Raw genomic sequence first — 57,671 nt, forward strand, 5'->3', positions numbered from 1 at the left:
GGACTTCCTGCAAGGAGCGCCACACGTTACACGTGTGGGGCGCTCCCATTGCTTGCGATTCTCGCTTCCTCATTTAGCGAATGCTCCTAAGTCTCTGTCACACCCACAACAATCACAACAACCCAATCGCTTTTTGCTATGGGCAGTTACAGGAGCAGGCAAAACGGAAATGATTTTCCCGTTACTAGCCTACGTGCTGGAGCAGGGTGGAAAGGCACTAGTCGCTACACCCCGCCGAGATGTGGTACTGGAACTAGCACCAAGGCTTAAGGTCGCCTTTCCACAAGCTCAAATTGCCACCTTATATGGTGGTAGCTCAGAGCGATTTAAACAGGGGAATCTAGTAATTGCAACGACGCATCAGCTTATGCGCTTTTCCCATTGCTTTGATCTAGTCGTGATAGACGAGCTAGATGCTTTTCCCTACCATAACGATCCAATGCTTGCCTATGCGGCAGCCCAATGCTGTAAACCAAATGGAAAATACATTTTATTATCTGCAACTCCACCTATCACACTTCAAAAGGAGGTTCAAAAAGGGGTTTTACCCCATGCTAAAGTACCTGCTAGATTTCATGGACACCCTTTGCCTGTACCTAAGCATATTGGGATGAAGGGGGTTACGGTTGCCTTACGTACCAAGCAATTGCCATCTGCGCTTATCTCTTCCTTGCATAAATCTGTACAAAGGGGAGCACAAATCTTTATCTTTGTTGCACGAATTAGGCACATTTCACCCTTAATTACTGTTCTAAAGCGATATTTTCCAACATTAGCGATCGAAGGTACATCATCTGAGGACGTGGATCGAGCAGAGAAAGTATTACGTTTTCGATCTTGTGATATTCGGATGTTGGTTACAACAACGATTTTAGAGCGTGGTGTAACGGTCAAAAAAAGTGACGTATACATTTTGGACGCGGATAGTGATCTATTTGATGAAGCCTCCCTTGTGCAAATGGCCGGACGTGCGGGACGCTCCAGTGATGATCCAGCGGGGCTTGTCATTTTTTCATCTTTAGATTGGACGACCTCTCAGCGCAAAGCGATAGCACAAATTAAGCAGATGAACACCCTTGCGGGAAAACGAGGGTATTTAAAATGATTAAGTTGATAAAAGCTCTTAAGTTATTGAATAGATTAAAGTTCTTAAAGTTCTTGAAGGGATTAAAGCGATTGAACTAAACTGGGGGCAAATCTTATGACTATAAATCCAGCAAAAAATCATTTGAAAAATATAAAAGACGGCTTCTACCAGCTATTAGCACCTAAAGGGAGATTTTGCTTACCCTGCGGAAAGCGAATTTCCGTTGTCGTACCTCATTATCCAGAGCTGTGTCAGGCTTGCTTTGAGAGGATTCATTGGATTAAGGAGCCAAGATGTTTAATTTGTGGTCGGCATGTAGGCTGCCCAGACTGTACTAGAAGGGATGACGCTTATAAACAAGCTGTACACCGACACTTTAAGCTTCACCGCAGCAGTGTTGCATATAGTGAAGAGATGTCTGAGTGGTTAGGCAGCTACAAATTTCGTGGAGATGAACGTTATGCGCCTTTGCTAGCCAAAATGCTTGTACAGGGAGCTAAAACGATGCAGCAACAGCTTACTAGTAAACTATTAACTAATGAACCATTAACTAATGAATTACTAGCAGATGAACCAACTAAAAAAGGTTCGATGTTTTATCAATATAATCAGTGTCGTCAATACAATCAGTGCAACCAGTTGAAACAGACCTCTCAACCTTATAATATTTTTAAATTGTTTAAAAATAAGGCTTTTAATTGGGATGTAGTTACCTATGTCCCGATTAGCGCAGAGCGGATGAAGGAGCGGGGCTTTAATCAGTCTTTCCCTCTTGCAGAGGCTGTAGCTAAGAAGCATGGTCTACCTCTTTACCCTTTACTAGAAAGAACCATGGATACGGACAAACAAAGTCATAAAAATAGATATCAGCGCCTGCAATCGATAGCTTCTTTATACCAGCCAGCACCCCATTCAAGGGCGTATATACAGCAAACATATCATACTAATAAATTCACTAATTCGCACCAAACAGATCAATGTCTAAACATCTTGCTCATTGATGATGTATATACGACCGGCAGTACGTTAAATGCCTGTTCACTTGCGCTAAAACAACTGGGAAAAGACATGCAAATCCCATTTGAGGTATATGGGCTCACATGGGCTAGATCATAATCTATAAGCCTAACCAATAGTCTAGCAATATTCTTTTGTCTACATTCATTATTTGCATACTTTGTTACTCGATTTAGACATTCTCAATATTTAATAAGCATTAAAAAGCATGATATAATTAGTACGAAAGTAGTGATTTTTAAAAATGACGGAACTACTTAATCCGAGCAACGACTTTGTATTTAAACGTATATTTGGGAGCGAAGAAAATAAGGATGTGCTGTTAGCATTTCTGAACCGTACCTTTATGGAAGCAGGAAGCCCACCTTTAAAAGAAATTACAATACTTAACCCCTACACCGATAAGGATGCGCCACTAGATAAACAATCTATTTTTGACATTTGGGCACGGACAGAAGCCGGTGAGCACATCAATGTGGAAATGCAACTGTTTAACAAGTATGATATTGAAAAGCGGACTTTGTATTATTGGGGCAAACGTTATTCCGCTCAGCTCCAAGAAGGACAGACCTACAAGACACTGAAAAAGTGCGTCACTATAAATATTTTAAATTATTCATTTTTGCCTAACGATATTTACCACAATACATTTCACCTAAAGGAAGATCTTACAGCGATTCAGCTTATCGATGATATTGAAATTCATTTTATTGAATTACCCAAACTAGACGGCATGGCTTTGCCTAAGCATAGTGGACTTATAAACTGGTTATTTTTTCTGAAAGGAACAGATAAAACAAACTGGGAGGTATTGCAGATGAACGAACCAACAATTAAAAAGGCGATGACCACCTTAGAGTTTTTAAGTCAAGATTTCGAAGCGAGAATACGTTACGAGGAGCGTCAGAAATATTTGCATGATGAAGCCTCGGCGATGGAATGGGCGATGGACAACGGCTTAGAGAAGGGATTAAAGAAAGGACTAAAGAAGGGGCAAGAGCAGGGCGAACGCCAAAAGGCTTTGGATATTGCAAAAAACATGCTTAAGGAAGGTCTTGCAATAGAACTGATCTCAAAAGTAACAGGACTAAGCGAGAAGGAGATTACGTCTTTGAAGTAAGACTCACTATACGTTTTACCTGGGAGGTATTGCAGATGAATGAACCAACAATTAAAAAGGCGATGACCACCTTAGAATTACTAAGTCAAGATTCCGAAGCGAGAATACGTTATGAGGAGCGTCAGAAATATTTGCATGATGAAGCCTCTGCAATGGAATGGGCGATGGACAATGGGTTGGAGAAGGGAAAACAGCAAGGCGAACGCCAAAAGGCTTTAGAAATTGCGAAAAATTTGCTTAAGGAAGGGCTTGCAATCGACCTGGTTTCTAAAGCAACAGGGATAAGTGAAAAGGAAATTATGTCTTTGAAACCTTTAAAATAAAGGGGAATGAAGCGTAAAATTAACTTAATATAAATTAATGAATTTTTTATTGGCTCAATCTTGAAATCAGTGCTTGACCGCTAACCCAAACTAGCGAAGAAACAGAGAGATTCTGAAGGTTGTCTCTTAAAATCAAATTCCATCCATAAATATACATTAATAAAAGGAATATGATTTTAACAACAATCGCAAGAACGCTCTGGAGCGTAGCTACCACCCTTCAGTCCATGTCAAGTACTGATACTTAAATAGAGCCCTTTTATTTATTAATGAGTTTTTTGTGTTTTGATGACAATTTTACAAAAAATGATAAAATCTATGGACGAACACTGTGAATATAAGGTAATCTAGCATCAATAATATGTTTTTTTGAAGGGAAGAGTCGGAAATGGAGATGAATGTCGGCAATTGCCCACGTTGCGGCAGATTATTTGCGAAAAGCTTCAGAGAAGTGTGTCAGGCATGTATAAAGGAAATTGAGATGGAATATGACAAATGCTTGCAATATCTCCGCGAAGAAAAAACAGCAACCATTCAAGAAGTATCTGAAGCTACAGATGTTTCTATTAAACAAATTACTAAATTTATAAAAGAAGGCCGTATTTCTGTTGCAAACAATCCAAACATGACCTATCCTTGTGAGGTGTGTGGGATTTTAATTCGTGAAGGGAATATGTGTGATTCCTGTAGACAACGGTTAACACGTGACCTGCGATCAGCGCAAGAGGAAGTCAACCAAGCACAGGATCAGAAAAATGTTGGACCTAGGGCTTATGGTGCGCTTGACAAGTTTCGTAGTAATTAGTGCTTATTCACGACAAAAAATAGCATAATATTCTTCATAAACCAAACATTCGCTATTCATAATGTTTTAAAATCCGCCGATAAACTTATTAAAGATTATCGGCTTTTTTATTTTAGTGCCATTTATACCCTTAAGACATGTTAGGGGATACTTGTTTAACTTACATTTACATGAGGTAAATAAGGAAGTAAATAAAACGGAACGTGATAACAAGAACAACTTAAAAATGAACTTACGATACTGTCATGGATAACATGGATAGACGCGAATAAAAATGGATTGAAGATTAATGAGATTGATGAATTACTTTTTTGAAAGAAGGGTGGAGCATATGAAAATTAATGAGACTGGACGAATTGGAGCGATGAATAGCTACCAACGTCAAATCGATTCACAACGTCAGGAAGTAAATAACAAAGCAAAACGTAAAGATGAAGTGTCCATTTCAGCAGAAGCAAAGGAATTATTACGAGCAGGTGAGGAAATGCAAATGAATGGTTCAGAACGGGCACAACGGATTGCAGAACTAAAGGAACAAGTGTCCACAGGCACTTATCGCGTTGAAACAGGCAAGCTTGTTGAGAAGCTTATTCCGTATTTTAAGTCCTTTGATCGGGAGTAGGAGGCAGCAATGACAGTAGACCGCCTTATACACACACTGCAGCAGCTAGATGATCATCATCGTGAAATGATCGACATCGCCAACGAGAAGAAGCAGGCTATCATCAAGGATGACGTAAACGGGATTATTCAAATTATGAATCAAGAATCTCGTATTCTAAAGAAGATCGAAATATCCGAGGCAGAACGCATTGAGGCTTGTAATCAGTTATTAAAAGATCGTGGGATAAAATCTCAGCTTAATTTAACGATTACCGAGCTTACAAGACTGGTGTTTGACCCAGAGGAAAAGCAAAAGCTACAACAAGCACAGCTACAGCTGTCCACGACACTTGCTGAGGTAAAGCAAATCAACGATTTAAACCAGCAATTGATTCAGCAATCGCTAAGCTTTTTGGAATTTTCGTTAGAGCTTTTTGGGGGAAGACAAGACCAAGAGGTGACATACCATCATCCAGCCGACAAGTTTGGTGGCGTGCAGCGTCCAGGGTTATTTGATACGAGAGGGTAGGTATTTTTACAGATTAATAAATTACTTTTTCACACTTTATAGATTGAATTTGGTTAGGGGGAAAATGACAAGTGGCATCTACATTCCATTCGATCGAAACAGCAAAACGCAGCTTGTTTACACAAACGGCCGCTTTAAATACAACAGGGCATAACGTGGCAAATGCCAACACAGCAGGTTATTCCAGACAAGTCGTCAACATGAAGGCATCTATTCCAATGGAAGCTTACGGGATGATGCGCTCCAATGTACCTGGGCAATTAGGGACAGGGGTAGAGTTTGATTCCATCATGCGGATTCGTAACGTATTCCTAGACGCACAATTTCGTGGTGAAAATAGTGGTAATGGAAGCTGGACAGTTCAATACGAGACCCTATCAAAAATAGAAGGCATTATGAATGAGCCCTCCGACACAGGGATTCGTCAGGTTTTAGATAAGTTTTGGAAATCATGGTCTGATCTCAGTAAAGACCCTGAAAATGCAACGGCACGTAAAATCGTATTAGAAACTGGTGCGGCGATGACCGATGCAATTAATTATATGGATCGCCAGCTTAACAATCTGACAGCAGATTTAACAACAAGCATTGGCATGAAGGAAACGGAAGCGATTAGCTATTTGAACTCTATTGCTGATTTAAATCAATCCATTTCACGCCTAGAAGGGCTTGGCGACGATGCAAACGATCTTCGAGATCAACGTGATTTAATTACAGATAAATTATCTAAAATTATTAATATTACCGTTACAGATGGAGATACAGGCTACAACATCATGATGGGGGGCACATCCCTTTTACAAGGAAATGCTGTTCAGGTACAACCTTCTCCTGCTGGGAACCTAGATGCTTCATTTTTAATTCAAGGCTTTGCATCTAATAACCTTCAAGGTGGAGAAGCCTTTGGACTAATCCTCGCTCGTGATAGCTATGTTGTAGATACTAAAAAGCAACTAAATGATCTAACCAACACCATTATGAACGGTACAATTAAAGATGTTTCTATTCCAGCAGGCTCTATGTTGCCTGAAGGTACAGTGGTTAACAAAGATACTACGGTTACGGTTAACGGTGTAGATCAACTAGTTACAGCAGGTAATCCGTTACCAGCAAATAGTACGCTCAAGGAAGCTACAACTATCGATGTAAATGGCTTTAATGGCTTGCATCAGCTTGGCTTTACACTAAATGGAACCACGGATCGTGGCCTACCGTTTTTTGTTGGAACTAGTGCAGGCACAATTGCAATTAACCCATTAATCGCAGGGGACTCTAACTTGTTAGCTACATCATTACGTACCGAAGCAACAGGCACAGGACAAGCAGTCATCAAAGGAAACAATACATTAGCGTTGCTGTTATCTAGCCTTAACGAAACCAAGTTTACAGCTGGAGATGGTACTCAATCTACCGTGAATTCCCAATATGCAGCGATGGTTGGTCAGCTTGGGGTTAAAGCAGAAGAAGCACAACGTCAAGCAGCTAACTCTGATGTGTTAGTCACACAAGTAGAAGCACAACGTCAATCTGTCAGTGGTGTATCTCTGGATGAAGAATTATCCAACATGATGAAATTTCAGCACGCTTACGCCTCTGCAGCACGTTTCATGACCACATATGACCAGCTTTTAGATAAACTCATTAACTCTACAGGCGTAGTAGGTAGATAAGGAGCTATAAATTATGATACGAGTCACTTCAAATATGCTAAACAACCAAATGCTGCTTAACTTGAACCGCAACGGTGTCAACTTAAACAACTTACAAACTCAGCTGACCACAGGACGTAAAATCAACAAGCCTTCCGATGATCCAGTGGGCATCACTTATTCCATGCGTTATCGGGCGGAGTTGTCTTCAAATGATCAGTATCAGAAAAATGTGAGTACTGCGCAGTCTTGGCTGGAATATACAGATACAGCGGTAGGTCAGGTAGGAGACATTTTGCATCGTGTGAAGGAACTGACGGTTCAGGCGTCAAACTCTACTAATCCTCAATCTGCATTGGACAGTATTAATACAGAAATTAAGCAATTAAAGGAACAGTTAATTGATATTGGCAACAGTAAGATTAACGGTAAGTATATTTTTAATGGTCAAACCTATGATAAGAAGCCGTATGACTTTCCTAAAGGTTCGGATAATCAATCAGATACTACTTTGGCAGGAGATATAACAACAGATACAGGTGAAATTAATTATTTCATCGGTGATAATATTCAATTATCAGTGAACGTTACTGGAAGTGATATTTTTGGTAATCCGTCTGAAAAGAACAGTGATCACATTTTTACAATGTTAGATCGTTTAAGTACTGCCCTTGAAGCTAGTGACTTTGACACAATTTCAGATCAGCTTGACCTTGTAAATACAAGACTAGATAAGGTATTAACCGCTAGATCTCAGGTTGGCGCTAAAACAAATCGAGTCGACCTTATGCAAGGACGATTAAGTGACTTAGAAATTAACCTTAATAATATGCAAGGTAGTGTTGAGGATGCGGATTATGAAAAGGTTTTGCTGAACTCTAAAATTCAGGAAAGTATTTATAACGCTTCTTTATCTACTGGAGCAAAAATAATATCTAACTCTTTAGCTGATTTCTTGCGGTAGGTGGTGAGGAATAAATGATTCCACAGCTTCAAATTCGTCAGCAGCCTTCGCTGTTATCTATTGAATCAACAAAGGCATCCCTTACAATGCAACAGCAACGTCCAGATTTTAGTATTGAAACGAAACAAGCGGATTTGCAAATTGAACAACCTGCGCCCACAATGGAGATTGATCAACACGATGCTTGGCGAGCGTATAAGGGTGGACATCCACTTGAGATGAATCAGCAAATTTATTCTAATTTGCAGGGCTTATTTCTCCAAGCGTTAGCTAAAAAGGTGGAACAGGGTAATCAATTAGCAGAGTTTCATAAACCTGGCAATACAATTGCAGAGGTGTATGGAGGGGATTGGAAGCGAGATCCATTTGTAGAGTTCAGGGGACCTGCTTCTTATGACAACGTACGTATTCATGTTCAACGTAATAGTCCTGTTATTCAAGCGCAGGCAAACGCACCGCAAATTTCGGCTAGAGCCTATCGCCCAGATGTTCAATACCAGCCTGGCAATCTGAATATTCAGGTTAAACAATATGCTTCGGTGGAAATTATTCCACCAAATCTAGATCTATCAATGTAAAAACATTGATATAAAATCTCATGAATCATGTAAGATAGCTGTAGCGGAGGTGTTTGGAAAGTCCGACTATGGCTATTTTTGTTACTAGAGTTTGGCTAGAGAGTTAATATAACTAATACTTTTAAGATATACGATCTAAATATATCAGACATATAGTGTAAACAATTAGGAAGCTACGAGAATGATACGAACAAACAATTAAGAGCTAAGAGTTAAAAATGATATGGAGTTGGTTATTATGGAAATTACAACAGCACAATTTGGTAAAATCGAAATTACAGAAACTCAAATCTATAACTTTCCAAAAGGCATTCCTGGTTTTGAAGAACATAATCAGTTTGCCATTATTGATATGGAAGGCACACCATTTTCTTACCTACAGTCTTTAGTGGAACCTGAAATATCCTTGCTTATCACAAACCCATTTGAGTTTTACAAAAACTATGAATTTGAACTACCGACCTCTGTTGTGGAGGAGCTTAGACTAGATAACGCTGTTCAGATCAGAAATATAGTCACACTACAAGAGCAAATTCAGCAATCTACCTTAAATCTATTAGCCCCACTTGTTTTTAACACAGAAAGTCGTACAGCAAGACAAGTTATTTTGCACGATACCGCCTATACGTCACGTCATTTGCTATGGGCAAACCATTCGCCTGAGAAGGGGGCGTAAATCTATGCTTGTATTATCACGTAGAAAAGGCGAATCCATCGTTATCCAAGATAACATTGAAATCACCGTTCTTGGTATCGAGGGTGATAACGTACGAATTGGCATCACAGCTCCAAGACAGGTTGACGTATTTCGCAAAGAAATCTACTTATCTATTCAGGAGCTAAATAGACAATCCGTTACACATGGACAAGTAGATATAACGAAGTTGTTAGATGAATATAATCAATCTTCGGAGCCTGATTCTGATATGTAAGTAGCCCCTAAATAGTTTAGAGGTGATTTATGAGACGAATTAGCATTATGATATGGTAGTAACTTAGCTGAAAGGCAGAGGGATTGTGGAGAAACGAAGTGCCCACCTTTAAAAACTGATTCCAACATTATGAGTAGAGCATCTAAGGAATCAGTTTTTAACAGCGGTCCGAACAACCCTCTGCCTTGTAGCCCCTCAAATGTCCGAAAATTTTTTTAGAAATTAGTCCATTTGCTCTAAAGTTCCTAATTCAAACTGTCGATATATGTATAAGACGCTATTTCGGAAGGGCGGCCGACCTTAACGAAAGCAAGCGGACCACAAGGATGTGGAATAAATTTATTTCAGGGAGGAAATTTACTCATGATTATTAACCACAATATTGCTGCATTAAATACTCACCGTCAATTGGGCGCTAACACTGGTGCTTCTTCCAAAAACTTAGAAAAATTGTCTTCTGGTCTTCGTATCAACCGTGCTGGTGACGATGCTGCTGGTTTGGCAATTTCCGAAAAAATGCGTGGACAAATCCGTGGTTTGGATATGGCTCAAAAGAATGCTCAAGACGGTATTTCTTTGATTCAAACAGCTGAAGGTGCATTAACTGAAACTCATAGCATTCTTCAACGTATGCGTGAATTGGCAGTTCAAGCTTCTTCTGACACTAACGAAGGCGTTGACCGTCAAAAACTTCAATCAGAAGTTGACGAATTGTCTAAAGAAATCAAACGTATTTCTACAGACACTGAGTTCAATAACCAAAAGGTATTGAATGGTGATTTCAACGATAAAACTTTCCATATTGGTGCTAACTCAGGGCAAAGCATTAAGTTGAGCATTAATGATATGAGTAATGAAAAATTAGGTGTAAATGGTTTCACAAGTAAAGAAACAACATCAGATGAATTAGGTGTAGTATTTACAAGTTATGAAGGTACAGATGTTGAAATTAAAACAACAGCTGCATTAACAGGTACTACTGCAAATGATTTCGTTAAGGAAACTACTGCTAAATTTAATGCTGCGGGTGAACTTGAACTTACTTTGAGACAAGGTGCTGGGACTGGAACAGCTGCTGGTGACATTTTAGCTACACGTGATGAAATTGCATCTGCAATTCAAAAGGCATTTTCTGCAGCAGGTAAGGATATCTTAGTTAAGTCTGATGGAGAAGATGCAGCTATCACTGTCGCTGATAAAACTATTGATAAATCAGATTTAGAAATTGATGATACTAAAGGTGTACGTATTTCTACGCAAGCATCTGCTGACAAAGCAATCACTACAATTAACAACGCGTTGAACAAAGTTTCTGAAGAACGTTCTAAATTGGGTGCGAACCAAAACCGTTTGGAACACACTATCAATAACTTGGGTGCAACTTCCGAAAACTTGAGTGCTGCTGAATCTCGTGTACGTGACGTAGATATGGCTAAAGAAATGATGTCCTTCACTAAGAACAACATTCTTACTCAAGCAGCTCAAGCAATGTTGGCACAAGCTAACCAACAACCACAAGGCGTATTACAATTGCTTCGTTAAGATCCATTTGTATTTGTCTTCAAGGGATTCCGAAATTTTCGGAATCTCTTTTTTGATATTTCCCTAAACCAAATCATCCCATCATCCGATATAACCAATAGTAGGATCATTTGAGGGAAGGTGTAATGATGAATCTGCAAATTTCATTTTCAGGAACTCAAGGTACGAGTTCAAGCAGTTATCCTCCACAACCTAAGATGGATACACAAGAAGTATTACCTATTAGAAATGGACGTGAGTTACACAACGCAGAGCTTCAAGGGCGGTTAGTTTCGCTTGGTGAAGAGGAATTAATCCGTTCAATAGATAAAGCAGTGAAAGCTTTGCAAGGTCCTGAGACCACAGTTGAAATCAGTGTGCATGACAAAACAAATGCGATCATGATTAAAGTATTAAATAAGGATACAGGTGAACTGCTTCGTGAAATCCCACCTGAAAAGACCTTGGAGATTGTAGCAAAGATGATGGAATTTGCAGGTCTCATCATTGACGAACGTTTATAAGGAGGTATAAAAGATGAGAGTTTCTGGTTTAGCATCAGGTATGGATATTGACGCAATGGTGACCAAGTTAATGTCTGCACGTCGTACGCCATTAAATAAACTCAATCAAGACAAACAAATTTTAGAATGGCGTCGAGATAACTATAAACAAATTAATAGTAGCTTGGTAGATTTTCGTCAAAATAAACTATTTAATTATCGTTCCACTTCAGCGATGAGTATTTATTCTTCAGAAGTAACTGGGGATAAGGATGCTATCAGTGTTAAAGCTCAAAGCTCGGCCAATATGGTACCGATGGAGGTAAAAGTAATTAGTGTGGCTGAGCCAACTACAGTAAAATCTGAGAAGCTGGCAACAGGGGTGAATAACTCTACAACACTAAGCGCTCTTCAAGAAAGTGGATCAGAACCTTCTGAGTATTATATACAAACACCAGGCAAGAAAATTTCTTTTTCTGGATCAGATACGATAAAAAATGTATTGGATAAGCTAAATGGGGATAAAGAAGCTAACGTTTCTGCTGTATTTGATGAAGCTTCTCGTCAAATAATTATCAAATCTAAATCCTTTGATGGCAGTGTACAGATTAAAGGGAACTTAACAGCAAAGATGGAAACGGATGCTAGCCTGACAAGTCCAGGTAAGGCAGCAGAAGTAGAAATTAATGGTGAGACATTTAAACCTGCTGGCAATGTGCTTACTGTAAATGGCGTTGAAATTACGTTATTACAAAAAAGTGCCGATAATGCTACCTCTAATATCTCAACTAAAGCAGATGGCAAAAAAGCAATCGAAACAATTAAATCCTTTATTGAGGACTATAATTCATTAATTAAAACAATGAACTCTAAAATTAGTGAAAAAAGATATAAAAACTTTGCTCCTTTATCTGCCGATCAAAAAAAGGAAATGAAGGAAGACGATATTAAGCTTTGGACAGAAAAGGCACAAAGTGGTCTTTTACGCGGAGATACCATCATTAGTGAAGGTTTATCCAATATGCGAAGTATTTTAATTGAGTCCTCCGTGAAGCTTGGTGATAAAACAATTTCGCTTCCAGACCTCGGAATTACAACAGGGACTTACACCGAAAATGGAAAGCTATACCTAAATGAAGATAAATTAAAACAAGCAATTAGTGACCATCCTGATAAAGTAATGGAGCTTTTTATTGGTTCTTTTGATGGAAACACTAAAGGGATCTTTGATAAATTATATGATACAACTTTAAATACATTAGGTAGAATTTCCGATAAATCAGGTACATCAAAATATAGTAGTGACCTTACACAAACCTTAGATGAACAAAGTACAATGGGTAAGGAGCTAACTGATTTAGATGATCGTATTAAGACACTGACTAAAAGGCTCACCTCAATGGAAGAAAGCTACTATACGAAGTTTAATGCCATGGAGCAAGCCATCAACAAACTAAACTCTCAAACCTCCAGCATCACGAATCTATTATCAAAATGATAAAAGTAACTAGGAGTGAACCATAATGATAACCTCTCCTTATGATAGATATAAGCAATCCTCTGTACAAACCTCTACACCAGCTCAGCTATTAATTATGCTGTACGATGGTGCAATTCGTTTTATACGTGGGGGCATTGCGGCAATTAATGAAAAGGACTATCAGAAAAAAAATGAGCTTATCGGTAAAGCTCAAACGATTGTCAGTGAGCTTAGAGCTTCATTAAACCATAGCTATGAAATATCTGAGCAGTTAGAGAAGTTGTATGAATATATTAACTACCTGCTGATCGAATCCAACATTAGAAATGAAGTTGACAAGGCAGAGGAAGCATTAGGATATTTGTCTGAACTAAGAGAAAGCTGGGTGCAAGCCTCTAAGGAATTAGCGAGTGGACAAAGCCAGTCTCAAGTGAATGCCAATGGATGAGTTAATTCAACAACTGGATAATTTGGATCATCAAATGCTTCAAAACAGCGAAAGTGCTTCTCATGAAGACTGGACAAAATTTATAAATGATAGAGAACAGATCATCAATGAAATTATCGCTTGTGAGACGGTTAATCCTTTAACTTTAGAGCAAAAGGTGAAGCTAACCCAAATTCAGTTTCGTGAAGAACAGTTAAGACATTCTATGGAGCAACAGAAGCAAGAAGCTGCAGAATGGCTCCGTAACCGTGGTCAAGCCAAGGTACAACGTAACGCCTATGAAACTGCTTATGCTTCTGACAGTATTATCATGGACCAAAGAAAATAAGATAATTTGTAAACTGGGATTAGAGAACTTGTGCCGATGCTTAGGTACATCTCTAATCCTTTTTATATACTAAATTGCTCATTATAAACAAGTAAAATAGCATTCGCCATAAACCTACATTTTTTTACAATAAAACATTTTCTTTGGTAATTGACACATCGGAACCGATGGTGGTATAGTCAAATTGTGGTTATTAATCACACTTTTATTTGAAGACGAAGGGAATGTTAGTGCATGCAAGGTAAAGTAAAATGGTTTAACGCAGAAAAAGGCTATGGTTTCATTGAAACTGATGAAGGCGGCGACGTATTCGTACACTTCTCAGCAATCCAATCAGAAGGCTTCAAGTCTTTGGACGAAGGTCAATCTGTAGAATTTGACATTGTTGAAGGCGCACGCGGACCGCAAGCTGCTAACGTAATCAAATTATAATCATCCGGCACAGCCGACCTACATATATGGGATATGATGGTTAGCGTTGATATGTGTAGCTAAGACCTTAGGAGATAACCTCTCTTAAGGTCTTTTATTGTTTAAGCATTTATTTAGTTTAAGATTTTAAGTCTTAGATCTACACTACATTGTTTGACGCATGTTCAAAGAACACAGTCCAAACAATCACAGTTTGTTCTTTATTTCTGTGTTTGTTCTTTGCTTTTCCACTACCGCCTGCCCCCACGTAAAGGGACCGAACCTCGAAAATCCCGTACCTAGATACAGCCAACGAGCGCAGGGGGAGAGGGATTGCGGTGAAGCGAAGCGGGCCTCTTTAAAATCGGATTTATACCACTAAGTTGTTGTCTAATCCAATAAATCCGATTTTAACAAGGCACGAAGCAACCCTCTCCCCCGTAGCCTCCCACCACGCACCATCTAGCCACCATTTTCCGTTCAGTCCGTTTACACTCCTTTTACATTCGCCCAACACTTATGATATAATAAAGGTGCAAAGCAAAGGAGGAGTGCCCTATGAATTTTAGTATTCGTGGACAACAGATTGAAGTGACTGAAGCACTTAAAGATTATCTCGATAAGAAGCTCAGCAGACTAGACAAGTACTTTGATGCACCCCCCACCTCAGAAGGTAACGTCACACTTAGTGTCGTTCGAGGATTGCACGCGGTAGAGGTAACTATTCCTCTTACTGGAGTTGTGCTTCGTGCAGAGGATCGTAGCGATGACATGTATGCATCCATGGATGCAGTCGTGGACAAGCTGGAACGTCAGATTCGCAAGCATAAAACGAAGATTAATCGCAAGTTCCGCCAAGAAGGAAGTCTTAAGACTTTATTCGTAGAAGGAACTTCCAGTGATAATGCAGAACTAGAAAACGATGAATTTGAGGTAGTACGTACAAAGCGCTTCACCTTGAAGCCTATGGATGTAGAAGAAGCCATATTACAAATGAATATGGTTGGACATAATTTCTTCGTATTTTCTAATATCGACACACGCACTGTTAACGTCGTTTATAAACGAAATGATGGTAAATATGGTTTAATTGAACAAAATTAAATTTCCTTCATTTAAGTTCAATTCGTGACGACTTTATGAATGAAACCTTGATGATTTAATGAAAATGTCTGTATGAGCCTTTATCCGTCCTTCGGATGAGGCTCTTTATTCTTAATAAACTGATTTAATTATTAATCGGCAATATATGACGTTATGCGCTCTTATGTTGCGACATGTCTTACAAACTGTTACAATTTAGGCAAATGATTTGTTTGTCGTGAAAGGGGTTAAACATGCTAGGATTAGTTAAAAAAATCTTCGGCGACGTCAATGAACGTGATGTCAAACGTCTAATGAAGACAGTAGATGTTATTAATAAATTAGAACCCGATTTTGTGAAGCTTAGCGATGAGGCATTACAGGGCAAAACAGCAGAATTCCGCGAGCGCCTTGAAAAAGGAGAAACCTTAGACGATCTTTTACCAGAAGCATTTGCGACTGTAAGAGAAGCGTCCAAGCGGGTTTTGAATATGCGTCATTTTGACGTACAGTTAATTGGTGGTATGGCGCTACATGAAGGCCGTATTGCAGAGATGAAAACAGGTGAAGGTAAAACACTCGTTGGAACCTTGCCGGTTTATTTGAATGCACTTTTAGGCAAAGGCGTACACGTCGTTACGGTCAATGATTACTTGGCACAACGTGACAGCGAGCAAATGGGACAAATTTATAACTTCCTTGGGATGACGGTTGGCGTTAACCTGAATGGAATGGAACACGTAGACAAGCAAGATGCTTATGCATGCGATATTACTTATGGTACTAATAATGAATTTGGTTTCGACTATCTGCGTGACAATATGGTGTTATACAAAGAGCAGATGGTTCAACGTCCGCTCTATTTCTGTATCATTGACGAAGTGGACTCCATTTTAATTGATGAAGCACGTACACCGCTCATTATTTCTGGACAAGCTCAAAAATCAACTGAGCTCTATTATGCTGCGGATCGTTTTGTGAAACGTCTCGTTGCAGAGGAAGATTACACGGTTGATATTAAAGTGAAGGCAGTTTCCTTAACAGAAAAAGGGGTTGCCAAAGCTGAAAAAGCATTTGGAATCGATAATTTATATGATCATACCAACGTAACTTTGAACCACCACGTAGTCCAAGCGTTAAAAGCGAACGCAATTATGCGTCGTGACGTAGACTATGTAGTAGATGAGGACGAAGTTAAAATCGTCGATGAATTTACAGGTCGTCTCATGGCAGGACGTCGTTATAGCGATGGCTTGCACCAAGCGATTGAAGCGAAGGAAGAGTTAGAAGTACAAAACGAAAGTATGACGTTGGCAACAATTACGTTCCAGAACTACTTCCGTATGTACCAAAAGCTTGCAGGTATGACAGGGACTGCGAAAACAGAGGAAGAAGAGTTCAAGAAAATTTATGGTCTTGAAGTGCTTCAGGTTCCTACAAACAAACCAAACCAACGTAAAGATATGCCGGATGTTGTTTACAAAAGTGAAGAAGGCAAATTCCGTGCGGTCGTTGAAGGAATTGTGGAGCGCCACAAAAAAAATCAACCTGTGCTTGTAGGTACAATTTCGATTGAAAACTCAGAGCTATTATCTGATCTTCTTAAACGTAAAGGTGTAAAGCATAAAGTCCTTAATGCGAAATTCCACGCAGAGGAAGCGGAAATTATTTCTCGTGCAGGGGAGCCAGGTTCAGTAACGATTGCAACCAACATGGCGGGTCGTGGTACCGACATTTTGCTAGGTGAAGGTGTGTCAGAAGTTGGTGGCTTGCATATTATTGGTACAGAGCGTCATGAATCTAGACGTATTGATAACCAGCTTCGTGGTCGTGCAGGACGTCAAGGGGACCCAGGTTCCACCCAATTTTACCTTTCACTTGGTGATGAATTGATGCGTCGTTTTGGTGCGGACAACGTACTGAACATGATGGAGCGTCTTGGCTTTGAAGAAGACCAACCGATTGAAAGTAAAATGATTACGAAGGCGATTGAATCTGCACAAAAACGTGTAGAAGGCAACAACTTTGATTTGCGTAAAGTCGTCCTTCAATATGATGATGTCATGAACCAACAACGTAACATTATTTACAAACAACGTCGCGAATTGCTAGAATCCGAAAACGTGAAGCAAATCGTCGTAGACATGATTAAAGCAGTGATCGAAAATATCGTTCAAGCACATACGACTGCGGACATTCCAGAAGAGTGGGATTTCGAAGCTATTGCTGAATATGTAAATAATAAGCTGTTAGACGAAGGTGCATTAAACCGTGATGATCTATGGGGCAAAGAACCTGAAGAAATGATTGAATTCATTTTTGAAAAGGTGATGGTGAAATACGATCAACGCGAGGAAGCAATGGGGTCTGAAATGGTTCGTGAATTTGAGAAGGTTATTGCACTTCGTGCAGTAGATAGCAAATGGATGGATCATATTGACCAAATGGATCAGCTTCGTCAAGGTATCCACTTGCGTGCATATGGCGGTACCGACCCACTTCGTGAATATCAATTCGAAGGCTTCGAGATGTTTAATGCGATGGTAGCTAGCATTCAAGAAGAGGTTGCTACCTACATTATGAAAGCACAAGTAGAAACGAACCAGGAGCGTCAAGCAGTTGTAGATGAGGACAAAATTTCTACAAGCGGCGAGCCTGCTGAGAAACGCCCAGTGCAACGTAAAGAGCAAGTAGGCCGTAATGACCTTTGCCCTTGTGGAAGTGGGAAGAAATACAAACATTGCCATGGACAAAATGCTTAATTACTAAACTTTGAATTGCTAAAATGTTTTATTGCTTAATCTGCACTTAGGAAGGTGACTTCACGAATATGATAGATCCTAGTTTTAAACAAGACTTACGTCAGATTGCAACCAAATTATCTAACCTTAGGGGGTCTCTTTGACTTAGATTATAAGCAAGAGATGATCGCCAACTACGAAGAGAAAATGGCTGCACCTGACTTTTGGGATGACAACGATAAAGCACAAGCTTTGATTGCCGAAATGAACGGAATTAAAGGTGCTGTAGACCAGTATGCTGGCTTGCAGCAGGAGTGCGACGATATTGAGCTTATGCTTGAGCTAGCTGAAGAGGAAGGCGATGAATCTCTACTTGAAGAGGTTGGCGGCTCCATTACAGGACTCAAGAAAAAGCTAGAAGAGTTCGAATTGCAGCTATTGCTAAATCAACCTTATGATAAGCTAAATGCGATTCTAGAGCTTCATCCAGGTGCAGGAGGTACCGAGTCTCAGGACTGGGGACAAATGTTGCTTCGTATGTACACACGTTGGGCGGAGAAGCAAGGCTTTAAGGTAGAAACTTTGGATTATTTGCCGGGTGATGAAGCTGGGATCAAAAGTGTAACCCTACTCATTAAAGGCTATAATGCGTATGGCTATTTAAAGGCAGAAAAGGGAGTACACCGTCTAGTGCGGATTTCTCCTTTTGATTCCTCTGGTCGTAGACATACTTCCTTTGTATCTTGTGATGTTGTACCAGAAATTACGGATGATGTTGATATTGAAATTCGCACTGAGGATTTGAAAATTGATACCTATCGTGCCAGTGGTGCAGGCGGCCAGCACATTAATACGACTGACTCTGCTGTACGGATTACACATCTTCCTACTGGTGTCGTTGTAACTTGTCAAAACGAACGTTCACAGATTAAAAACCGTGAGCAAGCGATGACAATGCTACGTTCGAAGCTATATGAGCGTAAGCTAGAGGAACAACGCAAGGAATTAGATGAAATTCGTGGTGAGCAATCTGACATCGCTTGGGGTAGTCAAATCCGATCTTACGTCTTCCACCCGTATAGTATGGTTAAAGACCATCGTACATCTGTTGAGACAGGGAATACAGGTGCGGTGATGGATGGAGACTTGAATCCGTTTATTGATGGATATTTAAGAAGTCAGATCCGTACAAGTGCAGAAGAATAAACATAAACATATTCGTTTCCACTTATGTAGCGATTGCTGAATAATTCCTATGCTTTGGACGTAAGATGAGGTGCTTGAGTGCCTAGACTTGCTGATAAAGCGTAGGAATTTTTTTGAGCTAGATTAAAGATCAACTGCAATTGATGCTCGATTTAGAAATTAGCACTTGACGACGACTGGAGGCATGTAGCTACGCTCCAGAGCGTTCTTGCGATTGTTGTTAAAATCATATTCCTATTGTTAGCATTGAACAGTAAAGGTAACAGAAACTTTGAAAAGATCGAAGGAGTGACAAACTGACGTGCCGCCTAAAACACGTAAACGGAGATGGACTGATCATTTTCCGATTGAAGGACCAGCAAGACATGCATTAGATAGCATTATGATTATTATTGGCGCCTTTATTACCGCAACCGCCTTTAACTTGTTTATGGTTCCTGCACATATCGCATCTGGAGGGGTATCGGGGTTATCGATTATCGTGCAAAACCAACTCAATATTGAGCCTGCGTATACACAGTGGGCGCTGAATATTCCTTTATTTATTGCAGGATTCCTCATCCTTGGGCGCAATTATGCGATTCGCTCCTTGTTAGGGACGATTGTGTTGCCTTTATTCGTATTTGTAACTAAAGACTGGAGTGTGCCTACAACAGATCCCTTACTAGCTTCTTTATATGGTGGTATCGGAGTAGGCTTGGGCTTGGGCATCGTTTTTCGTGGACGTGGCTCCACTGGTGGCTTGGCAACACTTGCGCAAATTGTGCAGAAGTTCTCTGGGCTTAATTTATCCCTCTGCGTTATGCTGATGGATGGAACGGTCATTATTTTAGCAGGCTTTCTCCTTTCGCCAGAAAAGGCTTTGTATGCACTTATCGGGCTTTATATTACGGGTAAAGTGATTGATATGGTCGAGCTGGGACTTAACTACACGAAGGTTGCCTATATTATTGCCGAAAAAAATGATGAAATCTCAGAAGCTATTCTTAACACACTAGATCGTGGCTTAACCAAGCTTAGTGGGCAAGGTGGCTACACAGGAGACGATCGGCAGGTCTTAATGGCAGTTGTAGGTCAAAGCGAAGTCACTCGCCTGAAAAAGCTAGTGCAAACCATTGAGCCAACAGCGTTTGTCATTATTACGAATGCCCATGAGGTGTTGGGAGAAGGGTTTAAACGGACGTGAATTTATAACGCTAAAACACGATAAACATATTTAAATGCTCCACTCTAGATAGACTGGTTTAAAACAAACCAATTACCTAGAAGGGAGCATTTTTAACTTTCTGTTATTTCAAAGCTAAGATTTCTTCCTTTGTTAATCCAGTTGTTTCAATAATGACTTCAACACCGATTCCTGCATTAAGCAAGCCTTTAGCAACTTCCAACGCCTTTTTTCGCTCGCCTTCTGCTAAACCAAGCTGTTTTCCTTTTTCAATACCCTTCTCGATACCTTTCTCAATGCCTTTCTCAATACCTTGTTTGATGCCTTGTTCAATGCCCTTATCTAAAGCCCATTCCATCGCAGACGCTTCATCATGAAGGAACTTTTGGCGTTCCTCGTAGCGGAGTCGTGCTTCTCGATCTTGACTTAAAAACTCTAAGGTTGTCATCGCCTTTTTAATTGTTGGTTCATTCATCTGTAGCACCTCCCAGTTTGATTTATCTGTCCCTTTTAAAAATAATAACCAATTTACAAGACCACCTTCAAGGGGAACAGCTGATTTATCCAGTTTGGCTAATTCAATAAAATGAATCTCTATATCATCAATTAGCTCAATGCCCGTTTTGTCCTCCCTTAAATGAAAGGTGTTATGGTAATATTCATTTGGCAGAAATGAATAATTTAAAATGTTGATGGTTACACACTTTTTGAGTGCCTTATAAGTCTGCCCCTCTTGTAGCTGAGCCGCATATCGTTTACCCCAATAAAATAGCGTTCGCTTTTCAATATCATATTTATTAAAAAGCTGCATCTCTACATTAATGTGTTCACCTGTTTCAGTTTTAGCCCAAATATCAAAAATAGATTGTTTATCCAGTGGAGCATCCTTATCGGTGTATGGGTTCAGTAGTGTAATTTCTTTTAAAGGAGGTCTCCCTGCTTCCGTAAAGGTACGGTTTAAGAATGCTAACAATACATCCTTATTTTCTTCACTCCCAAATATTCTTTTAAACACAAAATCATTTTGGGGGTTAAGCAGTTCGTACATCTGAGATCATCTCCATTTCTGTCTTAATTATAACATGCATAATCGAAAATAATCTTAGCTCGGATTTTAGCAAAAAAATAGAGCCTCACATGATGATAGGTAAGAGGCATCCCTTACCCCTACCCACATGCAAAGCTCTAACTATTTCACTGCCCTTTTAAATCTAAAGTTTGGCTACAGCCCAAAGTTAAATGTTTGATAAAGCATTCAGTAGCGAAGGGACAGAGCGATTGTGGAAGAAGCCTTTAAAGTCTGATTCTAACCTTAACCAGTTTCATTTAAGAGAATCAGACTTTAACAGCGACTGAAACAACGCTCTGTTCCGTAGCCACCCCAATGTTATCATGAAGCACTAAGGCTTTATCCAATCTTTAAGTTAAAACAAATTCCCAACTATACTTGAAGCGCCAAACTGGAATGCTTTCGTCAAAACGTACAGTAAAAACAAGGATGTAAAAATAGCACCATAAATAAGGTCGAATTTCCCTGCATTTTCCTGTTCTTTACGTGCTGTAAGTAGGGGATAAATGTGTGCAATTAAAACAGTAGATATCCCAACAAAAAGGAAAAACAAAGTGATGTTATAACTGAAATCAAGAATTGCAAAGACTGCTCCAAGTAAAAAGGCACCGATTGCCGGTACAAATAACACGCCAATCTTCGAGACGAGCGTTAAATAGTCTTTTTTGATTTTTGCTAAGTGTAAAATACCAAATGTGATCCCCGTACTAAGAGTAAACGCAACTAGAAGGTAGATAAAAGGTTTAATCACAAAATTAAAAAATGAAGGAGAACCAAAAGGACTATGGCTCAAAATAAAGTATGGAATTAAAGGCATGATGAGAGCCGTAAGCGCAATTGAAATGATTGCATTGATAACATGCACACTTGTGACCTGTTCCACTGCTTTGGAAGGTGACTTCAGTGTCTGCACAAAATAGCTGCCATATTGCTTACTGATCGAAATACTTTGCTTGTACGTATCGCTATCTTTAATTTTGTTCCATCCATTGGAGACGGACTCCTTAAATTGATTTTCAGTCGTAGCATTTTTAGTAGATGAAGTTGCTGCGGTAAAAGCAGCGGCATTTTCGTTCATACTACTATGATTCCCACTCTCTACATTGTTTCTAGTCGGTGCATTAGTTCCAATTGCCCCAGTAACTCCACTAGCTCCACTAGCCCCACCAAGCTCGCTATCTCCGTTCAGCTCATTACTGTGAGCATCATGAATATGAACATTTGGCTCATTAGTTTCACCGTGCCCACTAGCAGATGCAGACAAAGGAGCCCTACATTGCCCGCAAAATTCCCCCTGTTCATTATTAAAACCACATTGCGTACAAATCATAAAATAAGAACCTCCTAATTTACTAATATTTTTTATGTAAAGAATATAGTGTGTCCGTAAGCACCAGGTCAATGTAAAAATTGGAAAATACTTCTGGTTAGTATGAAAAATATCACAATCACTCCAATTATACAAAACCCCTCTTTTCCTTAACCAATTGGATAGGTTGTTAAACACTAAATTTTAAATATTAATAAATATAATATGGCTCTATTTAGAAAGTAGTACATGACAACGACTGGAGGCTTAGCTAAGCTCCAGAGAGTTCTTGCGATTGTTGTTAAAATCAGATTCCTTTTATTGAAGTATATTTATAGATGGAAGATGATTTTAAGAGACAACCTTAAGAATCTCTCTGTCTCTCCGCTAGTTTGGGTTAGCTGTCAAGGGCTGATTTCAAGATTGAGCCGATAATATTAGCTTAACTGTTTTAGTACTTGAAAATGAAACTAGCTAACAATAAACAATTTATAGAAAATAGGATCTTAACAGCGGTTGAAGCCACCCTCTGCACCGTAGCCCGTACCCCAGAATATTTTCAAATACTAATTATAGTGCTGTTGCCTAAATAACATGTCATAATTTCATGATTGTATTTATATAAGTATAAATGTATAATAATACATACTTGATTACGGATTATACATGACATAGAAAGTGAGGAACGAACTGGTGGCAGATAATAAACTAAAGGTAGCAATTGTAGGTTCCACAGGATACGGAGGTGTGGAGCTCATCCGATTTTTGATCGAGCATCCACATGTGGAGATTACTTCGGTTATTTCCGCCTCCAGTGCGGGAGACTTAATTACAGATGGGTATCCCCATCTACAAGGAATTGTCGTTCAGCAACTAGATGGAGTTGATCCCGCTCAAATTGCGGCGAAAGCAGATCTTGCTTTTACAGCAACGCCATCTGGAGTGAGCAGTAAGCTAGTACCTACTTTATTAGACGCAGGACTTCAGGTCATCGACTTATCTGGTGACTTTCGTATACAAAATCGTGAAGAATATGAGGCTTGGTACAATCACCCTGCCCCTTCACAACAGCTATTGCAGGAAGCGGTATATGGTTTGGCAGAGGTGTATAAGCATGAGATTGAGCGAACGTTCCGTCTACTATCCAATCCCGGCTGCTATTCTACTACATCATTACTAGGTTTAATTCCAGCAGTTGCGGCAGGCTGGATAAAGTCTGACAGCATCATAATTGATGCGAAGTCTGGTGTATCTGGTGCAGGGCGTGGCACTAGTTTAATGACGCATTATGCAGAAATTAATGAGAATCTTAAAGCGTATAAGGTGAATAAGCATCAGCATATTCCTGAAATTGAACAAGTATTAACAGATGTGGCAGGCGAAGAGATTAAAGTTACCTTTACCACGCATCTTGTACCAATGACAAGAGGGATTATGAGCACCATGTATGCACAGTTAAATGATAAATACGCTGTGGAACAGTTTATTGAGTTATATGAGCAATATTATGCAGGTAGACCCTTTGTACGTATTCGGAAAAACGGAACATGGCCTGCAACAAAAGAAGTGCTGGGCTCGAACTATTGCGACATCGGTTTTGCAGTAGATGAAAGGACAAATCGTGTCACGATTATTGCGGTCACAGATAATGTCGTTAAAGGAGCTGCAGGGCAAGCGATTCAAAATCTAAATCTATGGATGGGCTGGGATGAAACAGCAGGACTTAAAATGTCGCCAGTGTACCCATAAAGCCTAGGGACTTAAAGATTTAAAATTAGACTTAACAATAGAAATTAGTGGTCGAGAGGAAGCGAAAATAGCGAAGGGGTAGAGGGATGGTGGAGAAGTGAACACGTCCGCCTTTACAGACTGTTTTTCCACCGATAACGATCTAATTCAAGAAAATCAGGCTGTAACAGGGGTCGAAGACACCCTCTGCACCGTAGCTGCTTTCCTCACAAGTTAGCAACCACTAATTTTCGTTTCGAGCCTAAAATTAAAGATTTAAATTTAAATAATTAAACTAGATAGATGAAAAGAAAGAAGGTATCGGCGTGGAGCAGCCATTTCAAATACAATCAAACGGGGGAGTTACGGCACCAAAGGGCTTTTTGGCAGGAGGATTACATGCGGGCTTGAAGAAAACAGACAGAAATGACCTTGGTGTCATCGTTTGTGAAGTTCCAGCCGTGGCGGCTGCGGTGTATACGACGAGCATTTTCCAGGCGGCGCCATTACATGTGACACGGAATAGTATTGCAGAGGGTAAAGGATACTTAAGAGGAATTGTAGTTAATAGCGGTAATGCCAATGCGTGTACAGGTGAACAAGGAGAGAAGGACGCTTACCTTATGCGTGCAGAAGGGGCGGCAGCCCTTGGCTTTGCGGAGCATGAGCTTGCTGTTGCTTCAACTGGAGTAATTGGTGAATTACTTCCAATGGACATCGTAACGGCTGGTATCAAAAAGCTACCCGACGTGCTTGAAGCTAACGACGAAGGGGCAGAGCAGTTTTGCCAAGCGATTTTAACGACAGATTTAGTGAAAAAGGAAATCGCGGTCACACTACAGGTGGACGGTAAAACGATCACGTTAGGTGGCGCAGCTAAAGGCTCAGGCATGATTCATCCGAACATGGCGACAATGCTTGGATTTGTGACGACAGATGCCGTTATTGAGCCAGCGGTATTACAACAGCTTTTGCGTGAGGTGACAGACCTTACTTTTAATATGATTACAGTGGATGGCGATACGAGCACCAATGATATGTTGCTTGTGATGGCAAGTGGGCTTGCTCAAAACGAAAGCTTAAACCCTAATCATCCAGCATGGGATAACTTTGTAGCTGCATTCCGTCACGTATGTGAATACTTAGCAAAGGAAATTGCTAGAGATGGCGAAGGGGCATCCAAGCTAGTTGAGGTACAGGTGCATGGTGCGATCAGCGACAATTCAGCTAAGGCGATTGCGAAAACGGTTGTGGGCTCAAGCTTAGTGAAAACAGCGATTTTTGGTGCAGATGCGAACTGGGGCAGAATTATTGCCGCGTTAGGCAGAGCAGGTGAACCCGTCAATCCGAATACCGTAGATATTCAGCTAGGTGCGATTGAGGTGTTAAAGGACTCACGTCCAATTCGCTTTGACGAAGATGAGGCTTTAGCCTATTTACAGGGGAAAAATGTGGTCATTCAAGTGTATTTGCATCAGGGGGATGGCTCGGCAATCGCTTGGGGTTGTGATTTAACTTATGATTACGTGCGGATTAATGCTGCGTATAGAACGTAAGTATACAAGGCCATAAAGCCCAGTGAAAGGTATACCACTTGGAAAAGCTGAAAGGGGACGCTTGGTGCATGAGTAATTCAAGTAATTCAATGTTTGTAATGAAATGTGGAGGGAGTACCCTTGCAGAATTGCCATCCTCCTTTTTCGAGGATTTAGCGAAGCTACAAGAGCAAGGCGTTCAGCCTGTCATTGTGCATGGCGGTGGTCCCGCGATCTCTGACAACCTAACGAAGCTAGGTATTGAGACTAAATTTATAAACGGATTAAGATATACGTCTGAAGAGGTTTTAGATGTGGTGGAAATGACCTTGTCAGGCAGCATTAACAAAAAAATTGTACGTTTGATCCAACAAGCTGGTGGCAAAGCGTTAGGTTTATCTGGTGTAGACGGACAGTTAATTACAGCAAAACCAGTTACAGCCCATGCAGAGGTCGGATTAGTTGGAGATGTGGAGTCCGTTAACAAGACTTTAATCCAAGGAATAGCTACTTTAGGGTATATTCCTGTTATTGCTCCTGTAGGTGTAGATGCTTCTGGTGGAAGATACAACATCAACGCGGATACTGCCGCTGGTGCAGTGGCGTCGGAACTAGGTGTGCAGCAAATGATCGTAGTGACGGATGTGCCAGGCATTTTGAAAAATGTAAATGGTGAAAAGCGAGTATTAGCTACCGTTACGGTACAGCAAATCGAAGATATGATCGACACTGGCGAAATTTATGGCGGCATGATTCCAAAGGTGCGTGCAGCGATCGCATGCATTAGCGGACAGGTGAAGCAGGTTGTCATTGTGGATGGCAGTGTGCCTAACATTTTAGGCAAAGTATTATCAGGCGAAAACATAGGTACAACGATTACGAGAATGGGTTAGTGATTATTATCTAGTGCAAATTATTATGTTGAGCCACAATTGAATTCGTTAATTTATATTTTTCGTTAATAATTTTCCATGAGAGGTGAAGTGTAATGAGTCATACTGAAGCGCAAAGCGCATTGTTTCCAAGCTATTCAAGATATCCATTGTCTATTGTAAAAGGGGAAGGCAGTTATTTGTGGGATGATCAAGGCAATCGCTACTTAGATTTTATGAGTGGGCTCGCGGTGGCGAATCTGGGCCATGCCCCTGAAAAGGTGAAAAAAAAGGTGCAAGCGCAGTTAGATGAGCTATGGCATGTTTCAAACCTATTCCATATTCCTCAGCAGGAGCAAGCTGCAAAGCTACTTACAGAAGTGAGTTGTGCAGATGTTGTCTTTTTCTGTAACAGTGGTGCGGAAGCCAATGAGGCGGCGATTAAATTAGCGCGTCGTTATCATCAGAAGGTGAAGGGAACAGGCGCATATGAGGTCATTACCTTCAATCAGTCTTTCCATGGACGTACATTAGCGACGTTAACGGCAACGGGTCAAGATAAGGTAAAGGATGGCTTCCTTCCACTGCCAGCAGGCTTTAAGACGGTTCCTTTATATGATTTGGATGCTTTGGACGAGGCGATTTCAGATCATACAGCGGCAATTATGATAGAAATGGTGCAAGCAGAAGGTGGCGTTTATCCGGTAGAACCTGAGTTTGTGCAAGCATTGTCAGCGCTTTGTAAGGAAAAAGGGATTTTGCTCATCGTTGATGAGGTGCAGACTGGAATGGGACGGACAGGGAAATGGTTTGCCCATCAGCATTACGACATTGAACCAGACATTTTTACCTCAGCAAAAGGGATTGCAAGTGGCTTGCCGGCAGGTGCGATGCTTGCGAAGGAATATTTGCGTGAAGCCTTTACTCCAGGAACACATGCTTCTACCTTTGGTGGGAATCCAGTCGTATCTTCGGCAATTATCGCAACGATTGAAAGTATGCTAGAAGAAAACATTCCAGATGCCGCAGCAAAAGCAGGCGATTATTTAAGCACAGCGTTGCATGAGGCATTTAAGGATGAACCTTTTGTCAAAGGAATTCGTAGCTTAGGTTTAATCGTAGGGATTGAGTGTGAAGGGCCAGTAGGTGAGCTAGTATTAGAGGGACAAAAAAATAAATTGTTATTTGTAACCGCAGGTACACATGTGATTCGTTTGTTGCCTAACCTAAAGGTAACCACAGAAGAAATCGATCAGGCTGTTAGCATTTTAGCATCAATTATAGCTACCCATACTCATAACCAAAAGGAGGCGGCGAAATAATGCCACTATTACAAGGAAATCATAACATTAACCTTAAAGGTCGTCATTTTCTCGAAATGGACAATTACACTACAGAGGAAATTCAATATTTAATTGATCTTGCAATTGAAATTAAGGATAAGCAAAAAAACGGGATCGCTTACGAGCCGTTAAAGGGTAAAACAGTTGGACTTATTTTTGAAAAGTCATCAACTAGAACGAGAGTTTCTTTTGAAGTAGGGACGTATCAGCTAGGTGGGCATGCTTTATTTTTAAGTAAAAATGATATTCAGCTAGGTCGCGGGGAAACGATTGCCGACACAGCACGTGTCATGTCACGTTATTTAGATGGCATGATGTTGCGTACGTTTGGTCATGATAAAGTAGAGGATTTGGCTCGCTTTTCCAGCGTGCCTGTCATTAACGGATTAAGTGACCTTGCGCATCCGTGTCAGGTGTTAGCTGATTTTCAAACGATTTACGAGCATAAAGGTACCCTTGCAGGCTTAAAGCTGGCTTATGTGGGGGATGGCAACAACATGGCTCATTCCTTAATGATTGGTGGCGCTAAGCTAGGTGTTCATGTTACCATTGCTTCACCAGTGAGCTACCAGCCTGATCCTGCTGTTGTGGCGGTGGCGAAACAATTTGGCGAGCAAACTGGGGCGAAAATCGAAGTTGTTGCTGATCCAAAAGAAGCGGTGCAAAATGCAGATGTCATTTATACTGACGTTTGGGCTAGCATGGGCTTTGAAGAGGAACAAAAGGCACGTGAGCTTGCATTTGCAGATTATCAAGTGGATGAACAGCTTGCTAGCTTGGCTAAAAATGATTATTTATTTATGCATTGCTTGCCAGCCCATCGTGGTGAGGAAGTAAGCGAAGGGGTTATTGATGGTGATCATTCTATCATCTTTGACCAAGCCGAAAACCGTCTTCATGCGCAAAAGGCACTGATGGCAGCATTGATGGGTTAATTTTAATTTATTATTGATACATCAATAAGATAAAATAAGTTAATATAAAATAAGATGATCTAGATATAACAATAAGGTTGTGGAGAAAAAAGCAGGAGGTCGTATTACAATTATGGCAAAGCAAAAAATCGTGTTAGCTTACTCAGGTGGGCTTGACACCTCTATCATTTTAAAATGGTTAAAGGAAACCTATGATGCAGAAATTATCGCCTTTACGGCAGATATTGGGCAAAAGGAAGAATTAGATGGTTTGGAAGAAAAAGCCTTAGCAACAGGCGCTTCCAAAGTATACATCGATGATCTTCGCGAGGAATTTGCGAGTGATTTCATTTTCCCAATGTTCCAAGCTGGGGCATTATATGAAGGTCAATATTTATTAGGCACAAGCATTGCGCGTCCACTTATCGCTAAACGTATGGTGGAAATTGCGCGTGCAGAAGGTGCTACTGCGATTGCTCATGGAGCGACTGGGAAAGGAAATGACCAAGTACGCTTTGAGTTAAATGCGGCGGCGATCGCGCCTGAAATTGACGTGATTGCACCTTGGCGTTTGCCTGCGTTCCGCGAAGCGTTCCCAGGACGTGCAGAAATGATCGCTTATGCTGAAAAGCATGGTATTCCTGTAACAGCTTCGGCAGCGAAATCTTATTCCATGGATCGCAACTTGCTACATATCAGCTATGAAAGTGGCGTGTTAGAGGACCCTTGGTTTGATGCTTCTACACCTGAAAATAAGGACATGTACCTGCTAAGTGTTTCCCCAGAGGATGCACCAGATCAAGCGGAATATTTAGAGCTTGAATTTGAGCAAGGCAATTGTGTTGCATTAAATGGTGTACCAATGAATCCACTTAGCATTATGGACAAGCTGAATGAGCTTGGTGGTAAGCATGGTATTGGTCGAGTGGATATGGTGGAAGACCGCTTTGTTGGCATGAAGAGCCGTGGCGTTTATGAGACACCTGGTGGAACGATTTTATTTACAGCACATCGCAAAATGGAATCGATCACGATGGATCGTGAAGTGATGAATTTACGTGATAGCTTGATTACTCGCTATAGCACACTTGTATATAACGGCTTCTGGTTTGCTCCTGAGCGCCTTGCTTTGCAAGCATTAGTGACAGAAAGTCAAAAAAATGTGACAGGTACTGTACGCGTGAAGCTATACAAAGGAAACATTATTGCAGCTGGCGTTAAGAGCCCTGTCAGCTTGTATAATCCGAACATTGCTACAATGGAAGCAGATCCTACAGAAGCTTATGACCAAGGCGATGCAACAGGCTTTATTCGCTTGAATGCCCTTCGTTTGAAGGTTAGTGCGGGTGTGGATCAAAGTAAATAATTAATTTTAAACTGGCATATTTAAAAATTAGTACTCGACATCAACTGAAAGCTGGTAGCTACGATCCAGAAAGTTCTTGCGATTGTTGTTAAAATCATATTCCTTTTATTAAAGTCAATTTATTGGTGGAATTTGATTTTAAAGACACCTTCAGAATCTCTCTGTCTCTTCGCTAGTTTGGGTTAGCGGTCAAGTACTGATTTGAAGATTGAGCCTTTAAAATTATAGGTTATTATATGAAAGATGGTTTAAAATGCTGGTATTGAATGAGGAAAGGTTCTTCTGGCGCTGAGGTGTCCAGAGCCTTTTCTTTTTCACTTATATTGAAATTAATCCTAGTCAATTAAGCAACTTTAGTCTAGAAGGAGTGGTATTATGAGTAAGCTGTGGGGGGGACGCTTCACTAAGCAAACGAATCATTTAGTGGAGGAGTACACCGCATCGATTAAATTTGACCAAGCACTGGCACTAGAGGATGTGCAGGGGAGCTTAGCGCATGTGACGATGTTAGGCGCTTGTGGTATTTTGCCACAGGAGGATGTAGAAAAGATTAAAGCAGGTCTACTGCGCGTACAAGAGAAAATTAATGCAGGCGAAGTTGAATATTCTGTCTCTGATGAAGATATTCATATGAATATCGAAAAGCAGTTGATTGCCGAGGTAGGCCCTGTTGGGGGCAAGCTCCATACTGGACGTAGCCGTAATGACCAAGTTGCGACGGATATGCATTTATATTTGCGTAAGCGTGTAGTTGAATTTGTTGGGCTATTGCACGATTTGCAGGAAGCACTCATTAATCAAGCGAAGCAAAATCAAGCAACCATCTTGCCTGGCTACACTCATTTACAGCGTGCACAGCCGATTTTATTTGCTCACCATTTAATGGCTTATGTGTCCATGTTCCAACGGGACATTGAACGTTTACAGGATAGCTACAAACGCATTAACGTGTTGCCATTAGGCGCAGGTGCGCTTGCAGGGACAACCTTTGCCATCGATCGTCATCTTTCAGCAGAATTACTTCATTTTGATGCCGTTTATGATAACAGCTTGGATGCAGTAAGTGATCGTGACTTTATTATTGAATTTTTAGCCGATGCTTCAATCCTGATGATGCATTTATCAAGACTAAGTGAAGAGCTGGTTTTTTGGAGCAGTACCGAATTTAGATTTGTGGAGCTAGACGATGCGTTTTGTACCGGTAGTAGCATTATGCCACAAAAGAAAAACCCTGATGTACCAGAACTAGTACGTGGGAAAACAGGACGTGTGTACGGTAACCTGATGGGACTACTTACAGTCTTGAAGTCCTTGCCACTTGCGTATAACAAAGATATGCAGGAGGACAAGGAGGGTATGTTTGATACTGTGTCAACGTTGCAAGGGGCGTTACAGCTATTTGCTCCAATGATTGCAACGATGAAGGTCAACGCGGAGCAAATGCGTAATGCCGTAAATCAAGATTTCTCCAATGCGACAGATATCGCAGATTTCCTCGCGGCAAAAGGACTTCCTTTCCGCCAAGCACATGAGGTCATTGGGAAAACAGTATTGTATTGCATCCAAAACAATAAATACTTGCTTGACCTAACAATGGATGAATTTAAGCAATTTTCACCGTTGTTTGACGATACCATCTACCATGTATTACAGCCTGAGACTGTAGTTAACGCACGTAACGTATACGGCGGAACCGCATCTGGACAAGTAGCCCAAGCTATTGGAAGAGCAGAGGAGCGACTTGTTGAAACACATGCATGGGTGCGGGAATATTTGGAAAAGAGTAAGTAGCATAGATACTAAAATTAGTGCTTGTAAGCTGGCAAGCGGATGTTACTACTATACAGAGGGTTGTTCTGAGCGCTGTTAAAGTCGCCATACCAATTCTCCACAATCCCTCTGTCCTTCCGCTGCTCATTGCCTTCGTTGAAATATACACAATAGGCAAGTAGAGGAATGACTGCAGTTCATCCCTGTGCCGCACCTGCGCATAACAACAATTTGGCTACAGAGTTGTTAATTGAGCTGCCTTTCAGATGGAACAAAAGTATTTAAGCTAAAGACAAAACCGAACTATGTTATGGAATTCTAATTTTTTTGAATTCCGTAATGGTTCGGTTTTAATCTTTATTAATATGATAATGAATATCGAAAAGAATATGTTTATAATCATTAAAGGTATTTATTTGCGATTATAAACGTTTTACTTGAAAAAATATATTACACAAGATTATTAGAGAGTACAAAAAGGAGAGTCGCATCAATCGTATTAAATCCTTTTTCATTTACATTTAATTCTTGACGTTACCCAAAAATATAATTAAGGAGGTTATCATGAAATCTCTATATTTTTTTATGATTTTTGCAATACTTTTAATTGATAAAATTATGAGTAAAAAAGTAATAGTGGATAGTGCAAAGAAAATTTCAGACACATCAGTATATAAATGGTATCTTTTTGGGTCAATTATCTTTGTAATTCCCATTACGCTTGCTATCTGGACTTTAGATTTAAACGAACCACAGCCATTATTCCCTTTTTTCTTAACATTATTTTTTTGCTTTCGAGCTTTTATGGAATGGAAATACATTAGGGAAACAAAGCGCTATTTAGTTTCAAATGTTGTGACTGTTACATCATTATTATTCACGATTTTTTTCCTATTACTTCGCATTTTGTAGGCGATCTATCCTTGAATTAACTGGTTAAGCACAGCCTAAAAAATACGCTCATTCAAGAACCGTCCCTGTAAGTAAGCAAGTGACAGATTCTTTTAGCTGTTCTGTAAGTTGGGTGTAAATTTACAGGAAATATATTGAAGAAAGGGTACGTATTCTTGCTAGCATTAGGGAAAAGTACAATTTCTCTTGTAGCTAATACGCATAAAATCCAATAGTATCCCCTATGACATTGTTCAAAGAGTCAGATTTTAACAGCGCTCGAAATAACCCTCTGCCACGAAGCAACTACCATTGGCTACCCTTCAAGCACTATTTTAGGTTTCAAAATTACGTAGCGCCGATAACAAAGGCGCGTACTCAAAATAGTGCTTGAATTCCGCTAACAGTAGCGAAGGGGCAGAGGGATTGTGTAGAAATGAAAAGTGCGCCTTTAAAATCCGATTGTATATCCTATGATATTGTTCAGAGCATCGGATTTTAACAGCGCACGAAACAACCCTCTGCCACGAAGCAACTACCAATGGCAACCTTTCAAGCACTATTTTTAGGTTTGAAAATTACGTAGCGCCGATAACAAAGGCGCGTACTCAAAATAGTGCTTGAATTCCGCTAACAGTAGCGAAGGGACAGAGGGATTGTGTAGAAATGAAATGAGCGCCTTTAAAATCCGATAGTATCCCCTATGACATTGTTCAAAGAATCGGATTTTAACAGGGCTCGAAACAACCCTCTGCCACGTAGCAGCTTCATTGTCTACCCTTCAAGCACTATTTTCTGTATGCTCCTTTATTCCATCAAGCTAAATGTAGCGCTCCCTCCCCGCTAACCACCCAAACAATACAGTCACAACAGCAAATGCAGTAATCACAACCAACGGGATATTCCAGCCTCCTGTCAAATCATGCAGGAAACCAAATAGGAATGGTCCGATGGCGGCGAGAAAATAGCCGATACATTGCGCCATGCCGGAAATTTGTGCGGCTTGCTCTCCAGTGCGTGTACGCAAGGAGAAAAATAAAATAACTAAACCAAAGCTGGTTCCACATCCAAGCCCTAATGCAATCATAAATAATAAAGTAAGAGAGGGGCTGCCAAACAAAATCCCGCTGTAACCTATCACAAAAAATGAAGCAGAAAAGATGGCTAAGCTAGTTTGACTGCGAAAACGTCCACCGATAATGGGCATAGAAAAGGAGCCAAGCATACACGCAATTTGCATATAAAACAGATACAATCCTGAGGTTTGATAGCTAATTCCCTTTTCATAAAAAATTTGCGGTAGCCAAGCGATACCAACATAAAACATTAATGATTGTAGCCCCATAAATAAAGTGATTTGCCATGCTAATGCGGATTTCCACATCGATTGGAATTCGACACTTGTATCGGGTTTAACATTAGTTTTGGTATTGAAATTAACGAGTGTAGCATCATTCGTATTTTTCCTACCCCAAACTACAGAGATCCATAACATTGCAGCACTTGCTGCTAAGATGACCCATACTCCAAGTGAACCTCTCCATCCCCATGCTTGATCGGCTAAAAATGGAGTAATCCCTGAAGAGATCGCTCCCCATAAATTCATGGAGGAAGTGTAGATTCCTGTTAGAAGTCCAACTTTGAGTGGAAAATCCCGTTTTATAACGCCAGGCACAAGTACATTACATATTCCGATCGTAATTCCGATTAATGCTGTACCGATAAACAACAGCAAGATCGAGGGCATAGAACGCAAAACAATACCCACACACATCAGCAGCATGCAATATAGCATCGTTTTTTCTACGCCTATTTTACGGGAAATACTTGGTGCAACTAAGGAAAATAAAGAAAAGGAAAGTAGAGGTAACGTAGTCAAAAGTCCTGCAAATGTATTTGATAATCCAGTGTCCCCTTGGATATTGCTCATCAAAGCCCCAACACCTGTAATTGGCGAGCGCAAGGTTGTAGCAGTTAATAGAATTGCAGTTATAATCAGTATTGTTGTTTTTAGTGTTTTTGTTGATTGGGTTGAATTCAGTGTGCTAGGGCTGGTGCTTGAGCTTTTTACTAGCGTGTTAATGTTCAAGGTAATTAACCTCCTACCATATATCAGTACATTGAACCTAAATCAGTACATTGAACCTAACATAGCATACGGAGGTTGGTCAGGCTATGCTTTTTTCTATGATGCAGCAAATTGCATCTTCAAGTTAGTTTCTTAATAGGTTTTAATAAGGCGGTATAGCAATAATTGAGGGGTTCGCAGGATACGTATCTCGGAACAGCTTTTTTTTCTCCACAATTCTACCAGCTACTTTTTTTACACGATAGGAATCGATAATATAGCCCTCATTGCCCTTCGTAATGATCTCCTTTTGTCCCTGTGCTAACGCTTGATTAATAACGTATTTAGTTGAGTTAGGAATCTTTTTGATTTGCTTCGTTTCGATCTCATAGCGTACATCTTCTGGTATATTGCCAAATAGCTTAATCGTAATGATCCCTTGCTTAGCTGAAGCTTTAATTAAAATGTAGTGTTTCGTATTATTTTTAAATCGAAAATTAATATGTCCTTTAGCAAAGGTAGCATCTTGCCCCTTAGGTACATAACTAACAGGTAAACTATGATTTCGGCGTTCTACAATTTCAAGACCACTTTGGACCGCGGCATTATAAAGTGTGCTGGAGATTTGACATATCCCCCCGCCAATCCCTGTTACCAGCTTACCTCCGATAATGACAGGTGCTGAACGAAAGCCAAAATTCATCTCTGCCGTATCTATCACCTTTTCATAATCAAAAATCCCATTAGGAGCAAGTATCATCCCATCTAAGGTTTGCACTACTGAGCTTAGATTGTGTATCCGGCCTTCACTGCTATGAATTGCAGAGGTGGAAAACATCGAGATTTTGCGCTCAATGCCTTGCGCCTTTAGAGTAGCAAGTGTTACTTTTGGAGCTAACGTCTTTAACGGAACCCCTACCTCTATCGTCGTCGGCTTGTTCATTGGAAATTGCTTAGGCAAGCTGGCATACAAAGTAGGAATAAAGCTAGACCAATCAATACGCTGGGCGGCTTTGTCAGGTGAGTATTGAATCAGATCGTTATCCGTAATTGTACGTATAGCATCCACTGGCATACCTAACTGCTCCTTTTCCCATGTCGGGTTAAACCATTCACGAAGCTTTGTCTCATCAATTTGTGCTTGAATGCTCCACTCCTTTGGAAACTGGGAACGAACTCGCATTCTTTTCCATAGACTCCCTTGAGAGAGTGACGCCATCGCAGTGCGGAAGTCATCCGTATGATAGGTAATGCCACTTTGTTTAATGGTAGTTTCAACTTTGAACTTTTTAGCTTCATCGGATTCATGAGATCCTTTATTTCCATTAATAAGATAGACCATCGGCTGTTGCTCTAGCTGTAGCAGGCGTTGATCAAGTAAAGCTAATGCATCCTGTGGTGCTAACCCACCTACTGGCAAACCCCCAACCATAATTCCATTAGGGATGGTGCGTTGATTGGCATAAATATGTAGGGCAAATAATCCTAAAAGGTAGGCGAGGAGTAAAAGAATGATGGTTGAGATCAGCGGGTGTATTTTTTTCATGCAATCCTCCTGTGTACCTCAAATAGTTGTACATAGTTGTACGTGTACATGTTCATGTATATGCAATGGGTCAAGCATTTATAAGTCTAATGATTTACCCCGGTAAGCCTGCGAAAAAGTGCCTTGTATGAAGCGAAAATCTGCCAATATCTACTCCCTGCTGACTTTTCAGACACACCCTAGTCTGATGAATGGAATGTCATAGAGTAACAGGTGGTAGAAATTGGATGTGACTATTAAAAGTATAGTTCTAAAGCAAGGGTACTCAAAAGGTAACAAATTTGTTACAATAAATATCGTAATTATGAAAATTCCTCATCTTTTTAAAGGAATTCGCTGAATCCTGTCGAATAAATACTAAGTTGCATACATGGAAAATGACATATTTTTAAATATAGTAGGACGTGATGAATTGATCGAAATGCAGGATGTATGGAAAACGTACCCTACAGGCGCACATGCTTTAAAGGGTATCTCTGTCAAAATTGACCGTAATGAATTTGTATATTTGGTTGGACCTTCTGGTGCAGGGAAATCAACTTTTATGAAATTAATATATCGTGAAGAAATCCCGACTAAGGGACAAATCTCTGTAAATGGATTTAATATTGGCAAGCTTAAGCCACGGAAAATTCCTTATGTTCGCAGAAATATTGGGGTTATTTTTCAAGACTTTAGATTGCTGCCTAAGATGACTGTTTATGAAAATGTAGCTTTTGCCTTAGAGGTTATTGAAGCACCTAAACGTGTCATTAAGAAAAGAGTAAATGAGGTTTTAGATCTAGTAGGTCTTAAAAATAAAGGCACACGTGATCCTTCCCAATTATCTGGTGGGGAACAGCAACGTGTAGCTATTGCAAGAGCCATTGTTAACAATCCGTCTGTTATTATTGCGGACGAGCCTACAGGTAACCTTGACCCTGAAACATCATGGGGAATTATGCAGTTATTGGACGAAATTAATTTTCGCGGTACAACGATTGTGATGGCAACGCATAACAAAGATATCGTGAACAAAATGCGACGTCGAGTGATTGCGATTGAAAATGGCAACATTGTGCGTGATGAAATGAGAGGGGAATATGGCTATGAGTTTTAGCTCCCTTTTCAGACATTTTAGAGAAGGCTCTAAAAATGTATTTCGTAATGGCTGGATGTCCGTTGCCTCCATTACTTCTATTATTGTGTCCTTGTTTGTGCTTGGCGTCTTTCTTTTACTCGTCTTGAATGTTAATTCATTTGCTGATGAGGCAGACAGTCAGGTCCAAATTAGTGTGTTTTTAGCAGGGGATGCGGATCAGGCAACTGTACAAAAGGTACAGGGAACGATTGCATCTATGACTGAGGTAAGCCGAGTTACCTTGGTACCTAAATCCCAAGGATTAAAGGACTTTAGAGAAAAGCTAGGTGAAGAAGCTAAGGATTTGCTTGAAGGCTACACGGAAGAAACGAACCCGATTCCTGATACATTAAAGGTTGAGGTTGTGGAGCCAACGACAGCTCCATTCGTAGCTAAAAAAATCGAAGCCTTAAACGATGACTATACGACTCAGCCTATCTACAAGGTAAAGTATGGCCAAGGCACGATGGAAAAGCTATTCAAAATTACGAAAGCTATTCGTAATATCGGTTTTGCATTTGTAGCTGGCTTAGGGATTATGGCGATGTTCCTAATTTCAAATACGATACGTGTTACGATTTTAGCGCGTCGTCGTGAGATTGGCATTATGAAGCTGGTAGGAGCTACCAACACCTTTATTCGAGGGCCATTTTTTATCGAAGGTGCACTTATTGGACTGATTGGCTCCGCAGTTTGTGTCACTGTTTTATTTTTAGGATACAATCAGTTAGTTGATGCTGTAGCAGGAGATATCACCCTCGCCATCCGCTTAGTCCCATTACATGAAGTAGGCTTGAAAATTGCTGTTTTGTTAGTGGGAATTGGGCTTTTGATTGGTGTTTGGGGGAGCTTAATGTCAATTCGTAGATTTTTGAAGGTGTAATGATAAATTTAGTCTGAGAAAAAGGATGGGGAAATAAAGTTGAAAAAGTGGATCTCAATGATTGCCGTTATCGCTTTAGCCGTAGTAGTTTTTCAGCCCGTCAGTGGATCAGCAAAAGGGAAATCAATCAGTCAAATTGATAAAGAGCTTAAACAGCTTCAAGAAGCTGCAAAAAAAGCAAAGGTGCAGCAAAAGCAAGCGGAAGATAACAAACAGCAGGCACAACATTATGTGAATAAAAATGAAGATTTCCTCCAACAGGTTATGCAGCAAATGGATAAGGTGAGTAAAGAGCTTGCACAAATTTCCGTTAAAATTCATAATACAGAAGAAAATTTGCGCCAGACTGAAGGGCAATTAGAGGAGACAAAAAATCGCATTGAGGAGCGCTCCAAGTGGCTTGATTCCAGAGTGAGATTAATGTACACAGACGGAAATGTTTCTTATCTGGATGTGTTATTATCATCCACTAGCTTTACAGACTTCCTAGAGCGTGCGGATTCATTGCAGGCGATTGCGAATCAAGATCAAGTATTACTGAATGAGCACAAAAAAGATAAGGAATTGTTTGAAAACCAAAAAAATCAATTAGAAAAAGATTTTACAGAAATCAAATCACTATATGCTCAAGCGGAATCTCGTCGGAGCATTTTAGAAGAAAAAGAAATCGAAAAACAACAGCTTATTGAAAAATATAATGCTGAGATTGATGAATCCGATGAAATTAGCGAAGAGCAAGAGGCTTTACTTGTAGAGCTTGCGATGAAGCGTGCTGCGTTGGAAAAAGAAAAAAACAAGCTTAAAGCAGCTCAAATTTATACCTATAAAAATAATAAGAAATCAGGATCGGGTAAATCTAGTGTAGCGTCTAGCTCAGGTGGCTTTAGTGGTAACGGTGGCTCTATGGGCTTGCCTGTAAGTGGGGCTAGACTCTCATCTAATTACGGGACACGTGTACACCCGATTAGTGGTAAAGTTAAAAAGCACACTGGTGTAGATCTTGCAGCACCACAAGGTACTGATATACATGCTGCGGCAGGTGGCGTTGTCATCGTAGCTGAATGGTGGAGCGGCTATGGAAATACTGTAGTGATTGACCATGGAAATAACATATGGACATTGTATGGTCATATTCGTCAAGGTGGAATTTCAGTAGAGAAGGGCCAAACCGTTAAAAAAGGTGAAAAAGTTGCTGAAGTAGGAAGCACAGGGAATTCAACGGGTCCTCACCTTCATTTTGAGGTTCGTATTAACGGTACGCCAGTAGACCCGATGCCATATTTGTAATAGAATAGATTTATATTCATAAAAGCGGATATCCTCCAAACGGAGTGATCATCCGTTTTTATTTAGATCATTAACCTTGTAGTAAACGCATTTGTTTTCATCATAAATATTAAGGGTAAACTATACGTATACTATAAAGGTTTTAGGAATATCTTTACATATCATTTTAGGTGGTGGATACCCTTATGTTCAAAAAACGCACAACAATTTTATTAATCGTAGCTTCTGTGCTAATAAGCTGCTCGCTTACATTAACTTTGACGGGGCAATGGGATGGAATTATATCAGGCTCTAAATCTCTTGTTCGGGAAGGTGTAACTGGAAGCACGAGCGGCACTTATGTTAATGGAGCATCGTCAAATACATCAAATGGTGTCAATAAAATTGAAGCTGCAATGAAATTGGTAAATGAAAATTATTTAGAGAAGATTGATCAAAATAAACTAATTGATGGTGCAATTCAAGGAATGATGAGCGCATTAGGTGACCCTTTTTCTTCATATATGGGACAAGAAACGGCGCAGCATTTTTCTGAACAAATCGAAGGTTCATTTACAGGCATTGGTGCCGAGGTATCGATGGAGAATGGCAATGTCACTGTAGTATCACCCATTAAAGGTTCTCCCGCTGAGCGTGCAGGGATTAAACCCAAAGACATTTTATTGTCGGTTAATGGTGCCTCATTTGAAGGGTTAAGCTTAAACGAAGCTGTTGCTAAAATCCGTGGTCCTAAAGGGACAGAAGCTAAAATTAAGGTAAAACGTGCAGGCGTGGAAACGACGTTAGAATACACCATCATTAGAGATGATATTACAATGGAAACCGTAAGCTCTCGGATGGAGGAGGGTGGCGTTGGTGTCATTGAAGTGACGGAATTTTCGATGAATACAGCGGAGCGTTTCCAAAAGGAAGTTGAGGCACTTGAAAAGCAAGGCATGAAGGGATTAGTTATTGATGTGCGTAACAATCCAGGTGGCGTCCTCAAAGTGGTCATTCAAATGGCAGAGCAATTTGTAGATAAGGGCAAAGTCATCGTACAGGTTGAAGATAAACACGGGAATCGTGATCAAACGGTTTCTAATGGAAAAAGTAAAAAGTATCCGATTGCCGTTGTGACCAATAAAGGAAGTGCGAGTGCTTCAGAAATTTTGGCAGGGGCACTTAAGGAATCAGCAGGCGCTAAGCTCGTCGGTGACACGACATATGGTAAAGGGACGGTTCAATCCAGCTATCCAGAGGAAATGGGCGATGGTAGTCTAATTAAAATTACGATTGCTAAATGGTTGACGCCAAAAGGGGAATGGATTCATAAAAAAGGAGTTGCACCTGATATTAAAGTCGATCAGCCGACTTACTTCTCCGTTGCCCCAATCAATAAGGAGAATTCATATAAATTTGACATGGTTAGTGCTGATGTGAAAAACGCACAACAAATGTTAGTTGGACTTGGCTATGATCCTGGTCGTGAGGACGGTTATTTTGATAAGACCACAGAAAATATGGTGAAGAAATTCCAGTCTGCAAATGGCTTATCCGCCTCAGGAGTTATCGATACGAAAACGATTGAAATGCTAGAAACGAAGATAGCTAAAGAAATTAATGATGAAAAAAATGATACGCAAATGAATACGGCGATTGCAGAAGTTCAGAAGGAGATTGCTGCTAAGGCGTCGAAATAAAAAAGAGGGCTGCATTGCAGCCTTCTTTTTTCAATCATCTAAACACAGATAAGGAGGAGATTCCCTTTTGAATATATGGTTAAATACATTAAGTCATATAGGTGGTGCATTAGGAGAACTGCTCCTAAATCCATTTTTTTATATTTGCGTACTTTTAATCGTGCTAATGTATCGTAGACAAATTGTAGTAGAACGTAAAATGTTCCATACGCGTTTACAAGGACTTGGTGTGTTGACTGGGCGTAACTTACTTGGTGGTTTACTAGGTGGACTAGCCGTTTCTATCGTATTTATGTTTGTTGGTGTTAACTTATCGATCGAAGCTATTTATTATGTATGGATCATTTCGTTTGTTTTAATGTTATTTTCGATTCGGTTTGTATCTTTAATTTATTCCGTAGCGATACTAGCAATCTTACAATTTGTATTTCAGCTTACACCCGTTAATGAAGGACAAGCCATCATCTATCATATACAAAGCATTATTTTAGATATAAACATCCCAGCTTTATTTTGCCTTGCAGGTTTGCTGTATGTAGTAGAGGCGTTTCTGATCAAATGGCAATCAGCTAAGTTAGCTGGGCCTATATATATCGAAGGTAAACGTGGCCGTCAAGTCGGTGGCTATCAAATGCACCTTTATTGGGTAATGCCGTTGTTGCTAATCGTTCCAGCCACTTCAGATGGGATGGGATTACCGTGGACACCTTTTTTCATAGAGGGTTCAGGAGGAACTGGATATATGCTTATGGGGTTACCCGTCATGATTGGATTTACCCAAATTGTCATGAGTTCATTGCCGTCACATAAAGTGAAATTAGTTTCGCGTCGTGTGTTTATCTATGGGCTTATTGTGATTGCGTTTAGCTTTATTTCATTATGGTGGAGTCCATTTATTGTGTTCACATCGATTCTGGGGATTGGATTATTAGAATGGTTGGTGTGGTATGGGAAATCTGAGGAACGTCAGCAATCTCCGCTTTTCCTGCATCCCCAAAGGGGCTTGAAAATACTTGCGGTACAGCCTGATAGCCCTGCAGATCAGCTAGGCATTTTACCAGGGGAAACCTTGTTGAAAATTAATAGTATGAGGCTAAATAACCAAGAGGATTTACATGCTGCGATACGTGTTAATCCTGCATTTTGTAAGCTAGAGGTTTTAAATTATAGTGGTGAAAGTAAATTTTTGCAGCGTGCCATTTATGATGGCGATCACCATCAGCTAGGTATGATATTAGTGCCTGATGAAACCTCACAGGAAGCTTTAACGAACAAGAGCCTTTCACTTAGTTTTTGGCAGATGCTAAATGCTAAGCGGGGGTTAACAGGAAAACGAAGAGCACTCCCAAGCCAATATACAAATCAAAGCCATAGCCAGACTCAGAGTCAAAGCGAAAATCAAAGTCAGGCACATGAGCAAAGGGATAACCTTCGTGAAGACTGGCCACAGTCAGACCAAGCAAATAAGACGATACAATCGTAATAACTAAAAGAACTATTACACGTTGCTAGGAGTGGTGGAAACATACTCGGTTCCCCTTGACCACTAGGACATGTAATAGTTCTTTTTTAATGGGACATGACACAATTATACATTTGCTAAATATTCAAATTTGCTATTCTTATTGCTGGAGTTGTCTAAGTACCGTGATTTCTACGCGTCTATTTTTTTGTCTGCCTGCTGAAGTGTTATTGTCTCCTGCTGGACGTGTGTCAGCATATCCTGCATATTGGAAGCCCTCAGGATTCAAGCCCTCTTTATCAATAAAGTAACGTAATACAGATAAAGCACGTGCGCCAGACAGCTCCCAGTTATCCGCATATTTTGATTTGCTTGTAATCGGTAGGTTATCGGTATGACCTTCAATGCTAATCATCGTTCGCAATTGCTTGAACAGGCTTGCTAATCGTTTTAACGTTTCTGTAGAATCAGACTTAAGGTTGGCTTGTCCGATATCAAACAAAAAACGATCGTTTAGTGTAATCGAAATTCCTTTGGGTAAATCATTTACGGAGATTTGATCCTCTAACTTATTTTCCTTAATGTATTGCTCAATCATATTCATGAGATTACTTAGTTCTTCCTCTTGCTTTCTAAAAGCAATTTCACGAGCTGTGAGCGGTTGGTTTTTATCTTTATCTTCTTCTTTTTCTATGTTACCCGTACTATTATTTTCTCCCTTGCCTTTATCTCCTTTGCCTTCACCAGAGGCATTGCCAGACATTGAATTCCCGCCATCCAATAATCCTGACCCTCCATCTAAAATGGAATTGCCACTTTTGAAGGAAGATTGCAAAGATTGGGTAATCGCTTGGTATTTTTCAACATCCAGTCTACTCATTGCAAACATCACTACAAAAAAAATGAGAAGCAACGTAATCATATCAGCATAAGTAAGCAACCATCGTTCATGGTTGGTACTAGAAATCCTTTTACGTCGTCTTGGTGTTCTACTCATATGTCCTTCTCCTCAGACATAGAGGATGGGTAGCTAGTTTTTATATCATTAATGACAAATGATTCCACCTTACGACGTACTAATAAAGGATGTTCACCATTTTGAATCGAAAGGACACCTTCAACAATCATTTCCATTTCATTAAGCTTGTCTTCCCCACGTGTTTTAATTTTTGAGGCAATAGGTAAAAAGATCAAGTTGGCGCTCGCTACACCATACAGTGTAGCTGTAAAAGCTAAAGCAATCGATGAGCCTAAGGCAGCAGGGTCCTTTAAGCTTACTAATACATGAATCAACCCCATTACCGTTCCGATGATTCCCATTGTGGGTGCGTACCCACCAGCTGCTTCGAAAATTTTTGCGTAGCTTTCATATTTTTTTTCAGTTGCGTCCATTTCATATTCTAAAATTTGTTTGAGTACACCTTGCTCCGTTCCATCCACAACAAGCTGAATACCTTCACTTAAAAATTGATGTTTGCTATTTAGTGTTCGCTTTTCTAGTGCAAGCACGCCTTCACGCCGCGCCACAGAACTCATGGCTGAGATTTCATCAATGATTTCGTGAATATCCTCTTTTGGTGAAGTAAAGGCGATTTTAATTGCATGTGGAATTAACTTTAATCTGTTCGTAGGGAAACTAATAATAATTGCAGCAATCGTACCACCAAAGACGATAACAGCAGCAGTGATCTGCATTAAACCACTAATTTGTCCACCGTCCCATAAAAAGCCACCAACCAAGGCGGCAAAGCCAATAATTATCCCAATTAATGTGGATATATCCATCTATAATACAACTCCTATTCTAATACTTACCGATTGCATCTAATAGATGAAAAGGGTATAATCAATGGGAACAAGCATTCTTATTTGATTTTATAAATGACATTCTTTAAATAAATATCGGTTTTTTTGCCGATAACTGTTATACAAGAGATACAAGTAGCAAGCTCATTATTTTATTTTAGACGATAGGGTGATGTTGGACAATGAGTGATATTGTCTTTAGCGATAATAAATTTGAATTAGTGTCTGAATATAAGCTACAAGGGGACCAACCAGCGGCTGTAGATGAACTTGTAAATGGTGTGTTGTCTGGACAAAAGCATCAGACGTTGCTTGGTGCGACGGGGACGGGAAAGACGTTTACCATTGCAAATACGATTGCACGTTTAGGTAGACCTACTTTGGTGATTGCACATAACAAAACATTGGCAGCACAGCTTGCCAGCGAATTTAAAGAGTTTTTTCCAAACAACTCTGTAGATTATTTTGTTAGTTATTACGATTATTATCAGCCAGAGGCGTATATCCCTTCATCAGATACCTATATTGAGAAGGATTCTAGTGTAAATGAAGAGATTGATAAACTAAGACACTCCGCGACAAGCTCTCTATTTGAACGAAGAGATGTCATTATCGTGGCGAGTGTGTCTTGTATTTATGGCTTAGGATCTCCGATGGAATATCGTAATTTAGTGTTATCTTTACGTGTGGGGATGGATCGTCCAAGAAATTCAATTTTAGGGCGATTAGTTGATATTCAATATCAACGTAATGATCTCAATTTTGTGCGCGGCACATTCCGAGTACGAGGGGATATTATCGAGATTTTCCCCGCGTCAAAAGGAGAGCAAGCGATCAGAGTTGAGTTTTTTGGTGATGAAATTGAACGAATTACAGAAATTGATGTGTTAACAGGCGAAATTATTGGCGAAAGAGATCATGTTGCGATTTTCCCTGCGTCTCACTTTGTGACCCAAGAGGAAACGATGCGGCGTGCGCTAGTTAATATAGAACGTGAATTAGAGGAACGACTTGAAGTGTTCCGTAGTCAAGGTAAACTACTTGAGGCTCAGCGTTTAGAGCAGCGTACAAGATACGATATTGAAATGATGAAGGAAGTTGGATTTTGCTCGGGGGTTGAAAACTACTCAGGGCCATTAACGTTCCGTGAGCGTGGAGCAACACCATATACACTGATGGATTATTTTCCTGATGATATGTTAATTGTGATTGATGAATCCCATGTAACCTTACCACAGATTCGTGCGATGTATAATGGGGACCAGGCACGCAAAAATGTGTTGGTGGATCATGGTTTCCGTTTGCCATCGGCGCTGGATAACCGTCCGCTTCGCTTTGAGGAATTCGAAGAGAAGGCAGATCAGCTTATTTACGTCTCAGCAACACCAGGACCGTATGAGCTAGAGCACTGCAATACGATGGTGCAACAGATTATTCGACCAACTGGTTTGCTAGATCCGATCATTGAAGTGAGACCAACTAAAGGGCAAATTGATGATCTTATTACGGAGATTAGAGCGCGGATTGAGCGTGATGAGCGTGTACTCGTTACAACCTTAACGAAAAAAATGTCAGAAGATTTGACAGATTATTTAAAAGAAGTGGGTATTAAAGTACGTTATTTGCACTCGGATATAAAAACATTGGAGCGGATGAGTATTTTACGTGATTTACGTCTAGGTACGTTCCATGTTCTAATCGGAATTAACTTGCTAAGAGAAGGATTGGATTTACCAGAGGTATCTTTAGTTGCTATCTTAGATGCCGATAAAGAAGGTTTCCTTCGTTCAGAGCGATCCTTAATTCAAACGATTGGACGTGCGGCTCGTAATTCAGATGGCCGTGTAGTGATGTATGGGGATCATATTACGGACTCAATGGAGAAAGCAATTAAAGAAACAGAGCGGCGTCGTACAATTCAAATTGCTTATAATGAAAAACATGGGATTACACCGCAAACGATTCGTAAAAAGATTCGTGATGTCATTGAGGCAACAAAAGTGGCTGAAAGCAAATCTGATTATATTGCAGGTGCAACTACGGCTAAAATGTCTAAGCGTGATCGTCAAGCGATGATTGGGCGATTAGAGGTAGAGATGAAAGAAGCGGCTAAAAACCTTCAGTTTGAACGTGCAGCTGAGCTGCGTGATGCAATCTTAGAGCTGAAGGCGGAATAATGAAGGGGATGAACATTTGTGGCAATTGACAACATTATTATTAAAGGTGCAAGAGCAAACAACTTAAAAAATATCGACATCACGATTCCACGCGACAAATTTGTAGTTTTAACGGGGCTTAGTGGCTCAGGAAAATCATCACTAGCGTTTGATACGATTTATGCGGAAGGTCAACGCCGTTATGTCGAATCGTTGTCTGCGTATGCACGTCAATTTTTAGGACAAATGGAAAAGCCCGACGTTGACTCCATCGAAGGTTTATCTCCTGCTATTTCGATTGATCAGAAAACAACAAGTCGTAACCCACGTTCAACAGTAGGGACTGTCACTGAAATATATGACTATTTGCGGTTGTTATTTGCTCGGATTGGTCACCCTCATTGTCCTGAGCATGGTATCGAAATTTCGGCTCAAACGGTACAACAGATGGTTGATCGCATCATGTCTTATCCTGAGAAGACTAGATTGCAAATATTAGCTCCAGTCATTTCGGGCAAAAAAGGTGAGCACAAAAGCTTGTTCCATGAAATTTCTAAGCAAGGATTTGTTCGTGTGCGTGTAGATGGCGAACAACGTGACTTATCTGAAAGCATTCAATTAGATAAAAACAAAAAGCACTCTATTGAAGTCATTGTTGACCGTATTATCGTAAAAGAAGATGTGCGGACTCGGCTAGCTGATTCGATTGAAACGGCATTGCGCATGTCTGAGGGGCAAATTTTAATTGATATTATTGGTCAAGAAGAGCTGCGATTTAGTGCTAAGCACGCTTGTCCGACCTGTGGATTTAGTATGGATGAGCTATCTCCGCGTATGTTCTCCTTTAATAGCCCATTTGGTGCTTGTCCTGAATGTGATGGGCTTGGTCTGAAAATGATTATAGACCCTGATTTGCTAGTTCCTGATCAAGAGAAAAGCATCAATGACGGGGCATTTGCAGCATGGGCAGGCAGTACGTCCAACTATTATCCTCAGTTTTTGAAGGCAGTGTGTCAGCATTTTGATATTCCTACCGATGTCCCAGTCTCTCAATTAACTAAAGAGCAAATGGACAAAATTTTACATGGTACAGGGGATGTGAAAGTTCATTTCCGCTTTGAAAGTGACTTTGGTGGCTCAAGAGAAGCACACATTCCTTTTGAAGGGATCATTCCGAATTTAGAGCGTAGATACCGTGAAACGGCTTCCGATGGAATCAAGGAGTTTATTGAGCAATTTATGAGCTCTAAGCCATGTGGCACATGTAAAGGTCATCGCTTGAAAAAAGAAATTTTAGCTGTAACCATTCAAGAAAAAAATATTGCTTATGTTACCTCCCTATCGATCGGTGAAGCGTTGCAGTTCTTTAATGAACTGGACATCACTGAAAAGGAACAAGCCATTGCTCATATGATTTTAAAAGAAATTAATAGCCGTCTCGGCTTCCTCGTTAATGTTGGCTTGAACTATTTAACGATGAGTCGTGCAGCAGGCACACTCTCTGGTGGGGAAGCACAGCGGATTCGCCTTGCTACACAAATTGGATCTAGCTTAATGGGCGTCTTGTACATTTTGGACGAGCCAAGTATTGGGCTACATCAACGTGATAATGATCGATTAATCGATACGTTGGCACATATGCGTGATATCGGGAACACTTTAATTGTCGTAGAACATGATGAAGATACGATGCTTGCTTCTGACTATATTATTGATATTGGGCCAGGTGCAGGGATTCATGGTGGTAATGTTGTTTCCCAAGGTACACCGCAAGAGGTCATGGCAGATGCCAATTCTTTAACAGGACAATATTTAAGTGGTCGTAAATTTATTCCTGTTACTGATCAACGTCGTGCTACAGATGAGCGCTGGATCGAAGTGAAGGGTGCAAAGGAAAATAATCTTAAAAATATTAATGTAAAATTCCCGATAGGCGTATTTACGGCTGTGACAGGAGTATCCGGTTCAGGTAAATCTACCTTAGTGAATGAAATATTGTATAAAACATTAGCGAGAGATTTGAACAAAGCGAAGGTACGTCCTGGTCAATATCGTGAAATGAAGGGACTTGAGCATGTAGAGAAGGTCGTTGATATCGATCAATCTCCAATCGGACGCACACCTCGTTCTAACCCAGCTACGTATACAGGTGTATTTGATGATATTCGTGATTTGTTCTCACAAAGCAATGAGGCAAAAATCCGTGGCTATAAAAAAGGTCGCTTCAGCTTTAACATCAAGGGTGGTCGATGTGAGGCTTGTCGTGGTGACGGTATACTCAAAATTGAGATGCACTTTTTGCCAGACGTATATGTGCCTTGTGAGGTTTGCGGAGGCAAACGGTACAATCGTGAAACACTTGAAGTTAAATATAAAAACAAAAATATTGCAGATGTTTTAGAAATGAACGTTGAAGATGCAGTGGAGTTTTTCAAAAACATTCCTAAAATTCATCGTAAGCTTGAAACGTTGCTAGACGTTGGTTTAGGCTATATCAAATTAGGACAACCTGCTACAACCTTATCAGGTGGGGAAGCACAACGTGTGAAGCTTGCCTCAGAATTGTACCGCCGTAGCACAGGCAAAACGATTTATATTCTCGATGAGCCAACAACAGGACTACATGTGCATGACATTGATCGTTTGCTTAAAGTGTTACACCGACTTGTAGATTCAGGTGAAACTGTACTCGTCATCGAGCATAACCTCGATGTCATCAAAACTGCTGACTACGTCATCGATTTAGGCCCAGAAGGCGGAAGTGGCGGTGGAACCATCATCGCAACAGGTACACCTGAACAAATCGTCAAGGTAGATACCTCCTACACTGGACGTTACCTTGGCCCTGTTTTGGAGCGAGACAAAAAACGTACTGCACAGCTAGAAGAAATGGAAAGTGCACAAGTGATTTAAGCTTTTAGATTTGTAAGATTTGTAAGTAAGTTTATATAGCATTACGAAATAACCTATCATAACTTTTTATGGTAGGTTATTTTATGGGTCTATGATCTTTATAAAAATAATGAGCCCCACAACCTTGGGGGCAAGATTATTTAATTAGTGGTTGGCAATCACTCCAACTAGCGGAGGTCAATGGTTAGTAGAAAAGTAACATCCGCCCTTAAGAAAGAACAATAAAAGAAATTGTTCTTATGCTTTTAAATAATCAGCCCCACCATATTGGGGGCGGAATTGTTTAATTAGTGGTTGACAATCAACTTCGAGTAGCGGAGGGACAGGGGGATTCTGGAGAAGTGAAACGTTCGTCTCTTAAAATCAGATTCCAACATTAACCTATTATAAATAAAAGGAATCTGGTTTTAACAACGATCGGAAGAACCCTCTGTCTCGTAGCTTCCATCCCCAACATTGTCAACCACTAATTAAAATTTACATCCCAAACAAATTATAGCACTAGAGTCTAAACATAATGTCTGATACACTTAGTAAGTTAAAACTAATATGCTGTCATTTATATTAATGTCTGTTGTTTATATAAATTTTGTATATATAAATATTAAAGTTTCGGCTCAATCTTAAAATTAGTGCTTGACTGCTATTTAACAACAATCGCAAGAACGCTCTGGAGCGTAGCTATCGGACTCCTATTGTTGTCAAGCAATAATTTCTAAATAGCCACAATTTTTTTATAAAGGTAAGGGAGGATCTATGGAATTACGTAGACAAGATGTGGAGTTGTTAGCCCCAGCAGGTGATTGGGATTGTATGAAGGCGGCTGTGGCAAATGGTGCAGATGCCATTTTTTTTGGAGTAGAAAAGTTTAATGCACGTGCGCGTGCGAACAATTTTAGAATGGACGATTTACCTGAGGTTATGAGCTATTTACATAGCTATGGGGTGAAAGGTTTTTTGACCTTTAATATTTTAGTATTTGAAGATGAGTTAGCTGACGCTAAACATTTGATTGATATATGTATTGATGCAGGCGTAGATGCTGTAATTGTACAGGACTTAGGTCTTGTCAAAATGATTCGTGAAATTTCTCCTGACTTTCCGATCCATGGCTCTACGCAAATGACCATTACTTCACCAGAGGCAGTGGAGTTTACAAAGCCTTGGGGAATGGAACGGGTTGTGCTTGGACGTGAAAATAACCTGAAACAAATTCAGAAAATTGGCGAACAGGCGAAGCTGCCAATGGAAGTGTTTGTCCATGGCGCATTATGTGTGTCCTACTCTGGTCAATGCTTGACATCTGAAATGTGGGGCGGGCGTTCTGCCAACCGTGGGGAATGTGCACAAGCTTGTCGTCTTCCTTATGATCTTATGGTGGATGGCATGCAAAAGCCGATGGGGGATGTTGCCTATTTATTATCTCCTAAAGACCTTGCGGCGATCGATATTATGCCTGAGCTTATTGAAGCGGGGGTTATGTCCTTTAAAATTGAAGGTAGACTTAAGAGTCCTGAATATGTAGCTAACGTCGTTAGTAAATATCGTAAGGCAATTGATTTATATTTTGATGGAAATCGTGAAAGACCTTCTCGAGAAGAAATTCGTGAGCTACAGCAAAGCTTTTCTCGTGGTTTTACCCATGGCTTTTTAGATGGCACAAATAACAAAAAGCTTGTCGAAGGGACATTCCCTAAGAGCCGTGGTGTCTATCTTGGTGTCGTAGAGAAAATTTTGCGTGACGGCGTGGTTTGTAAGCTAGAAGCCCCCGTGAAGCGTGGAGATGGTATTGTTTTTGATGCTGGCGATCCAACGCAAAAAGAAGAAGGGGGTCGTATTTACGATCTACGCCGTAAAGGTGTGAAGCTAGAGGGCGAAGCTGCTGAGCAATGGATTGTAGATATTGTCCCAGGACGTAACGATATCGATTTAAGAAAGGTTCATGTAGGTGATCGGATATGGAAAACGAATGATCCTGCCCTTGATAAACGTCTTCGTCAGACGTATGAGACGGACAAGCCTTATCGTGTCTTCCCTGTGCATGTGAAAGTGACTGGCCGTGCAGGTGGATTACTAGAGACATCATGGACAGACGTAGAAAAAAATGTGACGGTTCAGGTTAATTCTGAGCTTGAGCTTGATATTGCCCAGAAACGTCCGATGGATGCGGCGTTATTGGAGGATCAATTTGGGCGTCTGGGTGGGACGATATTCCAGCTTGAAAAGCTAGAGGTTGACCTGCTTGGTGATGTCATCGTGCCAATGCGTGAGCTAAATAGTATTCGTAGACGTGCCGTTGAGCTGTTAGAAGGGGAAAGACCTAAACCTCCGGTATATGTTCGACATGCAGATGCTAATCCTTTAGCCTCACCTGCTGTAACACAAAAGAAGGTTTCATATGGAGAAGCAAGACTTACGGCATTGTGTCGTAGCTTACCACAGGTAGAAGCAGCATTAGAGGCAGGAATTGAGTTTATATATGCTGATTTTGAATTTATTAAACAATTCCCTGCTGCTGTCGAAGCAGTGCGCTCTGCTGGCAAAAAGATTGCGTTAGTAACTCCACGTATCCATATGCCAGGTGAAAATGGTTACCATAACAATATTTTACGACTGAAGCCTGATGCAGTATTAGTCCGTAATACGGGAGCGTTGTATTTTTATCTGCGTCATCGTCAGGAAAAACCAGATGAATTCCATCCACAAATTATCGGTGATTTTTCATTAAATATTGCCAATCACAAAACGGTGGAGTTATTTTTGGATAGTGGTTGTGACATCGTAACGCCATCCTATGACCTTAATATTCAACAAATGGTGGATTTATTAGGGCAAAGTCAGACGGATGCGATGGAGGTTGTCATTCATCAGCATTTGCCGATGTTCCATACTGAACATTGTGTATATTGTACTTTTTTAAGCGAAGGCACAGACTTCACTAACTGCGGTAGACCTTGTGAGGAGCATTCCGTTTCCTTACAGGATCGCATCGGGATGTCACATCCAGTTCGAGTGGATGAGGGCTGTCGTAATACCGTTTATAATGCGATTGAGCAATCAGGAGCAGAGTATTTGAAAAACTTTATGGAGCTAGGTGTGGGTAATTACCGCATTGAATTTTTAGAGGAAACTCCAGAGCAGGTGCATGAGGTTATTGACTTATATAGTAAAGCGATGCGTGGCGAAATCAGCGGGACACAAGTATGGAAGAAATTAAAGGCAACGAACCAGCTTGGCGTTACACGTGGACAGCTTATCAAATAAAGGAGTGCATACGTTTAAATTATGGTCCCTTTTACTGTAAATGAAATGAAGGCATGGTGTGGGAAAACTTCATATCTACGTGGGGAAAAGTATGTGCAAGAGGGACGTGTCACTGCCTTAACGCACCATGGACAAGGACGATTTGAAGGGACAGTTGCAGGTACAGGAAGCAAAGTATATACAGTACAGGCTTCTATTTTGCAAAGTGGTGGCGTCCAAGCGATGTGTAGCTGTCCTGCGGCAGCGTCCTATTATGGCTATTGCAAACATGTCGCGGCAGTGTTAATTACGATTCATAAGCTATATCAAGGCAAAACAACGTTACGTAGCAATTGGAATGTTCAGACTTCATATCAAGGGGATCAGATTGTCGCAAGCAGTCTGATCTCTTTATTTCAATCAAAGAATGAGCAACCCAAAGAGCAACAGACAGCACTTCATCCCCATATTAATCCTGTTCAAGCGCGTATACCGCTACAGGTGATGTTTATTTGTAAAGTAATTCAGTCCTTTGGTCATACGTCAAAGCTAGTCATAGAGCTAAAGCTTGGTGTGGATCGACTGTATGTGGTGCAAAATATCGGTGAGTTTCTAACTTGCTTGGAGGCTGGCCAAAGCTACTCATTTACAAAAAATTTTAGCTATCAGCCGGACCTTCATCTTTTTGAGCCAGAAGATTTGAAGTTACTGACTTTGTGCCTAAGATGTTATCAAAGTGAAGTCATTTATGATGACGTTCAGGATCGTTCCGCAGGACGCTCTCGTTCTTATTTGAAAAAGAGAAATCAACGCCAGCTTGTCATTTCTCCACTAGCCTGGAACGATTTAGCTCGCCAACTAAATGAGTCAAATGTGCATGCTGTAATAGAAACGCTAGAAGGAAACATCATTCCTTTTGCAGTAGGGGACACCAAGCTGCACGTTTCCTTTGTGCTTTCATACAATGAGATCGAAAATAAATATACACTGTGTTGTCATCACTTTGATCGTTGTCAGCTATTAACCCTATACCAATGTGTTATCTCTGATGAGGGGATTAGTGTTTTGTCTCCTGAGCAAATGAAATTAGTTTATGAATTATACCAGCTATTGATTGACAAGCAAAATGAAGAGCTAGTTATTCCAAATGAACAAATTGAAGCATTTATGTCTTACGTCATTCCTCAGCTTGAGCAGTTATGTGAATGTAATATTCAGTCTGCGGTGCGTGAGCAGATCACATCACAAAAACTGATTGCTAAGCTTTTTTTAGATCAGGATGTGAATGGATTACAGGGGAAGCTTGAATTTCATTATGGTGAGTACTGCATAGATCCTTGGCTGTCATCAGATCAGCGGGAGTCGAACGATGGCGTCATTATTATACGTGACATGGAAGCAGAGACAACAATTAAAGATCTCTTTCACGCCTCCTCTTTTATAGCTGAAGCTGGTGAATTCATTGCAATACGGGATGAGCATATATATGAGATATTGTTTCAATTTATCCCACAGCTTCGAGACAGTCATGAATTCATAGAGGTGTATACTACACCCGCCGTAAAACGAATGTATTATAAGCCTATCCATCCACCTAAGCTTAAAATAGACCAAAGCAATCATCACGATTGGTTGGAGGTTAGCTTTGAATGCGAAGCGTTAACAGAGGAAGAACGACATCAAATTGTGTTGTCGATACTTGAAAAGAAAAAATATTATCGCTTACCTGAAGGTGCCTTTTTATCACTGGAGTCACCAGAGTTCCAAAGCTTCCAAGAAACGTACAATCAGCTTGGTGTAAGTAAAGAAAGTGTAAAACAAGCACAAAGTAGCTCCATAAACATTGCAATGTCTTCTATTTTCCAGCAGGAATTTAAGCCAGATGAGGACGCTAGCGCCTTTATCACCTATGGAGATGCCTTACAAAATATGTTACATCAGCTTTACAATCCAGATACCCTTGACCTAGAGCCACCAGCATCAATCACCTATCCATTGCGGGACTATCAAGTGCGAGGATTTCGCTTTATGAGTGTGTTGGGCAAATATGGTCTAGGTGGCATTTTGGCGGATGATATGGGACTTGGTAAAACATTACAAAGCATTGCATTTGTCGTGTCACGTATGGAGCACAGTGTTGGTAACACAGCCCAAAACACAGCTCAGAAGACGCTGATTGTTGCACCCGCATCACTAATTTATAATTGGGCAGAGGAATTTGGGAAATTTTCACCACATGTTCCTGTTGAGGTAATCGTAGGAGAGAAAGCACACCGTGAAGCCATCATTAAACATGATGGAACCGCTTCGGTATGGATTACAACCTATCATACTTTACGTCTTGATATTGAGTTATATGAAGGGATTCAACTGGATTGTCTTATTTTAGATGAGGCACAGGCGATAAAAAATGCAAGCTCGCAAACGGCACAAGCGCTTCGTAAACTGACAGCGAATTGTTCATTTGCTTTAACAGGGACACCGATTGAAAATAAGCTTGAGGATATGTGGTCCATTTTTCATATCGTATTCCCAGCATTGCTAGGAAGTCGAAGACGGTTTTTAGATCTCAGTTCTGAAAAGATTAGCAAAAGAGTAACTCCATTTATATTGCGCCGCTTAAAAAGGGATGTGTTGCAGGAGTTGCCAGATCGCATTGATTCTACGATGCATACCGAATTATATACAGAACAAAAGCGGCTGTACCAAGCTTATCTTGCTAAGCTTCAAGCGGAAACAACAAGTGATTTGAGGCAAGGTGGCTTTCAAGCGCACCGTATAAAAATTTTAGCAGGGATTACGAGATTACGACAAATCTGTTGTCATCCGTCGTTGTTTATTGATGATTATAAGGGTGGCTCATCTAAGCTAGAACAGCTACTTGAACTTGTAGAAGAGGCTTGTGCTAGCGGAAAACGAATACTTATATTTTCACAGTTCACATCGATGCTCCAGATTATAGCAAAAACGCTAGTGCAGCAAGAAATAGAACACTTTTATTTAGATGGGTCCACACCTTCCAAGGAGCGTATTTCCTTGTGTCACCGTTTTAATGAAGGAGAACGTTCGATATTTCTAATTTCTCTGAAGGCTGGAGGAACAGGCCTAAATCTTACAGGGGCAGATACGGTAATCCTATACGATTTATGGTGGAACCCTGCCGTGGAGGAGCAAGCGGCTGGACGTGCACATCGCATGGGACAGAAACAGGTCGTGCAAGTGATTCGTCTAGTTACAAAAGGAACGATTGAGGAGAAAATATTAGCATTACAAGAGCGCAAGCGTACATTGATGAATGAGGTTGTCTCTGCTGAGTCTGTCGAATCATCTGAATCTATTGATATTATGGGCTTGATGGATTCTACTGATTTCATTGATTCCATGAATTCTAGAGACTCTATGAATTCTTTCAGTACGATGACAACGATAACTGAAGAGGATGTCCGAAGTCTACTTATGATCTAAGTAGGCTTTATTTTATTGGAGCAACTTTATGTTTGCGATAAATTTTAAAAATTAATTTTTGGTGCAACCTTAAAATAAGTACTAGACAATAAGCAAACATAGCGGAGGGACAGAGAGATGGTGGAGAAGCGAGAGCGGCCGCCTTTAAGGTCACATTTCTAACTATTTTCATACATATTTAAAAGAAATGAGACCTTAACAGCGGTTGAAGCCACTCTCTGTACTGTAGCCTCTTCCCGCATGAAATTGTCTAGTACTGATTTCTATGTTGAGACTAATTTTTCTTTTATTACACATATAACTATTATTTATCACTTTAAAAAATATTGTTTATATGCTATAATGTAAGCGTAACCAAAAATGGTTTTAGGGGAGTGTCTATCATGTTGGAAGGTTTCCTCGAAATGGAATCATTGGTGTCACGTGTTCATCAAAATTTAGAGATCGAGGGACACGAAGAGTACTACAAGCTGGAATATTGCACAGAGCGTTTTCTGCACACACCAGAACCGGGAGCAAGAAAGGCGGAATCCATCGAGTCTGAAAAATCATTTTTACGTAAGCTCTGGATCTTTTAATTTACGCTAACATAAACTACTCAAAAAATTGATTCTAAGATCATGTTATTCATTTTCAATTTCAATATAAAATTTTATTTTATATAGGCTATCTTTATCACTGTGTTGGTTGCAGAGATGAAGATGGCCTTTTCTTATTAATGGAAGTTGTAATATAGGGTAAAGTTTAAAATGC

General features: G+C 40.3%; 45 protein-coding genes and 1 pseudogene (1 of these 46 cut by a window edge). 40 read left to right on the top strand and 6 right to left on the bottom strand.

What is annotated here, in order from left to right; translation table 11 throughout:
• The 22 genes and pseudogenes from ABE099_RS14900 to ABE099_RS15005 form a co-directional block, all read left to right on the top strand.
• Positions 1-1,105, top strand: partial view of a DEAD/DEAH box helicase gene (locus tag ABE099_RS14900; protein ID WP_430031923.1) — the 3' portion only. The gene continues 1,421 nt to the left of window position 1, outside the view; 1,105 of the gene's 2,526 nt are visible here — the last part of the coding sequence; its start codon lies off the left edge, out of view; it ends in the stop codon at positions 1,103-1,105.
• 96 nt (positions 1,106-1,201) lie between these two features.
• Positions 1,202-2,203 (top strand): ComF family protein, encoded by a 1,002-nt coding sequence (locus tag ABE099_RS14905; protein WP_430031924.1) that lies wholly within the window; start codon positions 1,202-1,204, stop codon positions 2,201-2,203.
• 145 nt (positions 2,204-2,348) lie between these two features.
• A complete protein-coding gene (locus tag ABE099_RS14910) occupies positions 2,349-3,224 on the top strand; it encodes an Rpn family recombination-promoting nuclease/putative transposase (RefSeq protein ID WP_430031925.1) in 876 nt (291 codons plus the stop codon).
• A gap of 20 nt (positions 3,225-3,244) precedes the next feature.
• A pseudogene (locus tag ABE099_RS14915) lies at positions 3,245-3,547 on the top strand (Rpn family recombination-promoting nuclease/putative transposase); the annotation flags it as partial.
• A gap of 394 nt (positions 3,548-3,941) precedes the next feature.
• A complete protein-coding gene (locus ABE099_RS14920; RefSeq protein ID WP_210090827.1) occupies positions 3,942-4,352 on the top strand; it encodes a TIGR03826 family flagellar region protein in 411 nt (136 codons plus the stop codon).
• A gap of 331 nt (positions 4,353-4,683) precedes the next feature.
• Positions 4,684-4,974, top strand: coding sequence for a flagellar biosynthesis anti-sigma factor FlgM (gene flgM / locus ABE099_RS14925; protein ID WP_210090817.1), 291 nt, complete (start codon positions 4,684-4,686; stop codon positions 4,972-4,974).
• 9 nt (positions 4,975-4,983) lie between these two features.
• Positions 4,984-5,484, top strand: coding sequence for a flagellar protein FlgN (locus tag ABE099_RS14930; protein ID WP_430031926.1), 501 nt, complete (start codon positions 4,984-4,986; stop codon positions 5,482-5,484).
• 71 nt (positions 5,485-5,555) lie between these two features.
• Positions 5,556-7,154 (top strand): flagellar hook-associated protein FlgK, encoded by a 1,599-nt coding sequence (gene flgK / locus ABE099_RS14935; RefSeq protein ID WP_430031927.1) that lies wholly within the window; start codon positions 5,556-5,558, stop codon positions 7,152-7,154.
• Positions 7,155-7,167: 13 nt separating this feature from the next.
• A complete protein-coding gene (gene flgL / locus ABE099_RS14940) occupies positions 7,168-8,097 on the top strand; it encodes a flagellar hook-associated protein FlgL (RefSeq protein WP_430031928.1) in 930 nt (309 codons plus the stop codon).
• A 14-nt stretch (positions 8,098-8,111) separates the two neighbouring features.
• Complete coding sequence (locus tag ABE099_RS14945; RefSeq protein ID WP_430031929.1) at positions 8,112-8,675, top strand: DUF6470 family protein; 564 nt, start codon at positions 8,112-8,114, stop codon at positions 8,673-8,675.
• A gap of 238 nt (positions 8,676-8,913) precedes the next feature.
• Complete coding sequence (gene fliW, locus ABE099_RS14950) at positions 8,914-9,351, top strand: flagellar assembly protein FliW (protein ID WP_430031930.1); 438 nt, start codon at positions 8,914-8,916, stop codon at positions 9,349-9,351.
• A 4-nt stretch (positions 9,352-9,355) separates the two neighbouring features.
• Complete coding sequence (gene csrA, locus ABE099_RS14955) at positions 9,356-9,607, top strand: carbon storage regulator CsrA (protein WP_430031931.1); 252 nt, start codon at positions 9,356-9,358, stop codon at positions 9,605-9,607.
• 363 nt (positions 9,608-9,970) lie between these two features.
• Positions 9,971-11,149 (top strand): flagellin, encoded by a 1,179-nt coding sequence (locus tag ABE099_RS14960; RefSeq protein ID WP_430031932.1) that lies wholly within the window; start codon positions 9,971-9,973, stop codon positions 11,147-11,149.
• A 128-nt stretch (positions 11,150-11,277) separates the two neighbouring features.
• Positions 11,278-11,652 (top strand): flagellar protein FlaG, encoded by a 375-nt coding sequence (locus ABE099_RS14965; RefSeq protein WP_430031933.1) that lies wholly within the window; start codon positions 11,278-11,280, stop codon positions 11,650-11,652.
• A gap of 13 nt (positions 11,653-11,665) precedes the next feature.
• Positions 11,666-13,129: a flagellar filament capping protein FliD gene (gene fliD, locus ABE099_RS14970; RefSeq protein WP_430031934.1), complete on the top strand. Its 1,464-nt coding sequence runs from the start codon at positions 11,666-11,668 to the stop codon at positions 13,127-13,129.
• A 25-nt stretch (positions 13,130-13,154) separates the two neighbouring features.
• Positions 13,155-13,559, top strand: a complete 405-nt coding sequence (gene fliS, locus ABE099_RS14975; protein WP_430031935.1) for a flagellar export chaperone FliS — start codon at positions 13,155-13,157, stop codon at positions 13,557-13,559.
• Positions 13,552-13,887: a hypothetical protein gene (locus ABE099_RS14980; RefSeq protein WP_430031936.1), complete on the top strand. Its 336-nt coding sequence runs from the start codon at positions 13,552-13,554 to the stop codon at positions 13,885-13,887. The genes fliS and ABE099_RS14980 overlap by 8 nt, the downstream gene beginning before the upstream one ends.
• Positions 13,888-14,121: 234 nt before the next feature.
• On the top strand, positions 14,122-14,319 hold the full coding sequence (locus ABE099_RS14985; RefSeq protein ID WP_210090797.1) for a cold shock domain-containing protein: 198 nt from the start codon (positions 14,122-14,124) through the stop codon (positions 14,317-14,319).
• Between the two features lie 537 nt (positions 14,320-14,856).
• A complete protein-coding gene (gene hpf, locus ABE099_RS14990) occupies positions 14,857-15,402 on the top strand; it encodes a ribosome hibernation-promoting factor, HPF/YfiA family (protein ID WP_430031937.1) in 546 nt (181 codons plus the stop codon).
• 233 nt (positions 15,403-15,635) lie between these two features.
• A complete protein-coding gene (secA, locus tag ABE099_RS14995; RefSeq protein ID WP_430031938.1) occupies positions 15,636-18,143 on the top strand; it encodes a preprotein translocase subunit SecA in 2,508 nt (835 codons plus the stop codon).
• Positions 18,144-18,211: 68 nt separating this feature from the next.
• A protein-coding gene (gene prfB, locus ABE099_RS15000) for a peptide chain release factor 2 (RefSeq protein ID WP_430031939.1) occupies positions 18,212-19,328 on the top strand; the annotation gives its coding sequence in 2 pieces (ribosomal slippage) (positions 18,212-18,283 and positions 18,285-19,328; 1,116 coding nt in all).
• Between the two features lie 301 nt (positions 19,329-19,629).
• Positions 19,630-20,514 (top strand): YitT family protein, encoded by an 885-nt coding sequence (locus ABE099_RS15005; protein ID WP_430031940.1) that lies wholly within the window; start codon positions 19,630-19,632, stop codon positions 20,512-20,514.
• A 103-nt stretch (positions 20,515-20,617) separates the two neighbouring features.
• On the opposite strand, the gene ABE099_RS15010 is transcribed toward ABE099_RS15005, so the two are convergent.
• Positions 20,618-21,541 (bottom strand): Rpn family recombination-promoting nuclease/putative transposase, encoded by a 924-nt coding sequence (locus ABE099_RS15010; protein WP_430031941.1) that lies wholly within the window; start codon positions 21,539-21,541, stop codon positions 20,618-20,620.
• 376 nt (positions 21,542-21,917) lie between these two features.
• Complete coding sequence (locus tag ABE099_RS15015) at positions 21,918-22,892, bottom strand: hypothetical protein (protein WP_430031942.1); 975 nt, start codon at positions 22,890-22,892, stop codon at positions 21,918-21,920.
• 672 nt (positions 22,893-23,564) lie between these two features.
• Between ABE099_RS15015 and argC the strand changes: the two genes are divergently transcribed.
• From argC to ABE099_RS15055, 8 genes are all read left to right on the top strand, one after another.
• Positions 23,565-24,620 (top strand): N-acetyl-gamma-glutamyl-phosphate reductase, encoded by a 1,056-nt coding sequence (gene argC, locus ABE099_RS15020; RefSeq protein ID WP_430031943.1) that lies wholly within the window; start codon positions 23,565-23,567, stop codon positions 24,618-24,620.
• Positions 24,621-24,919: 299 nt separating this feature from the next.
• Positions 24,920-26,155: a bifunctional glutamate N-acetyltransferase/amino-acid acetyltransferase ArgJ gene (argJ, locus tag ABE099_RS15025; RefSeq protein ID WP_430031975.1), complete on the top strand. Its 1,236-nt coding sequence runs from the start codon at positions 24,920-24,922 to the stop codon at positions 26,153-26,155.
• Between the two features lie 89 nt (positions 26,156-26,244).
• On the top strand, positions 26,245-27,027 hold the full coding sequence (argB, locus tag ABE099_RS15030; protein ID WP_430031944.1) for an acetylglutamate kinase: 783 nt from the start codon (positions 26,245-26,247) through the stop codon (positions 27,025-27,027).
• Between the two features lie 95 nt (positions 27,028-27,122).
• On the top strand, positions 27,123-28,328 hold the full coding sequence (locus ABE099_RS15035; protein ID WP_430031945.1) for an aspartate aminotransferase family protein: 1,206 nt from the start codon (positions 27,123-27,125) through the stop codon (positions 28,326-28,328).
• Positions 28,328-29,284, top strand: coding sequence for an ornithine carbamoyltransferase (gene argF / locus ABE099_RS15040; RefSeq protein ID WP_430031946.1), 957 nt, complete (start codon positions 28,328-28,330; stop codon positions 29,282-29,284). Before ABE099_RS15035 ends, argF begins: the two co-directional genes overlap by 1 nt.
• A gap of 112 nt (positions 29,285-29,396) precedes the next feature.
• Positions 29,397-30,629, top strand: coding sequence for an argininosuccinate synthase (locus ABE099_RS15045; protein WP_430031947.1), 1,233 nt, complete (start codon positions 29,397-29,399; stop codon positions 30,627-30,629).
• 375 nt (positions 30,630-31,004) lie between these two features.
• A complete protein-coding gene (gene argH, locus ABE099_RS15050) occupies positions 31,005-32,420 on the top strand; it encodes an argininosuccinate lyase (RefSeq protein ID WP_430031948.1) in 1,416 nt (471 codons plus the stop codon).
• A 543-nt stretch (positions 32,421-32,963) separates the two neighbouring features.
• Positions 32,964-33,311: a DUF4181 domain-containing protein gene (locus ABE099_RS15055; RefSeq protein WP_430031949.1), complete on the top strand. Its 348-nt coding sequence runs from the start codon at positions 32,964-32,966 to the stop codon at positions 33,309-33,311.
• A gap of 799 nt (positions 33,312-34,110) precedes the next feature.
• Here ABE099_RS15055 and ABE099_RS15060 read toward each other — a convergent pair.
• Both ABE099_RS15060 and ABE099_RS15065 read right to left on the bottom strand, forming a co-directional pair.
• The gene (locus ABE099_RS15060; RefSeq protein ID WP_430031950.1) at positions 34,111-35,379 is read right to left on the bottom strand and encodes a CynX/NimT family MFS transporter; all 1,269 of its coding nucleotides are present in this window, start codon (positions 35,377-35,379) and stop codon (positions 34,111-34,113) included.
• A gap of 142 nt (positions 35,380-35,521) precedes the next feature.
• The gene (locus tag ABE099_RS15065; protein WP_430031951.1) at positions 35,522-36,904 is read right to left on the bottom strand and encodes a VanW family protein; all 1,383 of its coding nucleotides are present in this window, start codon (positions 36,902-36,904) and stop codon (positions 35,522-35,524) included.
• Between the two features lie 412 nt (positions 36,905-37,316).
• On the opposite strand from ABE099_RS15065, the gene ftsE reads away from it, so the two are divergent.
• From ftsE to ABE099_RS15090, 5 genes are all read left to right on the top strand, one after another.
• A complete protein-coding gene (gene ftsE / locus ABE099_RS15070; RefSeq protein ID WP_430031976.1) occupies positions 37,317-38,003 on the top strand; it encodes a cell division ATP-binding protein FtsE in 687 nt (228 codons plus the stop codon).
• A complete protein-coding gene (ftsX, locus tag ABE099_RS15075) occupies positions 37,993-38,907 on the top strand; it encodes a permease-like cell division protein FtsX (protein ID WP_430031952.1) in 915 nt (304 codons plus the stop codon). Before ftsE ends, ftsX begins: the two co-directional genes overlap by 11 nt.
• Before the next feature lie 39 nt (positions 38,908-38,946).
• Positions 38,947-40,194 carry a murein hydrolase activator EnvC family protein gene (locus ABE099_RS15080; protein WP_430031953.1) on the top strand — a complete coding sequence of 416 codons (1,248 nt, stop codon included), beginning with the start codon at positions 38,947-38,949 and terminating at the stop codon, positions 40,192-40,194.
• Positions 40,195-40,379: 185 nt separating this feature from the next.
• Positions 40,380-41,873, top strand: a complete 1,494-nt coding sequence (locus tag ABE099_RS15085) for a S41 family peptidase (RefSeq protein ID WP_430031954.1) — start codon at positions 40,380-40,382, stop codon at positions 41,871-41,873.
• 67 nt (positions 41,874-41,940) lie between these two features.
• Positions 41,941-43,356, top strand: coding sequence for a PDZ domain-containing protein (locus tag ABE099_RS15090; RefSeq protein ID WP_430031955.1), 1,416 nt, complete (start codon positions 41,941-41,943; stop codon positions 43,354-43,356).
• Positions 43,357-43,495: 139 nt separating this feature from the next.
• On the opposite strand, the gene ABE099_RS15095 is transcribed toward ABE099_RS15090, so the two are convergent.
• Positions 43,496-44,332, bottom strand: a complete 837-nt coding sequence (locus ABE099_RS15095; protein ID WP_430031956.1) for a flagellar motor protein MotB — start codon at positions 44,330-44,332, stop codon at positions 43,496-43,498.
• Positions 44,329-45,120, bottom strand: coding sequence for a flagellar motor protein (locus ABE099_RS15100; RefSeq protein WP_430031957.1), 792 nt, complete (start codon positions 45,118-45,120; stop codon positions 44,329-44,331). The genes ABE099_RS15095 and ABE099_RS15100 overlap by 4 nt, the downstream gene beginning before the upstream one ends.
• Before the next feature lie 203 nt (positions 45,121-45,323).
• Between ABE099_RS15100 and uvrB the strand changes: the two genes are divergently transcribed.
• The 5 genes from uvrB (at position 45,324) to ABE099_RS15125 (ending at position 57,496) form a co-directional block, all read left to right on the top strand.
• A complete protein-coding gene (uvrB, locus tag ABE099_RS15105) occupies positions 45,324-47,318 on the top strand; it encodes an excinuclease ABC subunit UvrB (protein ID WP_430031958.1) in 1,995 nt (664 codons plus the stop codon).
• An 18-nt stretch (positions 47,319-47,336) separates the two neighbouring features.
• Positions 47,337-50,210 (top strand): excinuclease ABC subunit UvrA, encoded by a 2,874-nt coding sequence (gene uvrA, locus ABE099_RS15110; RefSeq protein WP_430031959.1) that lies wholly within the window; start codon positions 47,337-47,339, stop codon positions 50,208-50,210.
• Between the two features lie 756 nt (positions 50,211-50,966).
• Positions 50,967-53,474, top strand: a complete 2,508-nt coding sequence (locus tag ABE099_RS15115; RefSeq protein ID WP_430031960.1) for a DUF3656 domain-containing U32 family peptidase — start codon at positions 50,967-50,969, stop codon at positions 53,472-53,474.
• Positions 53,475-53,495: 21 nt separating this feature from the next.
• Positions 53,496-56,918: an SNF2 helicase associated domain-containing protein gene (locus ABE099_RS15120; RefSeq protein WP_430031961.1), complete on the top strand. Its 3,423-nt coding sequence runs from the start codon at positions 53,496-53,498 to the stop codon at positions 56,916-56,918.
• Positions 56,919-57,322: 404 nt separating this feature from the next.
• Entirely contained in the window at positions 57,323-57,496 is a 174-nt protein-coding gene (locus ABE099_RS15125) for a hypothetical protein (RefSeq protein WP_430031962.1), read from the top strand.
• Positions 57,497-57,671: the final 175 nt, after the last annotated feature.

Source organism: Paenibacillus turicensis (assembly GCF_050461185.1).
GTDB classification, from domain to species: Bacteria; Bacillota; Bacilli; order Paenibacillales; family Paenibacillaceae; genus Fontibacillus; species Fontibacillus turicensis_A.

Excerpts from the sequence above, each read along its gene's own strand:
- fliD (WP_430031934.1), top strand. The coding sequence starts at position 11,666 with ATGAGAGTTTCTGGTTTAGCATCAGGTATGGATATTGACGCAATGGTG.
- ftsX (WP_430031952.1), top strand. The coding sequence starts at position 37,993 with ATGAGTTTTAGCTCCCTTTTCAGACATTTTAGAGAAGGCTCTAAAAAT.
- ABE099_RS14930 (WP_430031926.1), top strand. The coding sequence starts at position 4,984 with ATGACAGTAGACCGCCTTATACACACACTGCAGCAGCTAGATGATCAT.
- hpf (WP_430031937.1), top strand. The coding sequence starts at position 14,857 with ATGAATTTTAGTATTCGTGGACAACAGATTGAAGTGACTGAAGCACTT.
- fliW (WP_430031930.1), top strand. The coding sequence starts at position 8,914 with ATGGAAATTACAACAGCACAATTTGGTAAAATCGAAATTACAGAAACT.
- secA (WP_430031938.1), top strand. The coding sequence starts at position 15,636 with ATGCTAGGATTAGTTAAAAAAATCTTCGGCGACGTCAATGAACGTGAT.
- argH (WP_430031948.1), top strand. The coding sequence starts at position 31,005 with ATGAGTAAGCTGTGGGGGGGACGCTTCACTAAGCAAACGAATCATTTA.
- ABE099_RS14985 (WP_210090797.1), top strand. The coding sequence starts at position 14,122 with ATGCAAGGTAAAGTAAAATGGTTTAACGCAGAAAAAGGCTATGGTTTC.
- ABE099_RS14920 (WP_210090827.1), top strand. The coding sequence starts at position 3,942 with ATGAATGTCGGCAATTGCCCACGTTGCGGCAGATTATTTGCGAAAAGC.
- ABE099_RS15115 (WP_430031960.1), top strand. The coding sequence starts at position 50,967 with ATGGAATTACGTAGACAAGATGTGGAGTTGTTAGCCCCAGCAGGTGAT.
- ABE099_RS15055 (WP_430031949.1), top strand. The coding sequence starts at position 32,964 with ATGAAATCTCTATATTTTTTTATGATTTTTGCAATACTTTTAATTGAT.
- flgL (WP_430031928.1), top strand. The coding sequence starts at position 7,168 with ATGATACGAGTCACTTCAAATATGCTAAACAACCAAATGCTGCTTAAC.
- ABE099_RS15100 (WP_430031957.1), bottom strand. The coding sequence starts at position 45,120 with ATGGATATATCCACATTAATTGGGATAATTATTGGCTTTGCCGCCTTG.
- ABE099_RS15065 (WP_430031951.1), bottom strand. The coding sequence starts at position 36,904 with ATGAAAAAAATACACCCGCTGATCTCAACCATCATTCTTTTACTCCTC.
- ABE099_RS15010 (WP_430031941.1), bottom strand. The coding sequence starts at position 21,541 with ATGTACGAACTGCTTAACCCCCAAAATGATTTTGTGTTTAAAAGAATA.
- ABE099_RS15125 (WP_430031962.1), top strand. The coding sequence starts at position 57,323 with ATGGAATCATTGGTGTCACGTGTTCATCAAAATTTAGAGATCGAGGGA.
- fliS (WP_430031935.1), top strand. The coding sequence starts at position 13,155 with ATGATAACCTCTCCTTATGATAGATATAAGCAATCCTCTGTACAAACC.
- ABE099_RS14980 (WP_430031936.1), top strand. The coding sequence starts at position 13,552 with ATGGATGAGTTAATTCAACAACTGGATAATTTGGATCATCAAATGCTT.
- ABE099_RS14965 (WP_430031933.1), top strand. The coding sequence starts at position 11,278 with ATGAATCTGCAAATTTCATTTTCAGGAACTCAAGGTACGAGTTCAAGC.
- ABE099_RS15085 (WP_430031954.1), top strand. The coding sequence starts at position 40,380 with ATGTTCAAAAAACGCACAACAATTTTATTAATCGTAGCTTCTGTGCTA.
- csrA (WP_430031931.1), top strand. The coding sequence starts at position 9,356 with ATGCTTGTATTATCACGTAGAAAAGGCGAATCCATCGTTATCCAAGAT.
- ABE099_RS15120 (WP_430031961.1), top strand. The coding sequence starts at position 53,496 with ATGGTCCCTTTTACTGTAAATGAAATGAAGGCATGGTGTGGGAAAACT.
- argF (WP_430031946.1), top strand. The coding sequence starts at position 28,328 with ATGCCACTATTACAAGGAAATCATAACATTAACCTTAAAGGTCGTCAT.
- ABE099_RS15045 (WP_430031947.1), top strand. The coding sequence starts at position 29,397 with ATGGCAAAGCAAAAAATCGTGTTAGCTTACTCAGGTGGGCTTGACACC.
- ABE099_RS14945 (WP_430031929.1), top strand. The coding sequence starts at position 8,112 with ATGATTCCACAGCTTCAAATTCGTCAGCAGCCTTCGCTGTTATCTATT.
- ABE099_RS15095 (WP_430031956.1), bottom strand. The coding sequence starts at position 44,332 with ATGAGTAGAACACCAAGACGACGTAAAAGGATTTCTAGTACCAACCAT.
- ABE099_RS15015 (WP_430031942.1), bottom strand. The coding sequence starts at position 22,892 with ATGATTTGTACGCAATGTGGTTTTAATAATGAACAGGGGGAATTTTGC.
- uvrB (WP_430031958.1), top strand. The coding sequence starts at position 45,324 with ATGAGTGATATTGTCTTTAGCGATAATAAATTTGAATTAGTGTCTGAA.
- flgM (WP_210090817.1), top strand. The coding sequence starts at position 4,684 with ATGAAAATTAATGAGACTGGACGAATTGGAGCGATGAATAGCTACCAA.
- ABE099_RS15035 (WP_430031945.1), top strand. The coding sequence starts at position 27,123 with ATGAGTCATACTGAAGCGCAAAGCGCATTGTTTCCAAGCTATTCAAGA.
- ABE099_RS14905 (WP_430031924.1), top strand. The coding sequence starts at position 1,202 with ATGACTATAAATCCAGCAAAAAATCATTTGAAAAATATAAAAGACGGC.
- ABE099_RS14910 (WP_430031925.1), top strand. The coding sequence starts at position 2,349 with ATGACGGAACTACTTAATCCGAGCAACGACTTTGTATTTAAACGTATA.
- argB (WP_430031944.1), top strand. The coding sequence starts at position 26,245 with ATGTTTGTAATGAAATGTGGAGGGAGTACCCTTGCAGAATTGCCATCC.
- ABE099_RS14960 (WP_430031932.1), top strand. The coding sequence starts at position 9,971 with ATGATTATTAACCACAATATTGCTGCATTAAATACTCACCGTCAATTG.